Source organism: Streptomyces sp. C36 (genome assembly GCF_040932295.1).
In the GTDB taxonomy this organism is placed as follows: domain Bacteria; phylum Actinomycetota; class Actinomycetes; order Streptomycetales; family Streptomycetaceae; genus Streptomyces; species Streptomyces triculaminicus.
In genome coordinates, this window is sequence record NZ_JBFQGI010000005.1 from 226219 (window position 1) to 283889 (window position 57671).

Genomic DNA, 57671 nt, shown 5'->3' on the forward strand with positions numbered 1-57671 from the left:
GGGCCAGCTCGAGAAGGTCTTCATCGAGGTCCGCGAGGCCGACACGGCTCCGGCCCCGGCCGCCGCCCCGGCCCCGCTGGACGGCTTCCCGGTCGCGGTGGACACCGCGATCTCCCAGGAGGTCGTCAAGCGGATCTCCGAGTCCCAGGTCAACCTGCCGGAGGGCGTCACCGTCCACCCGCGTCTGCTGCCGCAGCTCCAGCGCCGCGCCTCCAGCGTCGAGGACGGCACGATCGACTGGGGCACGGGCGAGACCCTCGCCTTCGGCTCGCTGCTGATGGAGGGCACCCCGGTCCGGCTCGCCGGCCAGGACTCCCGCCGCGGCACCTTCGGCCAGCGCCACGCGGTGCTCGTCGACCGCGAGACCGGCGAGGACTTCACCCCGCTGCTCTACCTCTCCGAGGACCAGGCCCGCTTCAACGTCTACGACTCGCTGCTCAGCGAGTACGCGGCGATGGGCTTCGAGTACGGCTACTCGCTCGCCCGCCCCGAGGCGCTGGTGATGTGGGAGGCCCAGTTCGGTGACTTCGTCAACGGCGCCCAGAGCATCGTCGACGAGTTCATCTCCTCCTCCGAGCAGAAGTGGGGCCAGACCTCCGGCGTCACCCTGCTGCTGCCGCACGGCTACGAGGGCCAGGGCCCGGACCACTCCTCGGCCCGCGTCGAGCGCTTCCTCCAGCTGTGCGCGCAGAACAACATGACGGTCGCCATGCCGACGCTGCCGTCGAACTACTTCCACCTGCTGCGCTGGCAGGTCCACAACCCGCACCACAAGCCGCTGATCGTCTTCACCCCGAAGTCGATGCTGCGTCTGAAGGCCGCGGCGTCGAAGGTGGAGGAGTTCACCACCGGCGGCTTCCGCCCGGTGATCGGTGACGACCAGGTCAAGGCCGAGGACGTCCGCAAGGTCGTCTTCTGCGCCGGCAAGGTCTACTACGACCTCATCGCCGAGCGCGACAAGCGCGGCGCGACCGACACGGCCATCATCCGCCTCGAGCGCCTCTACCCGCTGCCGGGTGCGGAGCTCCAGGCCGAGATCGCCAAGTTCCCCAACGCCGAGAAGTACATCTGGGCGCAGGAGGAGCCGGCGAACCAGGGTGCGTGGCCGTTCATCGCGCTCAACCTGATCGACCACCTGGACCTGGCGGTCGGCGCCGACGTCCCGGCCCGTGAGCGACTGCGCCGGATCTCCCGGCCGCACTCCTCCTCCCCGGCCGTCGGCTCCGCCAAGCGCCACCAGGCCGAGCAGCAGGCCCTGGTCGCCGAGGTCTACGACGCCTGACCTCGGATGATCCGGTAGCACGACATCACCGGCCCCCACCGCTTCGGCGGTGGGGGCCGGTGGCGTTCCGGGTCACGGGCGTGACGGGGTGACCGTGCGTATCGTTGTACCGCGCGGCTGCACGCGACATGCGGCAGCGGGGAGGAGCGCACGGTGACCATCGAGCTGACCGACAGGATCGAGCTGACCGAGATGGCCGAGAGCGACGAGCTCAGCCTGGACATGCTGTTCGACTGGCTGGAGCGGATGCCCGTCCCCGAGGGCTACAAGGTGGAGATCGTCGAGGGGGCCATCTACATGTCGCCACAACGGGACAATCACTGGGACATCATCCTGAACATCGTTGAGCAACTGCGGACGAAGTATCCGCGTACGCGCGTGAAGAGCGATGTCCGTATCGACTTTCCCGGCCACCTGAACGGATTCGCGTCCGACGTGGCGCTGCTCAAGGAGAGCGCGTCCAAGGATGCCAAGGGGCGCTGGCAGTACCAGGACGTCGAGTTCATCGCCGAGGTGATCTCCAAGGACACCGCGAAGAACGACTACGGGCCGAAGAAGGACGCCTACGCGGCGGCGGGCGTCGCCGTCTACCTCATCGTGGATCCGTACGAGGGCACGTGCCACCTGTACACGGACCCCAAGGACGGCTCGTACAGGCTGTCCCCGGCCATCAAGTTCGGCGACCCGATCGACCTCACCGACACGCTCGTGGGCCTGACGGTCACCACGGACGAGTTCTCGCGGGAGTGAGACCCCGGCGCGGCACGGCACCCGGCCGGAAGCCGCCCTTGCAGTTCCCTCGCACACATTGAACCGCCTCCGTCACCCCGGTTGCATGTTCCCCTGTCATGGTTCGTTCCGGCGTCGGCCGGTACGTACGGAGGGGGCAACTTGCGGAGAAACAGAGCACGTTCGAGAAGACGGACAGGGGCGGCAGCGCTGGTCGGCGCTGCCGCCCTTGTCGTGACCGTCGTGCCCGGCCAGGCCCTCGCGGCCTCGCCGTCGCCCGGTCCGGCCGAGGTGGTGCCGGGGACGGGCACCGCCACGCCGGCGCTGGTGGACGGGATCCGGGAAGGGGTGACGGCCGCCGGCAGCGCGGCCGACGCGGCGCGCGGGCACCTCGCCGACAAGCGGGACCGTTACCGCATCGCCGATCCGGGCCGCGACCTGAAGCCGTTACGGACCACGAGCGCCGGCTCCTCCGAGACGGTGCGTCTGCAGCAGAAGCACCGGGGGATCGACGTCCTGGGCGGGCAGTACGTGGTCCGGATGGAGAAGAAGGACGGCAAGCGCGTCGTCACCGGCACCTCCGGCAAGTACTTCACCGCCCTCAAGGCCGACACCAAGGCCGACGTGAGCGAGGAGACCGCCGTCGAGCGGGCGGTCGACGCGACGCTCGCCCAGCTGAGCCGGGACGGCGGCTTCGGCGCGGACGGCGGCGAAGGCGGCGAGGGCGACGAGGGGGCGCCGTCGCTGACCGGCACCGCGCGCGGGCTCGTCATCGTGCCCAAGGGCGCGGGCGTGCTGGCCCACCACGTCACGGTGCGCGGCACGGACCGGGCCGGCGGGCAGCCGGTGCTGCGCGAGGTGTACGTCGACGCCAAGGCCGGCTACCCGGTGCTGCAGTACAGCGGCATCAAGACATTCGGAGCCCCGGCCGCCGCGAGCGGTGGCGCGGTGCGGGCCCCGCGCGCCAAGGCGGCCGCCGATGCCCCGGGGGTCAGGGGCTCGGGGGTCACGTACGACGGCACCACGGTCGAGCTGCAGCTCACGCAGGACGACGGGAGCAAGGAGTACCTCATGCGGGACCACTCCCGCATGCGCGACAGCAGCAAGAACGTCCTGTCGACCTGGGACGCGCGCGGCAAGGACGTGAGCGAGACGTCCGGCCGCTGGCCCGATGGCATCAAGGAGTTCGGCTCGAAGAGCCCGCAGTTCGCCCAGGAGTTCACCGAGGCGGGCGCGGTCGACGCGCACTGGGCGGCTGGCAAGGTCTACGACTACTACAAGCAGGCGCACGGCCGTGACAGCCTCGACGGCCGGGGCATGACCATCAACTCCCTCGTCGGCGTCACCTACTACGGCATGCCGTACGTCAACGCCTTCTGGGACGGGACCAAGATGGTCTACGGATCGGGCGACAAGGAGTACCGCACCCTCTCCGCCGGCCTCGACGTGGTCGGTCACGAGATGACGCACGGCGTCGTGGAGAACACCGCGAACCTCGTCTACGCCGGCCAGTCCGGCGCCCTGAACGAGGCGGTCGCCGACTACTTCGGCAACGCCATCAAGACGGACGCGTACGGCACCTCCATGGACAGCCCCGACTCCGGGCTGCTCGGCGAGCGGCTGTGCCGTACCAAGTCCCCGCGCGAATGCGCCATCCGCGACCTCAACGACGGCCGGACGACCTCCAAGTCCTTCCTCGGCGTGAGCTTCGCGACCGACAACGGCGGAGTGCACCTCAACTCCACGATCTTCTCGGGCGCGCTGTGGGACATCCGCAAGGACGTCGACCGGGCGCTGGCCGACCGGATCGTCTACAAGGCGCTCACCGAGTACATGACGCCGCTCGACGGCTTCACCGAGGGCCGCAACGCCGTCATCGCCGCCGCCAAGGCCCTCAAGGTCCCGGCCAAGGACCGGAACGCGGTCACCCGCGCGTTCAACGCCCACGGCATCGTCCCCAACTGGGAGCAGGCCATGGGCGTGGACTCCGACCAGCTGCTGGGCCGGCTCAACACCTCCAACTCGGCGCCCGGCGCCGGCGGCGGCTGGTGGGTGGCGTCCAAGTCCGACGACAGCGGCGGCGAGGCGTACTCCGTGTGGGCCGGCAAGGTGGCCGGCGGCGGCGCCCAGAAGCTGATCAGCCCCAACGACGGCCGCTACCACGTCAACCCGGCCACCGACGGCAAGACGGTGGTGTGGGAGGCCTACGGGCCGGGGAACGTGGAGCTGTTGTCGCGGCCGCTGGCGGGCGGCCCGGTCAAGAAGCTGTGGTCCAACCGGCGGGGGATGCGCGGGCTGAAGGTCGAGGGCAAGGTCGTGGTGTGGGCGGAGTCCCCGCGCGCGTCCGTCGGCCTGCAGGTGATGTACCTGCGCCCCGGTGACGCGGAGCCGACCCCGGTGGGCCACCGCAGCACCCGGGACGCGACGTCGCTGCAGTCGATCAGCGGCGGGCGGATCGCCTACGCCCAGCGCACGTACCAGGTGCGCCCCACCAGGGGATACACGTACTCCGTCGAGGTCCTCGACACCGCCACCGGGAAGACCACGGTCATCCAGGCCCCCGGCAGGCACTCCGTGGGGCAGACCGGCATCACCGGCAAGCACGTCTTCTGGCTGGTCGACGAGGTCGACGACCAGGGCCAGCGGGGCGTCCGGCGGGCGAACCTCGACGGTACGGGCACGGTGGACGTCAGCAAGGAGCAGGGCGCCGACGCCCTCCACGCCGTCACCCTGACCGCCTCGGACGAGGCGGTGACAGTCACCGCGGCCACCCCGGACACGCAGTACCGCAACGAGACGCTCTCCAAGCTGTGGCAGTTCTCGGCGGACGGCACGCGCTCGGGCCGCGTCTCCTGCAACCGCGGCGAGCAGAGCGGCGCGGCGGCGGCGGGCGGCAGGCAGGTGGTGTGGATCGACGGCACCACCGGCTACACCGACCTGGTGACCCGCGGCCGCCCGGCGGGCAACTGCGGCTGAATTCGTACCGACCGGCGTGGCGGGGCGCCGCCACGCCGGTCGGCCGAAACTCGCCCCTCGGCTCTGACGACCCATTGATCTCATTGCGCCACACCGATTGCATGTCCCCCGACCACAGATGTTCCGGCGTTCCGGCACGTACGGAGGGGGAATCCTTGCGTAAGCCCAGAGCACGTTCAGGAAGACCGACGAAAAGCGGAATAGCGGGGGCGGCAGCGCTGTTGGGCGCTGCCGCCCTCGTCGTCTCGGCGGTGCCCGGCCAGGCCCTCGCGGCCCCGGCCGGCCAGGACCCCGCCGAGGTGATCCCGGGGACGGGCACCTCCACCCCGTCCCTGGTGGACGGCATCCGGGAGGGTGTGAAGTCCACCGGCAGCGCGGCCGACGCGGCGCGCGGGCACCTCGCCGACAAGAAGAGCCGCTACCGCATCGCCGACCCGGGCCGCGACCTCAAGCCCGTCCAGACGCTCACGACCGGGGCGTCCGAGACGGTCAGGCTGCAGCAGAAGCACCGGGGGATCGACGTCCTCGGCGGGCAGTACGTCGTGCGGATGGAGAAGAAGGACGGCAAGCGCGTCGTCACCGGCACCTCCGGCAAGTACTTCACCGCCCTCAAGGCCGACACCAAGGCCGAGGTCGGCGAGGAGCTGGCCGTCCAGCGGGCCGTGAACGCGACGCTCGCCCGGATCGGCGGGAAGAAGCTGGACAAGAGCGCCGTCGCCGCACAGCGCGGCCTCAAGGCGGCGCCGCGCCTGACCGGCACGGCACGCGGCCTGGTCGTGCTGCCCAAGGGCGCCGGCGTGCTGGCCCACCACGTGACCGTACGCGGCACCGACCCGGCCTCGGGCGAGCCGGTGCTGCGCGAGGTCTACATCGACGCCAAGGCCGGCTACCCGGTGCTGCAGTACAGCGCCATCAAGACCTTCGGCGCGTCGACGGCGGCCCCCGCGGCGGGCGCGAGCGAGGGCAAGGCCGGTGCGGGCAAGGCCCCCGAGGAGGCCGGGCGGCACCCGGGCGTCGCGGGTTCCGGCGTCAAGCTCGACGGCAGCACCGTCGAGCTGGGCCTGTACTTCGACACCGCGCGCGGCGAGTACCTCATGCGCGACCACGCGCGCATGTGGGACTCCAGCAAGAACCTGATCGCCACCTGGGACGCGCACGAGAAGGACGCCAACGAGGCGTCCGGCCGCTGGCCCGAGGGCATCAAGGAGTTCGGCTCCAAGAGCCCGCAGTTCCCCAAGGAGGCCACCGAGGCGGGCGCGGTGGACGCGCACTGGGCGGCCGGCAAGGTCTACGACTATTACAAGAAGGTCCACGGCCGTGACAGCCTCGACGGCCGGGGCATGACGATCAACTCCCTCGTCGGCGTCACCTACTTCGGCATGCCGTACGTCAACGCCTTCTGGGACGGCACCAAGATGGTGTACGGCTCGGGCGACAAGGAGTACAAGACGCTCTCGGCCGACCTCGACGTCGTCGGCCACGAGATGACGCACGGCGTGGTGGAGAACACCGCGGGCCTGGTCTACGCCGGCCAGTCCGGCGCGCTCAACGAGGCGATCGCCGACTACTTCGGCAACGCCATCGCCGTGGACGCGGCCGGCATGGCCATGGACCACCCCGACGCGGGCCTGCTCGGCGGCGACCTGTGCCGCACCAAGTCCCCGCGCCAGTGCGCCATCCGCGACCTCAACGACGGCGCGACGACGTCCAAGAACTTCCTGGGCGTGAGCTTCGCCAACGACAACGGTGGCGTCCACCTCAACTCCACGATCTTCTCGGGCGCCCTGTGGGACATCCGCGAGGACCTGGGCCGCACCCTCGCCGACAAGATCGCCTACAAGGCGCTGTCGGAGTACATGACGCCGCTCGACGGCTTCACCGAGGGCCGCAACGCCGTTCTTGCCGCCGCCAAGGCCCTCAAGGTCTCCGCGAAGGACATGAACGTCGTCAAGCGGTCGTTCAACGCCCACGGCATCGTCCCGAACTGGGAGGAGGCCCTCGGCGTCGACACCGACCGTCTCTTCGGCCGGCTCAACACCGCCGACACGACGGTCGGCGCGGGCGGCGGCTGGTGGTCCGCGTCGAAGTCCAACGACGACGGCACCGAGGCCTACTCGGTCTGGGCCGGGCGTACGGACGGCAAGGGCTCGCCGAAGCTGATGAGCCCCAACGACGGCCGCTTCCACGTGAACCCGGCGACCGACGGCAAGAGCGTGGTGTGGGAGGCGTACGGGCCGGCGGGCGTGGAGGTCCTGTCCCGGCCGCTCGCGGGCGGTCCCGTCAAGAAGCTGTACGCCACCACCGACCTGGTGCGCGGCGTGCGGGTCGAGGGCGCGGTGGTGACCTTCGAGACGATGGACAGCTTCGGCGCCCGGCACGCGGGGTACCTGCGCACGGGTGACAAGGAGCCCACCTGGGTGGACGGGCGCAGGGCCGACGTGGGTTCGGCCGTGCCGTCCATCGGCGGCGGGCGCATCGCCTACGCCAAGGCGTACCCGGAGGGCGACTCGTACCGGATGGGCGTCGAGGTGCTGGACCTGACGAGCGGCGGGCGTACGCTCATGCCGCAGCTGGGCACCCCGGAGACCATCGGCCAGACGGCCGTCACCGGCAAGCACGTCTACTGGCTGGCCGACGAGGTCGTCGACCAGGGCCAGACGGCGGTCCGGCGGGCGAACCTCGACGGTACGGGCGTGGTGGACCTCAGCAAGGAGAAGGGGGACGACGCGCTGTACGCGTCCGACCTCACCGCCTCCGAGGCCGCGGTGACCGTGACGGCCCAGCTGCCGGACGTCCGCTACCGCAACGAGTCGATGGCCAAGCTGTGGCAGTTCGGCGTGGACGGCGGGGCCCGGGCGCGGGTCTCCTGCAACCGCGGCGAGCAGGTCGCCGCCGCGGCGGCGGGCGGCAAGCAGGTGGTGTGGCTGGACGGCACCACCGGCTACACCGACCTGGTCACCCGCACCCGCCCGGCGGGCAACTGCGGCTAGCCCCCGCGACTGGGAGTACCGCTGAACACGACCGGGCCCCCGGCGCCGATGGCGCCGGGGGCCCGGCTCGTATTCGCCTCCTCGCCGTGCCGGCGCGCGGGCGGCAGCCTTACGCGCGGACCTCAGCCGTAGGCGAGCGTCTTCAGGCGGCTGAGCGTGCCGTTGAAGCGGTTGTGGTCGCCGACGGTCGGCCCGGAGTCGGTGTACTGCCAGAAGGTGTAGAAGCCCCAGCCGGCCGGGAGCTCGCCGGAGGCGGAGCCGTAGCGCGGCATCCACAGCGGGTTCCAGCCGCCGAATCCGTTGTGGTTGCCGGTGCACTTCTTCCACCAGGTGGTGGAGGTGTACAGCACCGCGTCGCGTCCGGTGCGCTCGCGGTAGGTGTCGAAGAAGTCCTCGATCCAGTCGATCATGCGGCCGGTGGACATGCCGTAGCACTGACTGCCGTAGGGGTTGTACTCCATGTCGAGCACCCCCGGCAGCGTCCTGCCGTCACTCGACCAGCCGCCGCCGTGGTCGGTGAAGTAGTCGGCCTGCGCGGCGCCGCTGGAGGTGTCCGGGAGCGCGAAGTGGTACGCGCCGCGGATCATGCCCTCCCGGTACGCGCCCTTGTACTGCTGCGAGAAGTAGGGGTTGGTGTAGCTGGTGCCCTCGCTGGCCTTGACGTAGGCGAACCGGGCCCCGCTGTTCCAGAGCTTCGACCAGGAGACGTTGGCGTTGTGGCTGCTGACGTCGACGCCCTCGACATGGGCGAGCGCGGAGTTGTCGGGGAGTGCGGGCGCGCTCTCGTGGTCGCGGAGGGTGGAGCCCATCCAGTCCCGGTCGGGGTGGGCGGGGCGTCCTTCGCTGGACGCCGCCGTGGCGGACGGGAGGGTGACGACCAGGGCGAGCGCGGCCAGCAGGGAGACGAGGTGGGCCGCCATGGTGGTGGGGGGTGTCCGGCGGCCCGGACCGCGGCGGTACACGGGCATGAGCTGCCTCCGAGACCAGGGTGGGGGGAGTGGGCGATACTGACACAGCCGCGGTGACGTGCCGCGGCCGCGGACATCTTTCGGTGGCCGGTAACGCAGGAGAGGGCCTCACGTGCACGAGAGCAGGACGCCGTCCGGCGAGGGGGGCTGCCCGGGCCAGGGCGACGGCACGGGAGTGGACCGGGCCTTCCTCGCCCTGGAGCGGGAGCTGTCGGTCTTCCTCCGCCGCGCCCGGGCCTCCTCCGGCGAGCTGGCCCGCCAGGTCCACCCGGACCTCGAGCCGGCGGCGTACGGCCTGCTCGTCCGGCTGGAGGAGACCGGCCAGCAGCGGGCCACCGACCTCGCCGCGTACTTCGGCGTCGGCAAGGCCACGATGAGCCGTCAGCTGCGCGCCCTGTACGACCTCGGGCTGGTCGACCGCGAGCCGGATCCGGCCGACGGCCGGGCCTCCCTCGTCCAGATCACCGACGAGGGCCGGGCCCGCTTCACCCGGGTGCGTGACGCCCGGCGCACGCTGTACATGAGCAAGCTCGCCGACTGGGACCGCACCGAGATCGCCGAGCTGGCCCGGCTGCTCCACCAGCTGAACGAGCGGGCGGAGGCGTAGCCGCGGCGCGGTGACGGGTCCGGCATTCGGACAAAGAGCGCATCTCATTACAATTCAGCGTAGAGGGCTGCCGCATCGTCATGGGGCTTGCCGCGCCGGAAGGACCGCCCGTCCGGGTCGGCGAGCTCCGCCTCGCGCACCCGCTCGATGAGCGCCTCGGGCCCCTCCTTCGCCAGGACCGAGAAGCACTCCGGCCAGCCGCCCGCCCGGAACACCTCCACCCAGCGGGCGGCGCCGTCGCTGAGCGCGCCCAGTGCCCGTACGTCCGTACGAGGCGTGGTGCCGGTGACCGCCCGGCCGGCCACGGCCGGGTCCGCGGCCGCCGTGAAGAAGCCCCCCTCCGCGTTGCGCAGACGGTCCGTCACCGGGCCCACGGCCGCCAGGCGCGCGATCCGGTCGTCGAGCACGGCCCGCACCGTGCCGTCCAGCGCCTCGATCAGCAGCACGGAGTCCGACAGCACCAGGTGCTCCACCGTCGTCGCGTCCCAGCGCGCCAGGACGACCGTGGCCTGCGGGGTGCGCCGGTGGGAGAGGTCGCAGCCGTCCCGATGGGCGTCGGCGGTACGGGAGATGGCGGCCGACAGGCAGTCCGACAGGGTCATGTCGGGCCGTGAGGCGGCCAGTTCGAGCAGCGCGCCGCCGAGTCGCGCCGTGAACCACGGAACGCCGTGCGCGCACCCCGTCCCGCCGTCCGGCGGCGGCGTCACCCCGTCGAGCAGCACGAGCGCCCCGCCGTGGCCCGAGGCGGGCAGGGCGGCCGACACGAAATCCTCGTTCGGGCGAAGCGAATCCCCGGGCTGAGTGGCCAGTTCGATGCGCATGCGACCAGTGTGCAGGATGCCCGAATTTCCCCACCCGTTGACGCGCATCCTTCCGGCGCGCCGGGCTGTTTACCTGAGTGGGCACTTGCCGGGGGGATGCGGTCGGTGCCACCAGCCAGGGGCCACCAGAGGTGGGACACGGACGACAGCAGATTGCGAGCACCGGTGCGGAAGAAGCGACTTCGCGGCGGCCAGCGCGAACAGCAGACATCGGGGGTGCCGGAGCGCACCGCCCGCGTACGCAACCGACTCATCGCCTCCGTCGCCGTCGTCTCCCTGACGGCCCTGGGCGCGGGCGCGTTCGGCATCGCCGACGCCATACGCGACCTCGGCGACTCCCGCCGCCTGGCCGCCCTCGCCACGACCGGCAGCGGTGCCGTCGCGCTCGCCCACTCCCTGGCCGACGAGCGCGACGCCATGACCGAGCACGCGGCCGCCGGGCGCGGCGGCGCGCCCGAGCCCGTCGGCGCCGCCGAGGACCGGCGCGCCCGCGTCGACCGCCAGGTCGAGGAGTTCCGGACCACCGCGCCCCTGTCCCTGCAGCGCCGGCTGGACACCCTGCCCGAGGTACGCCGCCGCGCCCTGACCGGCTCCGCCGACGCCCGCTCGGTCTTCACCGCCTACACCGCCGTGATCCAGGCCCTGCACGGCAGCGCCGCCGCCCTCGCCCACCGGCTGCCCTCGCGCGCCCGGTCCGACGATGCGACGGCCCTGCCCGCGCTCGGCCGCGCCGTCGAGGAGGCCTCCGCCGGCCGCGGCCTGCTCCTGGCCGCGCTCGCCGCCCGCGGCACCCAGCCGCAACTGACCGCCCTCGCCCAGGGAGCCGCCCTGCGGGAGCGGGCCGCCCTCGACGAGTTCCGCCTGCTCGCCCCCGCCGCGCTGCGCGCCGAGTACGCCCGTACGCTCGCCGGAGCGCAGGTCGCCGACGCCCGGGCCCGGCTGGACCGGCTCGTCGCGAGGCCGCAGATCGCCGCCGCCGAGATCGAGCACCCCGGCCCCGTACGGGCCGGGCTCACCGCCCGCCTCGACCGCCTGCGCGGCCTCGAATCCGGCCTCGCCACGGAGCAGATGGCCCGCCTGGCCGGCCTGCGCGACCACGACGCGACGGCCCTGGAGGTGCGCGGCACCCTCGCCGCGCTCTGCTTCCTGCTCGTGCTCGGCACCTGCGTCCAGTCCGCCCGCTCCATCACCCGCCCGCTCGCCGCCCTGCGGACCGGCGCCCGGCGGGTGTGCGCCGACCCGGTCACCAAGGAACCGGTCTCCTTCCAGGGCCGCGACGACGAATTCGCCGAGATCGCCCGCTCCGTCAACGTCCTGCACGGCACGGTCGTGCGCATGCGCGAGCGCATCGCGCTCCTCGAGGGCGAGCGCAACCGCCTGGACGTGGCCCGGCAGGACCTCGCCGACGAACGCGACGCGCTGCGCGGCCGGTTCCAGGAACTCGACGAGCGGATGGCCGGACTGTCCGGCCGGGTGCACTCCACCTTCGTCAGCCTCTCGCGGCGCACGCTGGGCCTCGTCGAGCGGCAGCTGACCGTCATCGAGTCCATGGAGGCCCACGAGACGGATCCCGACCGCCTGGAGATCCTCTTCAAGCTCGACCACCTCGCCACCCGGATGCGCCGCTACAACGAGAACCTGCTCGTCCTCGCCGGCGCCGAGCAGCACTGCGGGCACGCCGGGCCCGTCCCGCTGCTGGACGTCCTGAGGGCCGGCGTCAGCGAGATCGAGCGCTACGAACGCGTCCGCATCCACTCCCTCCCGGCCCGGGCGCAGCTCGCCGGCTTCGCCGCCGACGACATCAGCCACCTGGTGGCCGAGCTGCTGGAGAACGCCACCGCCTTCTCGCCCCCCGACGTGCAGGTACAGGTCTGCGGCTGGCTGCTGGAGAACGGCGAGGTCATGCTCTCCGTCCAGGACGAGGGCATCGGCATGGCCCCCGAACGGCTGGGCGAGCTCAACGCCCTGCTGGCGGAGGCCGACCCCGACCTCGGGCGGTCCGGTCGCGGCGGGACGGAGGAGCCCGTCATGGGGCTCGGCCTGTACGTGGTCGCGCGGCTCGCCGCCCGGCACGGCGTCCGGGTGCAGCTGCGCGAGCAGCGGCCGGGCGGCATCACCGCCGTCGTCGTCCTGCCCGGCCACCTGCTGCCCGCCGAGCCGCCGTCCGTCACCGACCCGGCCACCGCGCCGCCGGTCCCGGGCAGCGCGCGGGCCGTGCCGCACGCCGACCTGCCGGGCGCGGTCGCCGAGGCCAACTCCCATACGCTCCCCGGCCGTCCGCAGCACAGCGGCCTGCCGGGCCAGCGGCGCTCCGGGCCCTGGGTCGAGCAGGACGAACAGACCATCCAGCTCACCACCGTCCGGTCGATCCCCGGCCCGGCCTGGCAGATGCCCGGCCCGGCGGCCGGACAGCCCCCCACCGCGGACGACGGCCCGGCCCCGGGCCGCCACGCCCGCGCGGCGTCGGTGCCGCCCCAGGCGGCATCCCGCCCGACATCCCGGCCGACATCCCGGCCGCACGCGTCGTACGAGGCGTATGGGGAGTACGGGGTCTACGCCCCGGGGCCTGTGGAGGCCGGGGGAGCGGGAGGGGCGGGAGGCGCTGGAAGGGCTGGAAGGGCTGGAGAGGGCAGGGGGGCGCACGGGCAGGGCGCGCACCCGGTCTCGCACCCCACCTCGCACCCGGCCGCGTACGACCGTACGCCCCGGCCGTCCCCGTACGCCCAGGCGTCACAGGCGTCGACGCACACCTCGCATGCGCTGTCCGGGCAGGCGCCGGGCTCCCACGCCCAGACGCCCTACGCGCAGCCGTCGTACGCCCAGGCCCCGCGCCCCGAGCCGCTGCGCCCCCGGCCCCGCTCCGAGCCCGCCCCGGACGGCCCCGGCGATCCGGGGCCCGGGCGGCCCGCGGGACCGGCGCTGCCCAAGCGGACGCCCAGGGTCGTGGCCCGCAAGCCCGTGCCGCTGAGCGTGCGGCCGGGCGTGGACGCCGACGCGCTGCGGCGCAAACTCGCCGGCTTCCAGCAGGGCGCGCGGGACGGACGCCGGGACGCCGAGGCGGAGTTGGCGGAACGTGATCGTGGTACTGATCGAAACCGAGCGGGGGCGCCGGACGAGGGCGGCACTGTCGAGGAGGCACGCGGTTGACTGCATATTCCCAGGGGGCGACGCCAGTAACCCCCACGCGCACCACTGGCGTCACTGTCTTCGGGTTGAGCGACGAGGCGCGCAACCTGCGCTGGCTGCTGGCGGACCTGGTCGAGGAGGTGCCGGGCGTGCTGTCCGTCGCCGTGGTCTCCTCCGACGGCCTGCTGCTGCTCTCCTCCACCGCCGAACACCCGGCGTCGCCACCGCCCCCCGGGGCCCCGGCCGGAAGAGGCGCTTCCGGCCCGCGCGGCTCGTCCGCCGACCTCGCCACCATCGTCGCCGGCCTGGGCAGCCTGACCACGGGCGCGGCGGCCCTGATGGACGGCGGAGCCGTCAAGCAGACCATGGTCGCGATGGACGGCGGCGGACTGTTCGTCATGACCATCAGCGACGGCTCCCTGCTCGGCGTCCGCACCGCGCCCGACTGCGACATGGGCGTCGTCGCCTACCACATGGCGCTCTTCGTGGGCCGGGCCGGACATGTCCTGACCCCCGAACTCCGGCGGGAGCTGCGGCAGTCGGTGGAGGCCGTCGGATGACCACGGCCGCACCCGCCCCGCCCGCCACCGTGCGCGTCCCCGCGCAGGCCAGGGCCGCCGCCCCACGGCGGGGCGGCGGCCCGGCGGTCCGCCGGAGCGCGCGCGTCCGCCCGTACTCGCTCACCGGCGGCCGGACCCGCTTCGGCCACGTCCTGCTCGTCGAGACCTTCGTGGGCGCCCCGGCCGCGCCCCGGGCTGCCGGGCCCGTGTCGGACGTGCCCGCGCCCGGGCCCGGCGGGCTGGCCTCCCGGGTCCTGCCCGAGGCCCGCGCCATCCTCGGGCTGTGCCGCCGGCTGCGCTCGGTCGCCGAGGTCGCCGCGCTGCTGAAGATGCCGCTGGGCGTCGTACGGGTGCTCATCGCCGACCTGGCCGACCAGGGAAGGATCCGCGTCTACGGCTCCGGCCACACCCCCGGCCGACCGGACCGCGCGCTGCTGGAAAGGGTGCTCAGTGGACTACGCAGACTCTGACCCGTCCCCCGACGCGCCGACGGGGGAGGAGGGGGCCGCGAGCTGGCAGACGGACCTCTCCCGCGCCCCCGCCGCCACGAAGATCGTCATCGCGGGCGGCTTCGGCGTCGGCAAGACCACGTTCGTCGGCTCGGTCTCCGAGATCACCCCGCTGCGGACCGAGGCCGTCATGACCTCCGCCGGCGCGGGCGTCGACGACCCGGCCGCCGTCCCGGGCAAGGCCACGACCACGGTCGCCATGGACTTCGGACGGATCACCCTCGACGCCGACCTGGTGCTCTACCTCTTCGGCACGCCCGGCCAGAAACGGTTCTGGTTCATGTGGGACGACCTGGTGCGCGGGGCCATCGGCGCGGTCGTGATGGTCGACACCCGCCGCCTGGCCGACTGCTTCCCCGCCCTCGACTACTTCGAGAGCGGAGGCCTGCCGTACGTCGTCGCCGTCAACCACTTCGAGGGCACCCCCCGTCACGAGGCGGGGGCGGTGCGCGAGGCGCTGGCGCTGGCCCCGGACGTACCCGTCCTGATCATGGACGCCCGGCGTCGGGTCGGCGTCGTCGAGACGCTGCTGACCCTCGTCGGCCGGGCCCTCGACGCCTCACCGGCCGTTCCGGGCGCCATGGGCGTTCCGGCCGCACGGGGCGCCGCCCGCGGCGTCAACCCGGCGTAACCCCGGCTCAGTCACCCGATCGGAGGCGAACACACCGTGCGACGGATCCTCATCGTCGGAGCCGGCCAGTCCGGACTCCAGCTGGCCCTCGGCCTCCAGGCCAAGGGCTACGACGTCACCGTGATGGCGAACCGCACGCCGGAGGAGATCCGCACCGGGCGTGTGATGTCCACCCAGATCATGTTCCGCACGGCGCTGCGCTACGAGCGCGAGCTCGGCCTCAACTTCTGGGAGGCCCTCGCCCCGCGCGTCGAGGGCCTCGGGCTGTCCGTCGCCGGAACCCTGCCCGGCGTCCCCGGCGTGCAGCGGCTGATCGACTGGGTGGGACGACTCGAGGGGCCCGCCCAGTCCGTCGACCAGCGGGTGAAGATGGCCGGCTGGCTGGACACCTTCGCCGAACGCGGCGGCAGGGTCGTCCTCCACTGCGCCACCGTCTCGGACCTGGACTTCCTCGCCCGCCGCTACGACCTCGTGCTCGTCGCGGCGGGCAAGGGCGAACTGGTGTCCCTCTTCCCCCGCGACCCCGCCCGCTCCCCCTACGACACCCCCCAGCGCTCCCTCGCGCTCGCCTACGTCCACGGCCTGGGCCCCCGCGCCGAACACCCGGAGTACGACGCGGCCCGCTGCAACCTCGTCCCCGGCGCCGGCGAACTGTGGGTCATCCCCACCCTCACCACCTCCGGCCGCGCCGACATCCTCTTCTGGGAAGGCATGCCGGGCGGCCCCCTCGACGTCTTCCAGCACGTCGACGGCCCCGGCGAACACCTGGCCCGCACCCTGGAGCTGCTCGAGCGGTACGCCCCCTGGGAATACGGCCGCGCCACCGCCGTCGAACTCACCGACGCCCACGCCACCCTGGCCGGCCGCTACGCCCCCACCGTTCGCGACCCCGTCGGACGGCTGCCCTCCGGCGGCCTGGCCCTGGGCGTCGGCGACGCCGTCGTCGTCAACGACCCGCTCACCGGCCAGGGCTCCAACTCCGCCGCCAAGTGCGCCGCCTCGTACCTCGCCTCGATCATCGAACGCGGCGACGAGCCCTTCGACGCCGACTGGATGCGGATGGCCTTCGAGCGGTACTGGGCCTCGGCCCGGCACGTCACCCGGTGGACCAACGCCATGCTCGGCTCACCGACCCGGCACGTCCGCAGCCTCATCGCGGCGGCGGGCGGCCTGCAGCACGTGGCGGACCGCTTCGCCAACGGCTACGACGACCCCGCCGACTTCGAGGACTACTTCTTCGACGCGACGAGGGCGGAGGCGTTCGTGGCGGAGGCGACGGCGGTGGGGGCGGGCTGAGGGCCGAGGCGGTGGTGGGCTACGCGCGCCGCTCGAGCCGCCGCAGCTCGGCGAGCTGCTCGCTGGTCACCGAGGCCAGCAGCCGCTCCACCTCGCCGAGCTGCTGACGCGCCCGGTCGCGGTGCCGCTTGTGCGCGGCGGCGAGCGTCTGCTGGGCGTTGAGGGCGTCGCGCGCCCGGGAGGCGAGGGCGGCGGCCCGCTGCTCGCCGGACCGCAGCCGCTCCACGGTGCCCGCCCGGCGCTCGGCCGCGATCGCGATCGCGTGGCCGCGCTCCACGGCCTGGCGCGGGTCGGCCCCGAGCAGGAACTGCAGGCAGGGGGAGAAGCTCCGGGCGCCCCGGTACTGCTCCCGGGCGATCCGGCCCGCCGCCTGCCGCTCCTCCTCGAGCGCCAGCCGCGCGTCGGACAGCTCCCGGGTGAGCCGCTCGGCCTCGGCGCGCTGCTTCTTGAGCTTCTTCCCGGTGGCCGTGTAGCTGTCGGTGGCCTCCTCGGCCTGCCGGTAGAGCGCCCGCAGGCGGGTCAGCAGGGCGCTGACCGGCTGCTCGGGCGACGCGGCGGGCGCCGCGCCGGCCGTCGGCGCGGGCAGGGCGAGCACGGTGCTCGCCGCGAGCGCGGCGGCGCAGGCGGCGCGACCGAGACGACTGATGCACGGCAGGTACGGCAGGCACGGCATGAGGCCGATCGTGCCACGCCCGGTATGACTAATAGGGGTAATTGGGGCGGAGTCTGCCCCGCCCATCCCTTGCGTCACCCGGGTGGAGTCAGCGCCCAGCGCCCAGCGATCACCGCGAGGACCAGGGCCACCTGATCCGGCCCTCCGGCTGCCCCTCCGGGTCGTAGACGAACTTCCACCCCTTGGGCAGCCCGAGCCGACGCGTCACCCCCGCCTGCACCCGCCGGTAGACGAGCACGGTGGGCGCCGCCCCTTGTCCGCCCGGCACGGGAATCCGGTAGACCTTCGGCGGCAACCCCGTATGCCCGAGCAACACGGGCAGCACCCGCCCGTCCATGGGCCCGCCCTCGAAGGGCGTGTTCTCACTTCTCACCCCACCAGTCTCCGCCAGCCCACGCGCCCCGGCGCTCGCGGGGCGAGGGGAGGGTGCTTGTGGATCAGCGCCCAGGACTCCTCCCCGGGCCCGGCTGGCGGAGGCCGAGGCTCGACGAGGAGATCACCGCCCAGTACGGCGTGGGAAAGCGGCGCCACCGGTCAGAGCGGATCGAAAAGACCAAAACAGATCACAGCAGGTGCGACGCGCCCTCCACCACCGGCGCCACCCGGCGGGCGAGGTCGGCGACCGGGCCGTCGGAGGGTTCGAGGGCGAGGGCCGTGCGGGTGACGTGGGCGGTCTGGGGGTCGCTCGCCGCGGTGGCCGTGAGCATGGCCACGAAGTGGTCGACGAGCCAGTCGCGCAGTTCGGGCAGGGGCGGTTGCTTGTCCTCGTCCAGCCAGATCAGGGAGGCGGCCTCGACGGCCGATATCCACGTACGGACCATCATGCGCAGCCGTATCCCGGGGTCGGGGACGGACAGGTGGGTGAGGATCTGCGCGGCGGCGGCCCGGCGGACCTCGTCGACTATGGCGCCGGTGCGCGAGGTCTCGGCGACGCTGCCGCCCTGCAGCAGGGCGCTGTAGCCCGCGTCGTGCTGGTCGACGAAGGCGAGGTAGCGGTCGAGGGCCGCGGTGAGCCGGCCGGTGAGGGGGCCGGTGGGGGTCTCGGCGAAGCACAGCTCGAGGTCGTCGGCGGCGCTGCGCAGGGCGGCCTCGTACAACTGCGGCTTGCCGCCGGGGAAGTAGCGGTAGACCAGCGGCCGGGACACCTCGGCGGCGGCCGCGACGTCGTCGAGGGAGACGTCCTCCGGGGCCCGGTGGGCGAACAGGCCGAGCGCGGCGCTTATCAGCTGGGCGCGGCGCTCGGTGACGCTGAGCCTGCGGTAGGAGGTGGTTCCGCTGCCGGTCATGCCTCGCAGGGTAACGGGCCGGGGGAGAGCGGAGAGCCCGGCTCAGGCCAGCAGGCCGGAGCTCTTCCACAGCCGCCGTCCGACGCCCCTCATGAGGCCGATGTCGTCGAGGAAGCCGGTCAGCCGTTCGGCGCCGGCCCGCATCACCTCGCGCCGGTGACCGCTGGCGCGGACCTGGGCGACGGCCTCGCGGCGGTCGAGGCCGGCGTTGGTGTAGACGGCCGGGTTGACGAAGGCGAGGGAGAAGACGCGGGCCGCCTCGCCGGCGCTGATGCGGGTGAGTTCCGCCTCCCAGCGCGGGGCGGTCGCCATCTGGCGGCGCAGCTCCTCGCGCGCGTAGCGGACGTGGCGGGCCTCCTCCACGACGTGGATGCGGGTGATGCCGCGGACGAGCGGCTGGACGCGCTCGTCGGGGAAGGTCAGGCGCTGCATGTGGTCGAGGATCTCCTCGCCGAGCAGCGTGCAGGTGAAGGAGCCCGGGGTGGTGGAGACCGTCTTGAGGACCCTGGCGAGATTGTGGTGCAGGGGGCCGACGGGGTAGGTGGGGCCGCCCACCTTGTGGATCATCCGGGCGAACATCTTCGAGTGCCGGCACTCGTCGGCGATCTCGGTGAGGGCGTAGCGTACGTGCGCGCTGGTGACCGGCTTGTCGTAGATGTGACGGACCAGCAGCTGCATCAGGATGATCTCGAACCAGATGCCCAGCGACCCGAGCGAGGCCAGCTCGTGCCGGGCCAGCTCCATGCGCTGCTCCTCCGGCATTCCGCGCCACAGCGGGGTGTCGTAGAGGGATATCAGCTCCGGCGGGAGGAGCCACTTGCCGGGCTCGAGCGGAGCGTCCCAGTCCAGTTCGGTGTCGGGGTCGAAGGAGTGCCTGGCGGAGGATTCCAGCAGCCGCTCGGCGACGCGCTCACGGTCCTTGAGGGGGCCGAGTGCGTTCTGGGGCCGGAGTGAGTGCCGATCAGACGCCGTCGTCATGGCCGATTCCACCTCAGATCGGGGTTACCCGGGGTACGTTCTTATGAGACTGCGTGTCAGCAAGGTGGGTCAAGCCCCGCACGGGACAGGACATGAGACAGGACACGAGACAGGAGGCGCGACGATGACGACGCGCGAACCCTACGTCCACGACCCCGGTACCGCCGTCTGGGAGATCCCCGCCAACGGCGCCGCCCGCTTCGGCTGGGACTACGACGACGGCCGCGAACGGCTTCTCGCCCTCTACCAGAAGGGCAAGGACAAGCAGTGGGATGCCGCCAAGCGCATCGACTGGGACCTGGAGGTCGACCCGTACGACCCACTGGGCGTCCCCGACGAGAACATGACCGTCTACGGCACCCCGTACTGGGACAGGATGGGCGAGGCCAACAGGCGCGACATGCGCCGCCACTACGCCTCGTGGCAGTTCAGCCAGTTCCTGCACGGGGAGCAGGGGGCGCTGGTGTGCGCCAGCCGCATCGTGGAGTCCGTGCCCGACGTGGACGCCAAGTTCTACTCCGCCACCCAGGCCATGGACGAGGCCCGGCATGTGGAGATCTACAGCCGGTTCCTGCACGAGAAGATCGGAATGCTCTATCCGGTCAATTCCAGCCTTCAGTCGCTGCTCGACGACACCTTGCGCGATTCCCGCTGGGACATGCCGTATCTCGGTATGCAGGTGCTCATCGAGGGCCTCGCCCTCGCCGCCTTCGGCATGCTGCGCGACGTGACCAAGAAGCCGCTGCCCCATCAGATTCTCGCCTATGTGATGCAGGACGAGGCGCGCCATGTCGCTTTCGGCCGTCTGGCCCTGAGGGACTACTACCGGCAGCTTTCCGACGCCGAACTCCGCGAGCGCGAGGAGTTCGTGATCGAGGGCTGCTATCTGATGCGCGACCGGCTGCGCGGCGAGGAGGTGCTGGCCGATTTCGGCATCCCGGCCGCGGACGCCTCCGAACTCAGCGAGCGGTCCGAATATCTGCAGATCTTCCGGAAGTTGCTGTTCAGCCGCATCGTGCCGTGTGTGAAGGACATCGGCCTGTGGGGTGAAGGGCTCCGCCGCGCCTACGTCGACATGGGGGTATTCGAGATGGGTGACGCCAGCCTCGATCAGCTGATGGTCCAGGACGAGGAGATCGCCGAGCAGCTCGACGCCCGCCGTTTCGCGGCGGAGGAGGCCGCCCGTACCGCCGAGATCGCGGAGACGATCGCGGAAGGGTAACGGTCGTGTTCATGCCGAGGGGCTTTACACATGACCCGTGCGTGTTCTGTCCGAATGCCGTGAGGGATGCGTTACTCCGGAACGGAATGCGGTAAACGGCCGTCTACGCGGGCAGGAACCTTTCAGGTTGCGCGAGGGGGATGGGGGGACAAGTCCATGGCTCGCTTGACTGCCCGTAGTCGGCACATCGCGATCGCGGCGGGAGGGGTAATGGCTCTCGCGGGGGTGATATCGGGAACGGTGGCCGTCGCTACAGAGGATTCGGGTAACTCCAGTGGTGCGAGTTCGGTGGAGTTGACCGTTCCGTCATCGTCGGACGCCACCCGGAGCAAGCCCACCACCCCACCCGCCGACCCCGGCCCCAGCGGCCCCGTGTCGTCGGAGATGGCCCACGAGACCGAGCGCGGCGGCAAGTCCGTGGCCCTGACGATCGACGACGGCCCCGACCCCAAGTGGACCCCGAAGACCCTCGCCGTCCTGAAGAAGTACGGCATCAAGGCCACCTTCTGCATGATCGGCCCGTCCGCCAAGGCCTACCCCGACCTCGTCAAGAAGGTCCTCGCCGACGGCCACCGCCTCTGCGACCACTCGGTCGACCACAACACCGCGATGGACAAGCGCTCCGAGGACTACCAGAAGCAGCAGATCCTCGACGCCAAGAAGATGATCGAGGACGTGGCCGGCGGCGCCAAGGTCCGCTACTACCGCGCCCCCGGCGGCGCCTTCACCCCCTACAGCCGCCAGCTCGCCGCCGCCAACGGCATGCGCCCCCTGGGCTGGAGCGTCGACACCCACGACTGGCAGCGCCCAGGCGTGGACCGCATCGTCGAAACGGTCAAGCGCGAGATCGCCAACGGCCCGATCATCCTCTTCCACGACGGCGGCGGAGAACGCAGCCAGAGCGTCGAGGCCCTGTCCCGCTGCATCGACTGGTTGAAGGAGGAGGGATACGACTTCGACTTCCCGAAGATCTGACGCATCTTCGGGACCGCCCCGCGAAGTCCGTCGCGTTCGTGGCGAGAGCCTTGGGAAAAGCGCTCCTACGCAAAAGACCCCGCTTCCAGCGAAACCGCTGGCGGCGGGGTCTTCCGGCACTTCAATCGAAGTGCCCCCGGCAGGATTCGAACCTGCGCACACGGCTCCGGAGGCCGTTGCTCTATCCCCTGAGCTACGGGGGCGTGTCATCCGGCGGCTTTCGCTCGCGGCGACGGGTAGAACACTACCAGCTTCGGGTGGGTGGACGGCAACGGTGATCGAATCGGGGGCGGGAGCGGGCGGGGAGGTCGCTCGGGTGGGGTGGAAGTGGGGAAAAGCCGGACGGCGGGGTGGGGGCGCGCCTACTCTCGGGGTGTGCCTGGCTTGTCCGGCCGGGTCCTTGTTGTCGACGACAACAAGGTCATCCGGCAGTTGATCAGGGTCAACCTCGAGCTCGAAGGCTTCGAGGTCGTGACCGCGGCCGATGGTGCCGAGTGTCTGGAGATCGTGCACCGGGTACGTCCCGACGTGGTCACCCTGGACGTGGTGATGCCCCGGCTGGACGGGTTGCGGACGGCGGCGCGGCTGCGGGCCGACGCGCGGACGCGGGACATTCCGGTGGCGATCATCAGCGCCTGCACCCAGTTCCCGGTGGAGAGCGGGTGGTCCGCGGGGGTGGACGCGTTCCTGGCGAAGCCGTTCGAGCCGACGGAGATGGTGCGGCTCGTCCGGAGGCTGGCGGGCCGGCCGGAGGGGGAGGGGGCTCCGGGGGATCCCGAGCCCGTCGTCCGTCCCGCAGGGTGAAACCGGTTCGCGGAGGGGGGCACCCTCTCCCCTAGGCTTGCCCTGTGACCCCCGCCGATCTCACCCGCACCGTGTTGCACACCGTGCGCTGCGCCGTCGAGGCGGACGAGCTGCCCGCCGTCGTGCCGGAGCGGGTCAGTGTGCGGGTTCCGCCGCGGCCGGGGTGCGGCGACTACGCCACCAACGTCGCCCTGCGCGTCGCCCAGGAGACCGGCCGGCCCGCGCACGAGGTCGCCGAGGTGCTCCGGCGGCGGCTCGCCCGTCGGCCCGGCATCGCCCATGTCGAGATCGCCGGGCCGGGGTTCCTCAACATCACCCTCGCGAGCGACGCGGGCGCAGGGATCGTCCGTGACCTGCTCGGCGGCGACAGCGGGGAAAGTAAGAAAAGCGGCGACGGCGGCGACGGTGGCGGCCTTCATGGCGAGCCCCTGCCGCTCTCTCCCGCCCCCGCCCTCGTCGCGCGGCTCGGCTCCGACGCCGCGCGGTGGGCCCTGTTGTGCCCGCCCGGGCTGGACCGGGACCTGCTGCTGGTGCAGCGGGAGGCCAACCCCCTCTTCCGGGTGCGGTACGCCCACGCCCGTACCCACGCCCTCGTACGCAACGCCCACGACCTCGGGTTCGACGCCGTGCCCGGCGATGTCGACGAGGCGAGCGCCGCGCCGCTGCTCGCCGCCCTCGGCGACCACTCCCGCGTGAGCTCCACGCGCGCCCCCGAGCGACTCGCCCGGCATCTCGAGCGGGTCGCCGACGCGTTTCTGCGGTGGCAGGCGGGCTGTCCCACGCTGCCGCGCGGGGACGAGAAACCCTCGGTCGTCCACCGAGCCCGCCTGGCCCTCGCCGAGGCCACGGGCAAGGTGCTCGCCGACGGCCTGAACCAGCTCGGCATCACCGCACCCGTACATCTGTAAAAGGGGATCGCCACCATGAGCCGCTCCGCCCACCCCGCCGGGCCCCGCCACGCCGACGTCCTTCCTGAGGGGCATTACACCGCCCCGCCCGCCGACCTCAACGCGCTCGACCCGCGCGTGTGGTCCCGTACGGTCTCCCGCGCCGCCGACGGCGTCGTCTCCATGGGCGGGATCGACGTCAAGCGGCTCGCCGAGGAGTTCGGCACGCCCGGGTTCTTCCTCGACGAGAGCGACTTCCGCGAGCGCTGCCGCGCCTGGCGGGATGCCTTCGGCGAGGACGCCGACGTCTTCTACGCCGGCAAGGCGTTCCTCTCCCGTGCCATCGTGCGCTGGCTGCACGAGGAGGGCCTCAACCTCGACGTCTGCTCCGGCGGCGAGCTCGCCACGGCGCTGGCGGCCGGCATGCCCGCCGAGCGCATCGCGCTGCACGGCAACAACAAGTCCACCGAGGAGATCACCCGCGCCGTCGAGGCCGGCGTCGGCCGGATCGTCCTCGACTCCTTCCAGGAGATCGTGCGCGTCGCGCACATCGCGGAGCGGCTCGGCAAGCGGCAGCGCGTGCAGATCCGGGTGACGGTCGGCGTCGAGGCGCACACCCACGAGTTCATCGCCACCGCCCACGAGGACCAGAAGTTCGGCCTCGCGCTCGCCGGCGGTCAGGCCGCCGAGGCCGTGCGGCGGGCGCTGAAGCTCGACGGGCTGGAGCTCGTCGGCATCCACTCCCACATCGGCTCGCAGATCTTCGACATGGCCGGCTTCGAGGTCTCCGCCCGCCGCGTCGTCCAGCTGCTCGCCGAGGTCCGCGACGAACACGGCGTCGAGCTGCCCGAGATCGACCTGGGCGGCGGCCTCGGCATCGCGTACACCTCCGAGGACGACCCGCGCGAGCCGCGCGAGATCGCCGCCGCGCTGCGCGACATCGTCACCCGCGAGTGCGCGGCCGCGGGCCTGGCCGTGCCGCGGATCTCCGTCGAGCCGGGCCGCGCGATCGTCGGCCCGACCGCCTTCACGCTGTACGAGGTGGGCACGGTCAAGGAGCTGCCGGGCCTGCGGACGTACGTCAGTGTCGACGGCGGCATGTCCGACAACATCCGTACGGCGCTGTACGACGCGGACTACTCGGTCGCGCTGGTCTCCCGCACCTCCACCGCCGAGCCGATGCTCACACGTGTCGTGGGCAAGCACTGCGAGTCCGGTGACATCGTCGTGCGCGACGCCTTCCTGCCCGCCGACGTCGCGCCCGGCGACCTGCTCGCCGTGCCGGCCACCGGCGCGTACTGCCGCTCGATGGCGAGCAACTACAACCACGCGCTGCGTCCGCCGGTGGTCGCGGTCACCGACGGCGAGGCGCGAGTGATCGTCCGACGGGAGACGGAGGAGGACCTCCTCCGTCTCGACGTCGGCTGACGTGAGGAACCGTCCGCCGGCCGTGGAAAAACCGGCGGACGGGCCCACGGAAATACGAAAAAGAGGTCTCGAATACTGGACCGGGCGCGGAATCGCCCGTCCGGTGAGTGAGACTGGTACCCCGAAGATGGATGAGAAACGAGGTCGGATGATGCGTACGCGTCCGCTGAAGGTGGCGCTGCTGGGCTGTGGAGTCGTCGGCTCTGAGGTGACGCGCATCATGACGACGCACGCGGAGGACCTCGCGCAGCGCGTCGGGGCGCCCGTCGAGCTCGTCGGCATCGCCGTGCGCCGCCCCGACCGGGTGCGTGAGGGCGTACCCGCCGAGCTGATCACCACCGACGCCACCGCGCTGGTCAAACGCGGTGACATCGACGTGGTCATCGAGGTCATCGGCGGCATCGAGCCCGCCCGCGCCCTGATCACCACCGCCTTCGAGCACGGCGCCAGCGTCGTCTCCGCCAACAAGGCGCTGCTCGCCCAGGACGGCGCCGCGCTGCACGCCGCCGCCGAGCAGCACGGCGCGGACCTCTACTACGAGGCCGCCGTCGCCGGCGCGATCCCGCTGGTCCGGCCGCTGCGCGAGTCCCTGGCCGGCGACAAGGTCAACCGGGTGCTGGGCATCGTCAACGGCACCACGAACTTCATCCTCGACAAGATGGACACCAGCGGAGCCGGCTACTCCGAGGCGCTCGACGAGGCCACCGCGCTCGGCTACGCCGAGGCCGACCCGACCGCCGACGTCGAGGGCTTCGACGCCGCCGCGAAGGCCGCGATCCTCGCCGGGATCGCCTTCCACACCCGGGTTCGCCTCGACGACGTCTATCGCGAGGGCATGACCGAGGTGACCGCCGCGGACTTTGCCTCCGCGAAGCAGATGGGTTGCACCATCAAGCTGCTGGCCATCTGCGAGCGGGCCGCGGACGGGCGGTCCGTCACCGCCCGAGTGCACCCGGCGATGATCCCGCTCAGCCACCCGCTCGCCTCCGTGCGCGAGGCCTACAACGCCGTGTTCGTCGAGGCCGAGGCGGCGGGGCAGCTGATGTTCTACGGCCCGGGCGCGGGCGGCTCGCCGACCGCCTCCGCGGTCCTCGGCGACCTCGTAGCCGTCTGCCGCAACAAGCTCGCCGAGGCGACCGGACCGGGTGAATCCGCCTACACCCGGCTGCCGGTGAGCCCGATGGGCGAGGTGGTCACGCGCTACCACATCAGCCTGGACGTGGCCGACAAGCCGGGTGTCCTGGCCCAGGTCGCCACGGTCTTCGCCGAGCACGGCGTCTCCATCGACACGGTCCGCCAGACGGGCAAGGACGGCGAGGCCTCCCTCGTCGTGGTCACCCACCGGGCCGCCGACGCCGCGCTCTCCGCGACGGTGGAGAAGCTGCGCGGACTGGAGACGGTCCGCGGGGTCGCGAGCATCATGCGGGTCGAGGGCGAGTAAGGCGAGTAAGGGGATTACGAAAGCAATGTCTGCCAACATCAGCCGCCCCGGCACCCACCAGTGGCGCGGCATCATCGAGGAATACCGCGACCGTCTTCCGGTCACCGCCGACACGCCGGTCGTCACCCTGCGCGAGGGCGGCACGCCGCTCGTTCCCGCCCAGGTGCTCTCCGAGCGCACGGGCTGCGAGGTCCACCTCAAGGTGGAGGGCGCCAACCCCACCGGGTCCTTCAAGGACCGCGGCATGACCATGGCCATCACCCGGGCGAAGGAAGAGGGAGCGCGCGCCGTCATCTGCGCCTCCACGGGCAACACGTCCGCCTCCGCCGCGGCCTACGCCGTACGCGCCGGAATGGTCTGCGCCGTTCTCGTTCCGCAGGGCAAGATCGCGCTCGGCAAGATGGGCCAGGCCCTCGTCCACGGCGCGCGCATCCTCCAGGTCGACGGCAACTTCGACGACTGCCTCACCCTCGCCCGCGGGCTGTCCGACAACTACCCCGTGGCGCTGGTCAATTCGGTCAACCCGGTACGTATCGAGGGCCAGAAGACCGCCGCCTTCGAAATCGTCGACGCCCTGGGCGACGCGCCGGACATCCACGTCCTGCCGGTGGGCAACGCGGGCAACATCACCGCCTACTGGCGGGGTTACCGCGAGTACGCCGCGGACGGCATCGCGAGCCGCACCCCCCGCATGTGGGGATTCCAGGCCTCCGGTTCGGCGCCCATCGTGCGCGGCGAGCCCGTGAAGGACCCGCACACCATCGCCACCGCCATCCGCATCGGCAACCCCGCCTCCTGGCGGTTCGCCGAGGAGGCGCGGGACGAGTCGGGCGGCCTCATCGACGAGGTGACCGACCGGCAGATCCTCGCCGCGTACCGGCTGTTGGCCTCGCAGGAGGGCGTCTTCGTGGAGCCGGCGTCGGCGGCGAGCGTCGCCGGGCTGCTCAAGGCCGCCGAGGCCGGGCTGGTGGATCCGGGGCAGCGGATCGTGTGCACGGTCACCGGGAACGGGCTCAAGGACCCGGACTGGGCGGTGGCCGGGGCTCCGCAGCCGCTGACCGTGCCGGTGGATGCGGGGGTCGCCGCGCGGGAGCTCGGGCTGGTCTAGCCCCGCCGGTGCGGGCCGCCGCCCGGTTGTGCCCCCTGTTCCGCCTGGGGGCACCTCCCAGCGGTAGCTGGGGGAGGGACGATTGCCCACAACCGGGGGGCGGGCCCGCCCGCAACCCCGTGGCGGCCCGCTTCGCAAGATCCCGCAAATCCGACAGATGCACAGGTAGTCGTGCGACACGCATCGTGCGCCTCCTGTGCGCCCTATGTCGCCACTGAACCTTCCTTCGATAGGCTGTGCACACTCCGCCCCGTCGCAGACCGTGCCGTCCCCACGCGGTATCGCCGTCGCGGCCCTTGCGGAAGTCGCACGCCATCAACCACGGCCACACCAAGGAGAGTCTTCGAGCGATGGCCGGTCCCGCGTTCCGCGCCGCCGCCGTCCGAGTGCGCACCCCCGCCACCAGCGCAAATCTCGGTCCCGGCTTCGACGCCCTCGGCCTGTCCCTGGGTCTTTACGACGATGTCGTGGTCCGGGTGGCGGAATCCGGGCTGCACATCGACATCGCCGGAGAGGGCGCCGACACCCTCCCGCGCGATGAGAGTCATCTCCTCGTACGGTCCCTGCGCACCACCTTCGACCTGCTCGGCGGCCAGCCGCGCGGCCTCGAGGTCGTCTGCGCCAACCGCATTCCGCACGGGCGGGGCCTGGGCTCCTCCTCCGCGGCCATCTGCGCGGGCATCGTCGCCGCCCGCGCGGTGACCATAGGCGGGGCCGAGAAGCTCGACGACGCGGCCATGCTGGAGCTGGCCACCGAGATCGAGGGCCACCCCGACAACGTCGCCGCCTGCCTGCTCGGCGGATTCACCCTCGCCTGGATGGAGTCCGGGGTCGCCCGGGCCATTCGGATGGACCCTGCGGATTCCATCGTTCCGGTGGTCTTCGTGCCGTCGAGACCCGTACTGACCGAAACCGCGCGCGGACTGCTGCCGCGCAGCGTCCCCCATGTGGACGCGGCCGCCAACGCGGGGCGCGCGGCGCTGCTCGTCGAGGCCCTGACCAGGCGCCCCGAGCTGCTGCTGCCGGCCACCGAGGACCGGCTCCACCAGGAATACCGCGCTCCGGCGATGCCGGAGAGCGTGGCCCTGGTCAACCGACTGCGGGCGGACGGGGTGCCCGCGGTCATCTCCGGCGCGGGGCCCACGGTGCTCGCGCTGGTCGAAAGCGATGCGGCCGACAAGGTCGCACGGCTGGCGGGCGAGGGATGGGCGGCCAATCGGCTGGCCCTCGACGCCGGGGGGACGAGCGTGCTGCCGCTCGCCTGACCAGTGGCGTCCGGGGGAGCCCGGGCCCACGAAAAACGCGGTTGCCGGTCTTGGAGAGGGGGAATGTTTGTGGGATCCGGTAGTGTTAACCTCAAGTCTGCACTCGAAGCCATTTCGGCTCGGTGCTTCGTGTCCCGATCAGGGACCGCTTTTCTTCCGGGAGCCTCCCCAACTGCCTGAGCAGCCTGCCTGAGCAGTTGCGAGCACGCTCCGGAATCGGCGTGGGCGACATGAGTGAAGCGTTATGTCGTGCCCTTCCCTCATTCTTCACGCCGGCACCAATGCACTGATTCTTCCGCCGCGAGAACCGGCGGACCACCGCCCCGGCCCGGTCCGATAGATCAGGACCGCAGCCGGACAGCACAACCGGTCGCCGAGCCAGACAGGCCGACGCCCGCTCCAGGGAAGGACCCCTTCGTGAGCGACACCACCGATCTGATGGGCGTGAACGCCGGCGCCGCCGGTAATGCCTCCGCGCCCGCCACGGACGCTCCCGCCGCGCCTGCCACCGGTGCAACCGCCCCCAAGCGGCGCCGTTCGGGCACGGGCCTCGACGCCATGGTCCTGGCAGAGCTCCAGCAGCTCGCTTCCGGCCTCGGTATCAAGGGCACCGCGCGGATGCGTAAAGGCCAGCTGATCGAGGTCATCAAGGAGAGGCAGGCCGGCGGAGGCGCCGCGCCCGCCAAGGCCGAGGCCCCGGCCGCCGAGGCGGCCGCCGAGACCAAGCCGAAGCGCCGTACGACCTCCCGTGCCCGTACGGGCGAGAGCGCTGCGGAGAAGTCGGCCGAGAAGGCCGCCGCCCAGCAGCAGATCGAGATCCCGGGCCAGCCGAGCAGCGACGAGGCCCCGGCCGGCGAGCGCCGTCGCCGTCGCGCCACCGCGGCCGCGGGCAGCCCCGAGCCGGCCGCCGCCGAGGCCCGCGCCGAGGCCAAGACCGACGTCCGCACCGAGGAGCGCGCCGAGGCCAAGGCCGAGGCCGCCGTGGACACCGCCGAGGGCAAGGCCGCCAAGGGCGGCGAGCGCCAGGACCGTGCCGAGCGCGGCCAGAAGGGCGAGCGCCGGGAGCGCGGCGAGCGTGCCGAGCGCGGTGAGCGTGCCGAGCGCGGTCAGCGCGACCGTGACCGCGACCGCCGTGGCGGCCGTGACGGCGACGCCGGGCAGAAGGGTGACCGCCAGCAGCGCGGTGACCGCGGCCCCCAGGGCGCCCCGCAGGGCGGCCCGCAGGACGAGGACGACTTCGAGGGCGGCCGTCGCGGCCGTCGTGGCCGCTACCGCGACCGTCGTGGCCGTCGTGGCCGCGAGGACTTCGCGGGCGAGCCGCAGGTCTCCGACGACGACGTCCTGATCCCGGTCGCGGGCATCCTGGACATCCTCGACAACTACGCCTTCATCCGGACCTCCGGCTACCTGCCGGGCCCGAACGACGTCTACGTCTCCCTCGCCCAGGTCCGCAAGAGCGGCCTGCGCAAGGGTGACCACGTCACCGGTGCGGTCCGTCAGCCGAAGGACGGCGAGCGGCGCGAGAAGTTCAACGCCCTCGTCCGCCTGGACTCGGTGAACGGTATGGCGCCCGAAACGGGCCGTGGCCGCCCGGAGTTCGGCAAGCTCACCCCGCTCTACCCGCAGGACCGCCTGCGGCTGGAGACGGACCCGGGCGTGCTGACGACCCGGATCATCGATCTGGTCGCCCCCATCGGCAAGGGCCAGCGCGGTCTGATCGTGGCCCCGCCGAAGACCGGTAAGACCATGATCATGCAGGCGATCGCCAACGCGATCACCACCAACAACCCCGAGTGCCACCTGATGGTCGTCCTGGTCGACGAGCGTCCGGAAGAGGTCACCGACATGCAGCGGTCGGTCAAGGGCGAGGTCATCTCCTCGACCTTCGACCGCCCGGCCGAGGACCACACCACCGTCGCCGAGCTGGCCATCGAGCGTGCCAAGCGCCTGGTGGAGCTGGGTCACGACGTGGTCGTCCTGCTGGACTCGATCACCCGTCTGGGCCGTGCGTACAACCTGGCCGCCCCGGCCTCGGGCCGCATCCTGTCCGGTGGTGTCGACTCGACGGCGCTCTACCCGCCGAAGAAGTTCTTCGGTGCCGCGCGCAACATCGAGGACGGCGGCTCGCTGACCATCCTGGCCACCGCGCTGGTCGAGACCGGCTCGCGCATGGACGAGGTGATCTTCGAGGAGTTCAAGGGCACCGGCAACATGGAGCTCAAGCTCGACCGGAAGCTCGCCGACAAGCGCATCTTCCCGGCCGTGGACGTCGACCCGTCCGGCACCCGTAAGGAGGAGATCCTCCTGGGCAGCGAAGAGCTGGCCATCGTCTGGAAGCTCCGCCGGGTGCTGCACGCGCTCGACTCGCAGCAGGCGATCGAGCTGCTTCTGGACAAGATGAAGCAGACGAAGTCCAACGCCGAGTTCCTGATGCAGATCGCCAAGACCACGCCCTCTTCGGGCAACGGCAACGACTGATCCGCATATCGCGTCACGCACGAGCCTCCCCGTCACACCCGTGGCGGGGAGGCTTCGTCGTGTGGTGCCACACGCCACACCGCGTCGTGATCTTTCTGTGACCTTTTGAGACATCCGCCACAGGCGCCCCGTCCGCAAATGGCCGGAATCCGCACCCCCCGAATGCCCGAAATCGCAGGTCGCGGGGGTAAACGCGGGGGTACGGGCGGTCCTCGGCCGGTGTCGTTCGTAAGACCGTCCTCAGAATCCGCTGTGCAACCCTGGCGCAGACTTCCCCGTCAACCAGCAGGGGCACATCGCACGACAAGGACTGAGGAGCGCATGGCCGACGACAGCAGGAGCCCGCGGGACGGCTCGCACCGACGCCGCGTGGTCGGCGGCGGCCGCGGCCGCCGCCGCAAGCCGCCCGTGCGCCGCACGGGCCGGCGAATAGCCGCCTGGAGCGCCGCCTCCGTGGTGCTCGTCGGTGGCGCGGGGCTCGGCTTCGTGTACTTCAAGCTCAACGGCAACCTGCACAGCGTCGACATCAACGCGGCCCTGGGCAAGAACCGCCCGGACAACGTCGACAACGGCTCCCAGGACATCCTCGTCCTCGGCTCCGACTCCCGCGCCGGCGCCAACGGCAAGTACGGCCGGGACGAGGGCAGCTCCCGCTCCGACACCGCGATGATCGTCCACGTCTACGCGGGTCACAAGAAGGCCAGCGTGGTCTCCATCCCGCGCGACACCATGGTTCCCCGCCCCGAGTGCACGACGCCCGCGGGGAAGACCAGCCCGGCGGTCGGACGCGCGCAGTTCAACGAGGCGTACTCCATCGGCGGCGCCGTCTGCACGGTCAAGACCGTCGAGGCCATGACGAACATCAGGATGGATCACTATCTGGAGGTCGACTTCGACGGCTTCCAGAAGCTCATCGACAAGCTGGGCGGGGTCGAGGTCACCACCACCAAGGCGATCCACGACAAGTCGAGCCACCTCGATCTCGCGGCTGGCACCCACAAGCTCGACGGCGAGCAGTCCCTCGGCCTGGTCCGTACCCGCAAGAGCGTCGGCGACGGCAGCGACCTCGGCCGGATCAAGCTCCAGCAGGCCTTCATCAAGGCGCTGCTGGACCAGGTGAAGTCCGTCGGCATCTTCACCAGCCCCACCAAGCTCTACGGCATCGCGGACACCGCCACCAAGGCGCTCACCACCGACCGCGACCTGAACTCGGTGAACAAGCTCTACGGCTTCGCCAGCGGCCTCAAGGGCATCGGCTCCGACGACATGCACATGATCACCCTCCCGGTCGGCGCGGACCCCCGCGACGCCGACCGCGTGGTGCCGCTCCCCGAGGAGTCCGCCCAGCTCTGGCGAGCCCTGCGCGGCGACGACGACATCCCCGAGGCCGCTCTGAAGGAGAGCCGCGCCTCAGGGGCCGAAGCCGACGGCGTGGTCAAGTGACCCCCGGGAATACCGGGCCCCGGCCCCCCGTTTTGGGGGATACGGCCAGTACTGGCAGACTGGTACGTCGGCCCCGGTTCACGTAAGGCAATCCCGCCTCTACGACCCGGTGCCCTCCCGAACCTAGGAGAACCCCTTGAAGCGCGACATCCACCCGGATTACGTCGAGACGCAGGTCAGCTGCACCTGTGGCGCCTCGTTCACCACCCGTAGCACCGTCGCCGACGGCACCATCCGTGCCGACGTGTGCTCCGAGTGCCACCCGTTCTACACGGGCAAGCAGAAGATCCTCGACACCGGTGGCCGTGTGGCGCGGTTCGAGGCCCGCTTCGGCAAGACCGCCGGGTCGGCCAAGAAGTAGCGACCCGCAGGCGCCGGTCCTCGGTCGTCCAGCCCCGGCTGGCGACCGGACCGGCGCTTTGTCGTCCAGCAGGCCGCCAGGCCCGCCAGGCCCGTCACCTCCAGCAGCTAGGGAAGATCGATGTTCGAGGCAGTCGAGGAACTGATCGGTGAGCACGCCGACCTCGAGAAGCGGCTCGCCGACCCCGCCGTGCACGCGGACCAGGCCAACGCACGCAAGCTCAACAAGCGCTACGCCGAGCTGACCCCGATCGTCGGCACGTACCGCTCCTGGAAGCAGACCGGCGACGACATCGAGACCGCGCGCGAGCTGGCCGCGGACGACCCCGACTTCGCCGCCGAGGTGAAGGAGCTGGACAAGCAGCGCGAGGCGCTCACCGAGAAGCTGCGCCTGCTGCTGGTCCCGCGCGACCCCAGCGACGACAAGGACGTCATCCTCGAGATCAAGGCGGGCGCGGGCGGCGACGAGTCGGCCCTGTTCGCCGGCGACCTGCTGCGCATGTACCTGCGCTACGCCGAGCGCGTCGGCTGGAAGACCGAGATCATCGACTCCACCGAGTCCGAGCTGGGCGGCTACAAGGACGTCCAGGTCGCGGTGAAGACCAAGGGCGGCAACGGCGCCACCGAGCCCGGCCAGGGCGTCTGGGCCCGGCTGAAGTACGAGGGCGGCGTCCACCGCGTCCAGCGCGTGCCCGCCACCGAGTCCGCGGGTCGCATCCACACCTCCGCGGCCGGCGTGCTCGTCACGCCCGAGGCGGAGGAGGTCGACGTCGAGATCAACATGAACGACCTGCGGATCGACGTCTACCGCTCCTCGGGCCCCGGCGGCCAGTCCGTCAACACCACCGACTCGGCCGTGCGCATCACGCACCTGCCGACCGGTGTGGTCGCCTCCTGCCAGAACGAGAAGAGCCAGCTCCAGAACAAGGAGCAGGCCCTGCGCATCCTGCGCTCGCGCCTGCTGGCCGCGGCCCAGGAGAAGGCCGAGGCCGAGGCCGCCGACGCCCGCCGCAGCCAGGTCCGCACCGTCGACCGCTCCGAGAAGATCCGCACCTACAACTTCCCGGAGAACCGCATTTCGGACCACCGCGTGGGGTTCAAGGCGTACAACTTGGACCAGGTGCTCGACGGCGAGCTGGATCCCATGATCCAGGCGTGCGTCGACGCCGACTCGGCCGCCAAGCTCGCCGCCGCGGGCTGACCGAGTGCGATCGACCGGGTGCTGACAATGCGAGCCCGTCCGGCAAGCGCGGACAACCGGGGCGCCGACGCGAGAGGAACAACGTGAACCTGCTGCTAGCAGAGGTGGCGCAAGCCACTCAGCGGCTGGCCGACGCCGGCGTACCGTCCCCGCGCTTCGACGCGGAGGAACTGGCCGCCTTCGTGCACGGCGTCAAGCGCGGTGAGCTGCACAACGTCAAGGACGCCGACTTCGACGCCCGCTACTGGGAGGCCGTGGCCCGCCGCGAGGCGCGCGAGCCGCTCCAGCACATCACCGGCCGCGCCTTCTTCCGCTACCTGGAGCTCCAGGTCGGCCCCGGCGTCTTCGTGCCCCGCCCCGAGACCGAATCGGTCGTCGGCTGGGCCATAGACGCCGTCCGGGCCATGGACGTCGTCGAGCCCCTCATCGTGGACCTGTGCACCGGCTCCGGCGCCATCGCCCTGGCCCTGGCCCAGGAGGTGCCGCGCTCGCGGGTGCACGCCGTCGAGCTCGACGAGACCGCCCTGGGCTGGGCCCGCAAGAACATCGAGGGCTCCCGCGTCCAGCTGCACCACGGCGACGCGCTCGCGGCCCTGCCCGAGCTCGACGGCCAGGTCGACCTGGTCATCTCCAACCCGCCGTACATCCCGCTCACCGAGTGGGAGCACGTCGCCCCCGAGGCCCGCGACCACGACCCGCAGCTCGCGCTGTTCTCCGGCGAGGACGGCCTCGACACCATCCGCGGCCTGGAGCGCACCGCGCACCGCCTGCTGCGTCCCGGCGGCGTCGTCGTCATCGAGCACGCCGACACCCAGGGCGGCCAGGTGCCGTGGATCTTCACCGAGGAGCGGGGCTGGGCCGACGCGGCCGACCACCCCGACCTGAACAACCGGCCCCGCTTCGCCACCGCCCGCAAGGCGATGCCATGACGGCTCCGACAGCCCCGGCCGCAGCACGACTTCAGACACCGACCCAGGAGGCGCGTTAAATGGCACGGCGATACGACTGCAGCGACGCGACCGACCGCAAGACCGGTCTGCGCGAGGCGGCCGCGGCGGTGCGCCGCGGCGAACTGGTCGTGCTGCCCACCGACACCGTCTACGGCATCGGCGCGGACGCCTTCAGCCGCGAGGCCGTCGGCGACCTCCTGCAGGCCAAGGGCCGGGGCCGGGGTATGCCCTCGCCCGTCCTCGTCGGCTCCCCGAACACCCTGCACGGGCTGGTCACCGACTTCTCCGAGCAGGCCTGGGAGCTCGTCGACGCCTTCTGGCCCGGCGCGCTGACCCTCGTCGCCAAGCACCAGCCCTCGCTGACCTGGGACCTGGGCGAGACCCGCGGCACCGTCGCCGTGCGCATGCCCCTGCACCCGGTCGCCATCGAGCTGCTGACCGAGTTCGGCCCCATGGCCGTCTCCAGCGCCAACCTCACCGGCCACCCGGCCCCGCAGACCTGTGACGCCGCGCAGGACATGCTCGGCGACTCCGTCTCCGTCTACCTCGACGGCGGTTCCACCCCGGCCGACGTGCCGTCCTCCATCGTGGACGTCACCGGCAAGGTGCCCGTCCTGCTGCGCGCCGGCGCCATCAGCGCCGAGCAGCTCCGCGAGGTGGTACCCGAGCTCGAGGTGGCCAATTGATCGCCCCGCAGGGGCGTGGCATAGCGGGACCGGACACCACCACCGACACTTTCCGCATCCTCCACGTCAGCACCGGCAACGTCTGCCGCTCGCCCATCACCGAGCGGCTGACCCGGCATGCCCTCGCGCATCGCCTCGGCGACCCCGCGGCGGGCGGCCTGGTGGTGGAGAGCGCCGGCACCTGGGGCCATGAGGGCGCCCCGATGGAGGCCCACGCCGCCACCGTCCTGGCCGACTTCGGCGCCGACGCGCAGGGCTTCACCGGCCGTGAGCTGCTGGACGAGCACGTCATCCGCGCCGACCTGGTCCTGACCGCCACCCGCGACCACCGCGCCCAGGTCATCTCCATGGGCCACTCGGCGGGGCTGCGCACCTTCACGCTGAAGGAGTTCACCCGGCTGGTACGGGCCATAGACCCGGCGACGCTGCCGGACCCCGAGGGGGCCGGCGGGGTGGTCGACCGTGCCCGTGCCCTGGTGCAGGCCGCGGCCGCCCTGTGCGGCTGGCTGCTGGCGCCCAACGCGGAGGCCGACGAGGTCCACGACCCCTACGGCGCCCCCATCACGTTCTTCCGCTCCATCGGTGACGAGATCAACCAGGCCCTCGACCCGGTCGTCACCGCCCTCACGGGAGTTCCGGCCCGCTCCTGAGGCGACCCCCGGCGGCCCGCTGCGGGCGCGCCGACCCGGGCCTACAGTGGGTGCTGAGACCATCGCGCCGCACAGCCCGGAGGCAGCGATGCCCGTCACCCACACACCCGCACGGGGCGCAGGCGCCCCCGTGAGCGGGGAGCAGCAGCGCTCGCACCCTCCCTGGGGAAACGGTTTCGAGGCGCTGCGGCGCCAGGACCCCGAGCTGGCCGGGCTGCTGCTGGCGGAGGCCGAGCGCCAGGCGACCGGTCTGCAGCTCGTCGCCGCCGAGAACTTCACCTCTCCCGCCGTTCTGGCCGCCCTCGGCTCGCCGCTGACCAACAAGTACGCCGAGGGCTATCCCGGCGCCCGCCACCACGGCGGCTGCGAGCTCGTCGACCTCGCCGAGCGCGTCGCGGTCGAACGGGCCAAGGCCCTCTTCGGCGCCGAGCACGCCAACGTCCAGCCGCACTCGGGCACCGCCGCCGTGCTGGCCGCCTACGCCGCGCTGCTGCACCCCGGCGACACCGTGCTGGCCCTGTCCCTGCGGCACGGCGGCCACCTCACCCACGGCTCCCCGGCCAACTTCTCGGGCCGCTGGTTCGACTTCGCCAACTACGGGCTGCACGAGGACACCGGCCTCATCGACTACGCCCAGCTGCGCGTCCTGGCCCGGGACCGTATGCCGCGGGCCATCGTCTGCGGTTCGATCTCCTATCCCCGGCATCCGGACTACGCGGCCTTCCGCGAGATCGCCGACGAGGTCGGCGCGTACCTCGTCGTGGACGCGGCCCACCCCATCGGCCTGGTCGCCGGGGGAGCGGCGCCCAGCCCCGTCCCGTACGCCGACGTGGTGTGCGCCACCACCCACAAGGTGCTGCGCGGGCCGCGCGGCGGGCTGATCCTGTGCGGGGCGCGGCTGGCCGAGCGGATCGACCGGGCGGTGTTCCCGCTCACCCAGGGCGGCGCGCAGATGCACACCGTCGCGGCGAAGGCCGTCGCCTTCGGGGAGGCCGCCACGCCGGCGTTCACGGCGTACGCCCATCAGGTGGTCGCCAACGCCCGCGCGCTGGCCGCCGCGCTGGCCGCTGAGGGGCTCCTGATCGCCACCGGGGGCACCGACACCCACCTGATCACCGCGGACGCCGCACCGCTCGCCCTGGACGGCGCCACGGCCCGTCGGCGGCTCGCGGCGGCCGGCGTGGTCCTGGACACCTGCGGCCTGGCCCGGGGCGGCGTGCGCGGCCTGCGGCTGGGCACGGCGGCCCTGACCACCCAGGGCATGGGCGAGGCGGAGATGGTGCGGGTGGCGGCGCTGATGGGGGCGGCGCTGCGCGGGGAGGCGAGGGACGGCGCGGTGCGCGCGGAGGTGGCGGCGCTGGCCGGAGGGTTCCCCCCGTATCGCTCCCACATGTGATCATTTGGAACCACGGCGGGCCGGTGGCCGTCTTCTGCTGCATTCACGGTTCCGGGGTGGACGCGAATATGGTGTGAGGCTGTGATGTCCGGCGCGATCCCTGGGGCAGCCCGTGCGTGAATACCTGCTGACGTTGTGCGTCACCGCGGCGGTCACCTATCTCCTGACGGGCCCGGTGCGGAAGTTCGCGATCCTTGCCGGCGCCATGCCGGAGATCCGCGCGCGCGACGTGCACCGGGAGCCCACGCCCCGGCTCGGCGGTATCGCGATGTTCGGCGGGCTGTGCGCGGGGCTGCTGGTGGCCGCGCACCTGTCCAACCTCAAGCACGTCTTCGAGCTGTCCAACGAGCCCCGGGCGCTGTTGTCGGGCGCGGGCCTGATCTGGCTGCTGGGCGTGCTGGACGACAAGTGGGGCGTCGACGCGCTGGTCAAGCTCGGCGGGCAGATGATCGCCGCCGGTGTGATGGTGCTGCAGGGTCTGACGATCCTCTTCATCCCCGTCCCCGGTGTGGGCACGGTCTCGCTGACCCCGATGCAGGGCACGCTGCTGACGGTCGCGCTGGTGGTGATCACCATCAACGCGGTGAACTTCGTCGACGGCCTGGACGGCCTGGCCGCGGGCATGGTGTGCATCGCGGCGGCCGCGTTCTTCATGTACGCCTACCGGATGTGGTTCGGGCACGGTCTGGAGGCGGCGGCCCCCGCGACGCTGTTCGCCGCGATCCTGATGGGCATGTGCCTGGGCTTCCTGCCGCACAACATGCACCCCGCCCGGATCTTCATGGGCGACTCCGGATCGATGCTCATCGGGCTGGTCCTGGCGGCCGGCGCGATCTCCATCACCGGCCAGGTGGACCCGGACGCGCTCAAGCTGTGGGCGGGATCCGAGCGGGCGGCGGTGCACGCCACGGTGCCGGTCTACATTCCGCTTCTGCTGCCGCTGACCGTGATCGCGGTGCCGGTGGCGGACCTGCTGCTGGCGATCGTGCGGCGCACGTGGAAGGGGCAGTCGCCGTTCGCAGCGGACCGCGGCCATCTGCACCACCGGCTGCTGGAAATCGGGCACTCGCACAGCCGCGCGGTATTGATCATGTATTTCTGGTCGGCCCTCATCGCTTTCGGTGCGGTGGCCTATTCCGTGAACTCCGCGAGTGTCTGGATCCTGCTGCTGGTGGTGGTGCTGAGCGCGGTCGGCCTGGTGCTGCTGCTGATGCCGCGCTTCACCCCGCGCGCCCCGCGCTGGGCCGAGCGGTTCGTCCCGCCGCGCTACCGCCGCAAGGCCGTGCCGACGCCCGCCGTGGAGCCGTCCGAGGCCGGTGCGGAGGAGCGCAGGGAGCCCGTGCCCGCGGGTCTGCACGGGGCGACGGCCATCGGGGACCGCTCGCGCTTCGCGCACAGCCGGAAGGTCTCCTAGGGGACTCCTGGAGGTCTCCTGGAGGCCTCCAGGAGGGCCGGAAAGGGCCCTCCCGAGCAAGGTCGCATAGCAGAGAATTAACGGCCTCGTCAGCCCGATGACCAGCGAATTGACCCGTGCGTGTGACGTGCGGCACACGATGTAGGTAAAGACCTCATCAAATAGTTTGTGATACCGTTCACGAAACCCGAGTGATAGAGCCGAAGGGCCGTGGTGCGGCGGTCCTTCGTGGCGAGCTGTGCCTCACTCCCGGGGATACGCTCGTCCACGACGAATCGTTGCTTCCGACTTCGCCGGAGAAACCCTTCATGCAGTCCAACGACGCCCGAACACTTCTGCAGTGCGCCGTCCCGACCGCCGTCGCCGGCGTCGTCGCCGTCGTCCTCGCCTCGGTGCTCGCCGGTGGCAAGGGGGGAATCGGTGCCGCCGTCGGCACCGCCGTGGGGGGCGGGATCATGGCCTTGGGCCTGTTCGTCCTCCAGCGGACCGCCAAGTCGTTTCCGCACCTGTTCCAGGCCATGGGTCTGGTGCTCTATGTGACGCAGTTCTTGATCTCCGCCGTCGTTCTCGCGGTCTTCCGGGACACGTCGCTCTTCAATACCCGCGCCTTCGCCTTCGCCCTCCTGGCCGCCGTCCTCGTGTGGACTGCCGCCCAGACGCGGGCGTACCTGAAGGCCAAGATCTTTTATGTGGATCCGGAATCCGTCGACGCGAAGAAGTCCGCGCCCGCCGGGTCCGTGTCGTGACAGGTAGGCCCGGGATAAGTGCTCGCGCGCTCACCTGCTATCGTCCGGTGCCATCTGAGGCACAGTGGGCGCAGGCGGCTGAACTCCCGAGAATCCCGGGACGCAATCGGCGGTCCATGCAGCTGATGCCAGTCACGCCGATCGGTTCCGAGCCGATCACCTGCCCCCCCATCCGCAAGACCAGTCCAGTGCCGTTCCGCGGCTGTGCGCCGCGCCGACACAACGAGGTTGCCGTACCTATGCGCCACGCTGAAGGAGCTCGCGGTGAGTGCTGACCAGACGCTGCTCGCCTTCGAGACCGATTGCCACATCTTCGATGGGTGCGGCTTCCCGGCCCCAGGCCTCCACTCGTTCTTGTTTGAACCCCTGTTCAGCATTGGCGGCGTCGACTTCAACAAGCCGATGCTGCTGGCCGTGCTGACCTCGGTCATCGTCATCGGGTTCTTCTGGGTGGCATTCGGCAAGGCCAAGGTGGTCCCGGGCAAGCTCCAGATGGTGGGAGAGGCGGGCTACGACTTCGTCCGCCGGGGCATCGTCTACGAGGCGCTGGGCAAGAAGGAGGGCGAGAAGTACGTCCCCTTCATGGTCTCGCTGTTCTTCTTCGTCTGGATCATGAACCTCTGGTCGATCATCCCGGTCGCCCAGTTCCCCGTGACCTCGATCATCGCCTTCCCGGCAGCGCTCGCCCTGATCGTCTACGTCATGTGGATGTACCTGACCTTCAAGCGCCACGGCTTCGTCGGCGGTCTGAAGAACATCACCGGCTACGACAAGTCGCTCGGTGGCGTTCTCCCGCTGGCCGTGATCCTGGAGTTCTTCTCGAACGTGCTGGTCCGGCCGTTCACCCACGCCGTCCGGCTTTTCGCGAACATGTTCGCCGGTCACCTGCTGATCCTGATGTTCACCGTCGCCAGCTGGTACCTGCTGAACGGCATCGGCATCGCCTACGCCGGTGTCTCCTTCGTGATGACCGTCATCATGACCGGCTTCGAGCTCTTCATCCAGGCCGTCCAGGCGTACGTCTTCGTCCTGCTGGCCACGAACTACATCCAGGGCGCGCTCGCCGAGCACCACTGAGCACCTCGCCTGCCCAGTCCAACAATCGTCCGGTGGCCAACCCCCACCGGTCCGTGAAAGAGAAGGAAGAACGAGCATGTCTGCTGCTCTCCAGACCATCGCCGCTGGTGTCGAGATCAAGGGCAACCTGGGCTCGATCGGCTACGGCCTCGCCGCGATCGGCCCCGGCGTCGGCGTCGGCATCGTCTTCGGTAACGGCACCCAGGCGCTGGCCCGCCAGCCCGAGGCGGCCGGTCTGATCCGCGCCAACCAGATCCTCGGCTTCGCCTTCTGTGAGGCGCTCGCCCTGATCGGTCTGGTCATGCCGTTCGTCTACCCGTCGTCCTGATCCAGGCCTGACGACCACTTGTTTCGACGAAAGGCACTGATGTGAACGCCCTGCTGGCGTCCGAGGGGGAGCTGGAGAACCCCCTCCTCCCGCCGATCCCAGAGCTTGTCATCGGTCTGATCGCCTTTGCCATCGTCTTCCTCTTCCTCGGCAAGAAGCTCCTCCCGAACATCAACAAGGTTCTGGACGAGCGCCGGGCAGCCATCCAGGGTGGCATGGAGAAGGCCGCCGCGGCCCAGACCGAGGCGCAGCAGGTGCTCGAGGACTACCGGGCACAGCTGGCCGACGCCCGCCACGAGGCCGCGCGTCTGCGCCAGGAGGCGCAGGAGCAGGGCGTCGCGCTGATCGCCGAGATGCGGTCCGAGGGACAGCGGCAGCGTGAGGAGATCATCGCTGCCGGCCACGCCCAGATCGATGCCGACCGCAAGGTCGCCGCGGCCTCGCTGCGCCAGGACGTCGGCCAGCTGGCCATCGACCTGGCCGGCCGGATCGTCGGCGAGTCCCTCACGGACTCGGCGCGGCAGAGCCGGACCGTCGACCGCTTCCTCGACTCGCTCGAGGACAAGGCGGCCGACGTGAAGAAGGCCGAGGCCACCCGATGAACGGAGCGAGCCGGGAGGCCTTCGCCTCCGCACGTGAGAGCCTCGACGCGCTGACGGCGGGCACGTCCGTGGACGTGGCCAAGCTCGCCGACGAGCTCGCGGCCGTCACCGCGCTGCTCGACCGCGAGGTGTCGCTGCGTCGGGTCCTGACCGACCCGGCGCAGCCCGGCGAGGCCAAGGCCGAGCTGGCCCGGCGCCTGCTGGGCGGCCAGGTGGGCGGCGAGTGCGCCGACCTGGTGGCGGGCATGGTCCGCTCCCGCTGGTCGCGTTCGCGCGACCTGGTGGACGCGATCGAGGAGCTGGCGTCCGGCGCCGACCTCGTCGCGGCCGAGCGTGCCGGTGACCTGGACGACGTCGAGGACGAGCTGTTCCGCTTCGGCCGGATCGTCGCCTCGAACCCCGAGCTGCGCGCCGCGCTGACCGACAAGGTCGCGGACCGGTCCGCCAAGGCGGCCCTGGTGCGCGAGCTGCTGGGCGGCCGGGCCAAGCCGGTCACCGAGCGCCTGGTCGTCCGACTGGTGTCCGCGCCGCGTGGCCGTAGCCTGGAAGGTGGGCTGAACGCCCTCTCCAAGCTGGCCGCGGACCGACGGGACCGCATGGTCGCGGAGGTCGTCTCGGCGGTGCCGCTGAACGATCAGCAGAAGCAGCGCCTCGGTGACGCGCTCGCCAAGCTGTACGGACGGCGTGTCCACCTCAACCTGGACGTCGACCCCGAGGTCCTCGGCGGCATCCAGGTGCGGATCGGCGACGAGGTCATCAACGGCACCATCGCGGACCGGCTCGCTGAGGCGGGCCGCCGGATGGCCGGCTGACCAGCCACCAACTCAAGAGCATGTACTGACGGCCCGAGTTGGGTCGACGGTGTCCTCTGGGGGCCCGGAGCAGCGCGGCTGCTCCGGGAGCAAGTCCCCAGACCCCCAGAATTACTTCGGGCCCAACAAGGAGAGCAGGGAACCCAGATGGCGGAGCTCACGATCCGGCCGGAGGAGATCCGGGACGCACTGGAGAACTTTGTCCAGGCGTACAAGCCGGACGCGGCCTCGCGCGAGGAGGTCGGTACGGTCAGCGTTGCCGGCGACGGCATCGCGAAGGTCGAGGGTCTTCCCTCGGCCATGGCGAACGAGCTGCTGCGGTTCGAGGACGGCACCCTCGGTCTCGCCCTCAACCTCGAGGAGCGCGAGATCGGTGCGGTCGTCCTCGGCGAGTTCAGCGGCATCGAGGAGGGCCAGCCGGTGCAGCGCACCGGTGAGGTGCTCTCCGTCGCGGTCGGCGAGGGCTACCTCGGCCGCGTCGTCGACCCGCTGGGCAACCCGATCGACGGCCTCGGCGAGATCACTGGCATCGAGGGCCGCCGCGCCCTCGAGCTGCAGGCCCCCGGCGTCATGGTCCGCAAGTCGGTCCACGAGCCGATGGAGACCGGCTACAAGGCCGTCGACGCGATGACCCCGGTCGGCCGTGGCCAGCGTCAGCTGATCATCGGTGACCGTCAGACCGGCAAGACCGCGCTGGCCGTCGACACGATCATCAACCAGCGCGACAACTGGCGCTCGGGCGACCCCAAGAAGCAGGTCCGCTGCATCTACGTCGCCATCGGCCAGAAGGGCTCCACCATCGCGTCCGTGCGCGGTGCGCTGGAGGAGGCCGGCGCCCTGGAGTACACGACGATCGTCGCGGCTCCGGCGTCCGACCCGGCCGGCTTCAAGTACCTCGCCCCGTACACCGGTTCGGCCATCGGCCAGCACTGGATGTACCAGGGCAAGCACGTCCTGATCGTCTTCGACGACCTCTCGAAGCAGGCCGACGCCTACCGCGCCGTCTCCCTGCTGCTGCGCCGCCCGCCGGGCCGTGAGGCCTACCCGGGTGACGTCTTCTACCTGCACTCGCGTCTGCTGGAGCGCTGCGCCAAGCTCTCCGACGAGATGGGTGCCGGCTCGATGACCGGTCTGCCGATCGTCGAGACCAAGGCGAACGACGTGTCGGCGTTCATCCCGACCAACGTCATCTCCATCACCGACGGCCAGTGCTTCCTGGAGTCGGACCTCTTCAACGCCGGTCAGCGCCCCGCGCTGAACGTCGGTATCTCGGTCTCCCGTGTCGGTGGCTCCGCCCAGCACAAGGCCATGAAGCAGGTCTCCGGCCGCCTCCGTGTGGACCTCGCCCAGTACCGCGAGCTCGAGGCGTTCGCCGCCTTCGGTTCCGACCTGGACGCGGCCTCCAAGGCCGCCCTGGAGCGCGGTAAGCGCATGGTCGAGCTGCTGAAGCAGGGCCAGTACGCCCCGTACTCCACCGAGGACCAGGTCGTCTCCATCTGGGCCGGCACCACCGGCAAGATGGACGACGTTCCGGTCGAGGACATCCGCCGCTTCGAGCGTGAGCTGCTGGACAACCTCCACCGCGAGAACAAGGGTCTGATGGACAGCATCCGCGAGGGCGGCAAGATGTCCGACGACACGCTGCAGGGCGTGGCGGACGCGATCGCGTCCTTCAAGCAGCAGTTCGAGACCTCGGACGGCAAGCTGCTGGGCGAGGGCTGAGCATGGGTGCTCAGATCCGGGTCTACAAGAGGCGGATCAAGACCGTCTCCGCGACCAAGAAGATCACCAAGGCGATGGAGATGATCGCCGCCTCGCGCATCGTCAAGGCACAGCGCAAGGTGGCCGCGTCCGCTCCGTACGCCGGTGAGCTCACCCGGGCAGTGACCGCGGTTGCCACCGGCTCCAACACCAAGCACGCCCTGACCACCGAGGTCGAGAACCCCGTCCGGGCCGCGGTCCTGCTCATCACGAGCGACCGTGGTCTGGCCGGCGGCTACTCCTCCAACGCGATCAAGGCCGCCGACCAGCTCACCACCCGCCTGAAGGCGGAGGGCAAGGACGTCGTCACGTACATCGTCGGCCGCAAGGGCGTCGCGTACTACGGCTTCCGTGAGCGCCCGATCGTCGACTCGTGGACGGGCTTCACCGACAGCCCGACCTACGCCGACGCCAAGCGGGTCGCCGGTCCCCTGATCGAGGCCGTCCAGCAGGACACGGCCGAGGGTGGCGTGGACGAGCTGCACATCGTCTTCACGGAATTCGTGTCGATGATGACGCAGACGCCGGTCGACAAGCGGCTGCTGCCGCTGAGCCTGGAGACGACGGCCGAGGAGTCCGAGGCGGTCAAGGACAAGATCCTTCCGCTGTACGACTTCGAGCCGTCGGACGAGGGCGTGCTCGACGCACTGCTTCCGCGGTATGTCGAGTCCCGTATCTACAACGCTCTGCTGCAGGCCGCCGCTTCCGAGCACGCGGCCCGCCGCCGGGCGATGAAGTCGGCGACGGACAACGCCGAAGATCTCATCAAGTCGCTCACGCGGCTTGCCAACGCGGCCCGCCAGGCCGACATCACCCAGGAAATCAGCGAGATCGTCGGTGGCGCCAGCGCTCTGGCCGACGCGACCGCGGGGAGTGACCGATAAATGACCACCACTGTTGAGACGGCCACGGCGACGGGCCGCGTCGCGCGGGTCATCGGCCCGGTCGTCGACGTGGAGTTCCCCGTCGACGCCATGCCGGAGATCTACAACGCCCTGACCGTCGAGGTCTCCGACCCGGCCGAGGCCGGCAAGAAGAAGATCCTGACGCTCGAGGTCGCGCAGCACCTGGGCGAGGGCATGGTTCGCGCCATCGCCATGGAGCCCACCGACGGCCTGGTCCGCCAGGCCGCCGTGACGGACACCGGCGACGGCATCACCGTCCCCGTCGGTGACGTCACCAAGGGCCGGGTGTTCAACACCCTGGGCAAGATCCTGAACGACCCCGAGGCCGAGTCCGAGGTCACCGAGCGCTGGTCCATCCACCGCAAGGCCCCGGCGTTCGACCAGCTCGAGTCGAAGACCGAGATGTTCGAGACGGGTCTGAAGGTCGTCGACCTTCTCACCCCGTACGTCAAGGGCGGCAAGATCGGTCTGTTCGGTGGTGCCGGTGTCGGCAAGACCGTTCTGATCCAGGAAATGATCATGCGTGTGGCGAAGCTGCACGAGGGCGTTTCCGTCTTCGCCGGCGTCGGTGAGCGCACCCGTGAGGGCAACGACCTCATCCACGAGATGGCGGACTCCGGCGTTCTGGACAAGACCGCGCTGGTCTTCGGCCAGATGGACGAGCCCCCGGGCACCCGTCTGCGCGTGGCCCTGGCCGGTCTGACCATGGCGGAGTACTTCCGCGATGTGCAGAAGCAGGACGTGCTGTTCTTCATCGACAACATCTTCCGCTTCACCCAGGCCGGTTCCGAGGTCTCGACCCTGCTCGGCCGCATGCCGTCCGCGGTGGGTTACCAGCCGAACCTCGCCGACGAGATGGGCCTCCTGCAGGAGCGCATCACCTCGACCCGTGGTCACTCGATCACCTCGATGCAGGCGATCTACGTCCCCGCGGACGACCTGACCGACCCGGCTCCGGCGACGACCTTCGCGCACCTCGACGCGACGACCGTTCTGTCGCGTCCGATCTCGGAGAAGGGCATCTACCCGGCGGTCGACCCGCTGGACTCGACGTCCCGCATCCTGGACCCGCGTTACATCGCGCAGGACCACTACGACGCCGCTATGCGCGTCAAGGGCATCCTGCAGAAGTACAAGGACCTCCAGGACATCATCGCGATCCTCGGTATCGACGAGCTCGGCGAAGAGGACAAGCTGGTCGTCCACCGCGCCCGCCGTATCGAGCGCTTCCTGTCGCAGAACACCCACGCCGCGAAGCAGTTCACCGGCGTCGACGGTTCCGACGTGCCGCTGGACGAGTCCATCGCCGCGTTCAACGCCATCGCCGACGGTGAGTTCGACCACTTCCCGGAGCAGGCGTTCTTCATGTGCGGTGGCCTGGAGGACCTCAAGGCCAACGCCAAGGAGCTGGGCGTCTCCTGAGCCCCGTGCTCTTGACGGCCGGGGGCGGGGCTGCCCCGCCCCCGGTCCGTACGTCCCCTATTCTTTGACCCAACACCCGCCACACCCGGCGGGTGGAGACCCGAGGAGCCACGTTGGCTGCTGAGCTGCACGTCGAGCTGGTCGCGGCGGACCGAAGCGTCTGGTCCGGCGAGGCCACTCTGGTCATCGCGCGTACCACATCGGGTGACATCGGCGTCATGCCCGGCCACCAGCCGCTGCTCGGTGTGCTGGAGTCCGGCCCGGTGACCATCAAGACCGCCGACGGCAACGTCGTCGCCGCGGTGCACGGTGGGTTCATCTCGTTCGCGGACGACAAGCTCTCGGTGCTCGCCGAGATCGCGGAGCTTGCCGACGAGATCGACGTCGAGCGCGCCGAGCGGGCGCTCGAGCGCGCCAAGGCGGACGCCGACGCGGCCGCCGAGCGCCGCGCGGATGTCCGGCTGAAGGCGGTCACGGGCGTTCGCTAGCCCGCGTCCCGCTTCGAGTACGACCCTCAGCCGCGGACCGGCCTGGACGACCTCCAGGGCGGTCCGCGGCTGAGGCGATATCGCAGGTGCAGCTCTAGATGATGCGAGGAGGTCGGTGGAGATGGTCCTCGCTCTGCTCGTGAGCGGCATCGTCGTTCTACTGGTGCTGGTGGGACTCTTCGTCTTCGGGCTGCGCAGGCGGCTCATCCAGCGGTCCGGCGGGACGTTCGACTGCAGTCTGCGCTGGAACGTTCCCGAGGACGACCCCGGACCCGCCGGAAAAGGCTGGGTGTACGGGGTCGCGCGCTACAACGGTGACCGGATCGAGTGGTTCCGGGTCTTCTCGTACGCCCCCCGCCCGCGCCGCGTCCTGCAGCGCGACTCCATCGAGGTGCTGGAGCGGCGCACGCCGCAGGGCGAGGAGGAGCTGGCGCTGCTGTCGGACGCCATCGTCCTCGCCTGTCTGCACCAGGGCACCCGGCTGGAGCTGGCGATGAGCGAGGACGCGCTCACCGGCTTCCTGGCCTGGCTCGAGGCGGCCCCGCCCGGGCAGAGGGTCAATGTCGCCTAGACAAGGCTTCTCTCTGGACAGGGGAGGGTCAACGTCGCCTGACGCCGCGGCGTGATGCCACGGCGTCCTGACGTCACGGCGTCGTGAGGCTCAGCTCCGCGTCGTCCCGTGGTGCTCGACCGGCTCCGCTCCGGCGTCCTTCCCCGGTGCCTTCTTCGGATCCTTGGGCCAGATCGTGTAGCTCAGCGCGATGACCACGTTGATGCCGATCACCCACAGCATCCTCGTCTGCCACATGCGCAGCGAGCTGGTGTCGCCCCCGTCGCCCACGTACCAGGCGGCCGTCTGCAGCAGGCCGATGGCGATCGCCGCGGACAGCACCCACTTCCCGGCCGTCTTCCACTCGTGCACCGCCCGGGCCGTGCCGTACTTCGGCGGCTTCACCGGCGGCGGGCCACCGGCGAAGCGGTGGGCGAAGCGCTGGTCGGCCCACCGGATCGTGGAGTGGCCGAGCCCTACCGAGAAGCCGATGTAGACCGCGGCCAGGCCGTGTTTCCAGTCGGCCGTGGCGCCGTTCTTCAAGTCGATCGCGGTGGCGATCAGCAGCACCAGCTCCAGCACGGGCTCGAGCAGCAGCACGGCGATCCCCGCCCGGGGCATCCGGGCGAAGTAGCGCAGGCTGAGACCTGCGGCCAGCAGGATCCAGAAGCCCACCTCGCAGGCGACGACCAGCGTGACGATCATGGTTCTCTCCCTTCCCTCACCACCAGCCTCACCGCTGTGACCGGGGATCTCGTCGTCGCGGGCGACGAGATGGCACTGCATCCTTCGATGTACCTCCGGCCGGGACGGGCGGCCGTCCGGCGGACGGCCGCACTCCGCGCGACGTGCTGAGATGGAGCCATGCCGGTCCGCTTCCTCCGCCACCCCCCGCGCGTCGACCTCCTCATCGCGGTCTCCGGGCTGCTCGGGGGACTGCTGCTGTGGTTCCTCGGGCTGAGCGAGGGCAAGCCGCTCTTCGGGCTGCCCAAGTGGCTCGTCCTCGTCGCGCTGGTGGTGATGTCGGGCAGCGAACTGCTGCGTCGCCGTGCCCCGCTGACGGCCCTGGCCATCGGCACGGCGGCGGTGGCGCTGGACCTGTGCACGGGCACGCTCGTGGCCACCGTGGTGATGTACACGGACCTGGTCTACGCGGCCGTGCTGTACGGGTCGCCGGCCGTGGCCCGGCGCCTTCCCCGGGCCTGCGAGATCGGCACGGCGCTGGTGACGGCGCTGGCCCTGGTCCTGCTGCGGGACCCTGGGGCGCTGCTGATCGGCTTCGCCTTCTCGGTGATCACCGTGGCCCCGGCCTGGACCGGGGTGGGCATCCGGGTGCACCGGGACCGGGCCGAGGCCGCCCGGCTGGCGGCCGAGCGGACCGCGCTGCTGGCCGAGCTGGACCGGCGCGAGGCGGTCGGGGCGGAGCGCGCCCGGATGGCGCGCGAGCTGCACGACATGGTCGCGGGCCATCTGTCCGCCATCGCCATCCACTCCTCGGCCGCGCTGTCGATAGGCGAGCCGGAGGCGTCCCGGGAGGCGCTCGGGGTGATCCGGGAGAACAGCGTGCAGGGCCTCGCGGAGATGCGCCGGCTGATCGGCCTGCTGCGCGAGCAGACGAAGGAGGCGGACGAGCCGGCGCCCACCCCGACGCTCGACGGCCTCGACGCGCTGCTCGAGCGGGCCCGTACGGCGGTGCGCGACGACCGCTTCTCCTTCGTCCTGCGCGACGAGCGGGGCCCCGGCGCCCTGCCCGCGCCGGTCGAGCTGGCGGCGTACCGCATCGTGCAGGAGTCGCTGACCAACGCGGTCAAGCATGCGGCGCCGGGCGAGGTGAGCGTGGCGCTGGCCAGGGACGACGGGGCGCTGGTGGTGCGGGTGGCCAGCGCCCTGGGGGAGCGGCCGGGGCCGCGCGCGCCGGGGGCCGGGGCGGGCCTGACCGGCATGCGCGAGCGCGTCGCGCTGCTGGGCGGCGCGCTGGCGGCCGGGCCGGCGGCGGGGGAGGAGACGTTCTGGGAAGTACGGGCGGAGCTGCCCGTGGACGAGGAGGAGATCAGATGATCCGCGTCGTTGTCGCCGAGGACCAGGCCGCCGTGCGGTCGGGGCTCGTGCTCATTCTGCGCTCGGCGGCGGACATCGAGGTCGTCGGGGAGGCGGGCGACGGTGAGACGGCCGTCCGGCTGGCCCGTGAGCTACGGCCCGACCTGGTGCTGATGGATGTGCAGATGCCGAGGCTGGACGGGGTGTCGGCCACCCGCCTGATCACCGACGAGCGCCTCGCCGACGTGCTGGTGCTGACCACCTTCGACCTGGACGAGTACGTCTTCGGGGCGCTGCGGGCGGGCGCCGCGGGCTTCCTGCTCAAGGACAGCGAGGCGGCGGACCTGGTGACGGCGGTGCGCACGGTGGCGCGGGGAGAGGGGCTGATCTCCCCGGTCGTCACCCGGCGCCTCATCGCGGAGTTCGCGCGTCCGACGCCCGTGCGCTCTCCGGGCGCGCCCGACGCGTCCGTGCTCGACGTCCTGACCCGCCGCGAGCGGGAGGTGCTGGTGTGCGTGGGGGAGGGGCTGTCGAACGCGGAGGTCGCGCGGCGGCTGGGGATGGCCGAGGCGACGGTGAAGACCCATGTCAGCCGGGTGCTGGGGAAGCTGGAGCTGCGCAGCCGGGTGCAGGCGGCGGTGCTGGCCCGGGAGTTGGGTCTGGTCCAGACCTCTTGACCGTTGGTACGGACCTTCCTACGCTCCCTTCACAACGCGCACCCTCGTACCGCGCCCCTTCACCACGCGGCACCCCCCACCCTGTCCGGCCCTCACTCGAGGAGCTTGCCTTGAGCACAGGAACCACGGGACACGGAAGATTACGCAGACCTCTCATAACCCGCGCCATAACCCGCGCCCTACCCCGCGCCCCGCTCGCGGCGCTCACCGCACTGCTGCTCCCCCTCGGCCTGGCCGTCGGCCTCGCGGCCCCGGCCCATGCCGCCCCCGCCGCCACGGCGACATTCGCCAAGACCTCCGACTGGGGGACGGGCTTCCAGGCGCAGTGGACGGTGAAGAACACGGGCACCACCGCCCTCGACGGCTGGACCGTCGAGTGGGACTTCCCCTCCGGCACCGCTGTCAGCTCGTACTGGGACGCGCTGGTCAGCGGCTCCGGCGGGCATGTGACGGCCAAGAACCGCGAGTACAACGGAACCGTCGCCCCCGGCGCCTCGGTCACCTTCGGCTTCGTCGGCTCGGGCGACGGCGAGCCCTCCGGCTGCCGGATCAACGGCGCGTCCTGCGACGGCGGATCGCCGTCCGACAGCCCGCCCGGCGCCCCGGGCACGCCCACGGCCGTCTCCGTCACCGCCGACAGCGTCTCGCTCAAGTGGGGCGCGGCCACGGACGACAAGGGCGTGAAGAACTACGACGTCTACCGGGGCAAGGCCAAGGTCGCCACCGTCGCCAAGCTCGCCTGGACCGACACCGGCCTGAGCGCGGGCACCGACTACACCTACACGGTCGTCGCCCGTGACACCGCCGACCAGACCGGCCCCGCCAGCGCCCCGCTCAGCGTGCGGACCACCGGCGGGGGCGGCGACCCCCAGCCGGGCACGGACGCCGTCAAGGCGGGCTACTTCGTGCAGTGGGGCATCTACGGGCGCGGCTACACCGTGAAGTCCCTGGACACCACGGGCGCCGCCGGCAAGCTCACGCACATCAACTACTCGTTCTCCAACATCGACCCCGTCAACCTGACCTGCCTCAACGGCGTCACCAAGGCCACCAGCCCCAACCCCCAGGACCCCAGCCAGGGCGACGGGGCCGGCGACTCCTGGGCCGACTACGAGAAGGGCTTCGGCGCCGGCGAGTCCGTCGACGGCGTGGGGGACACCTGGGACCAGCCGCTGGCCGGCAACTTCAACCAGCTGAAGAAGCTCAAGGCCAAGTACCCCAAGCTGAAGATCAATATCTCGGTCGGCGGCTGGACGTACAGCAAGTACTTCTCCGACGTCGCGAAGACGGACGCCTCCCGGCAGAAGTTCGTGAAGTCCTGCATCGACATGTACATCAAGGGCGACCTGCCCACGGCGAACGGGCGCGGCGGCGCCGGCGTCGCGGCCGGCATCTTCGACGGCTTCGACATCGACTGGGAGTGGCCGGGCTCCGAGGGCCACGCCGGCAACCACGTCTCCAAGGACGACAAGGCCAACAACACCCTGCTGTTTGCCGAGTTCCGCCGCCAGCTCGACGCGCTGAGCGGCACGACCGGGAAGAAGTACCTGCTGACCGCCTTCACCCCGGCCGACCCCGCGAAGATCGACGCGGGCTGGGACATCACCACCAAGGACGGCACGCCCAGCGTCCTGGACTACATGGACTTCGCCAACGTCCAGGGCTACGACTTCCACGGCTCCGGCAGCGACAACAGCTGGGAGCCGAACCGCACGGGACACCAGGGCAATCTCTTCACCGACCCCAAGGACCCCTACCCCACGAAGTTCAGCGTGGCCACGACCGTCCAGACCTACCTCGACGCCGGCGTCCCGCCCCGCAAGGTCGTCCTGGGGCTGGCCTTCTACGGCCGCGGCTGGCAGCAGGTCGCCGACGGCGGCGCGAACGGCGCCTGGCAGAGCGCGGGCGGCGCGGCACCGGGGCAGTTCCCCGAGGAGGCCGGCACCCGCGGCTACGACAACCTCCTCGCGTCCGTGCCGAACCTGACGGTCCGCCATGACGAGACGGCGGTCGCGACGTACGGCTACACGGGCGCGGGCGGCCAGTGGTGGACGTTCGACGACGCCTGGTCCATCGGCAAGAAGACCGCCTGGCTGAAGTCCAAGGGACTCGGAGGCGCCATGATCTGGGAGATGTCCGGCGACCACGGCACGCTGATGAACGCGGTCGTCGGCGGCCTGGGCTAGCGCCCGCCCCCGAACCGACCGGGGAGGCGGAGCGGCCCCCCGCCTCCCCGGTCTTCCACGTCTCCGATGCTCCGTCGGCGGCCGCGCCTCAGCGGTTCTCGCCCGGCACCCACAGGCTGCATTTCCCGGGGGGCGACCCCCGGACCCCCGGCCGCGCCGGGGGTTGCCGCTTCAGCGGTTCTCGCCCGGCACCCACAGGATGTCGCCGAGCTCCTTGTTCGCCGTCCTGGCCAGAATGAACAGCAGGTCCGAGAGACGGTTGAGGTAGGTGGCCGTCAGGTGGTTCATGATGTCGCCGTGCATCTCCAGCGCCGCCCATGTGGAGCGCTCGGCGCGGCGGGCCACCGTGCAGGCCTGGTGCAGCAGGGCCGCCCCCGGCGTGCCACCCGGCAGGATGAAGCTGCGGAGCTTCTCCAGGTCCGCGAGGAAGTGGTCGCAGTCGGCCTCGAGCTTGTCGATGTAGGACTGCTCGACCCTCAGCGGCGGGTACTTGGGCTCCTCCACGACCGGGGTCGCCAGGTCCGCGCCCACGTCGAAGAGGTCGTTCTGGACCCGTACGAGCACCTTGACGACCTCCGCCGGCAGCTGCCCGAGCGCGATGGCCACCCCGATCGCGGCGTTGGCCTCGTTCGCGTCGGCGTACGCCGCGATGCGGGTGTCGGTCTTGACGGTGCGGCTCATGTCACCGAGGGCGGTCGTGCCGTCGTCGCCGGTGCGGGTGTAGATGCGCGTCAGATTGACCATGGGGACGAGCCTAGCCACGCACCGCCCTCGAGGGCCGCCCACGCCGCACCCAACCTGTGATCAGTGTGACTGAAGTGACCCAACTGCACCGTGGTGCGCGCCCCGTGGCCGTCTCGGTGTGACGTCCGTCATCTGGGACGTGACGCGCATCTCTTACTGCCCACACGTGCGCCGACGGGCGCTAATCTCCGGGCGGAGAGGCGTGAATGCACAGATACATGCACAGGGAGTAAGGGGACAGTGGTGGCCAAGAAGCTCGCCGTCATCGGCGCCGGACTGATGGGCTCCGGGATCGCGCAGGTCTCCGCCCAGGCCGGATGGGACGTCGTGCTGCGGGACGTCACCGACGCGGCGCTGCGGCGCGGTACGGACGGCATCAAGGCCTCGTACGAGAAGTTCGTCTCCAAGGGGAAGCTGGAGGCCGCGGCCGCCGAGCAGGCGCTGGCCCGGATCACCACGACCACCGACCTCGACGCGGCCGCCGACGCCGACATCGTCGTGGAGGCGGTGTTCGAGGACATCGACACCAAGCGGGACATCTTCCGCACCCTGGACGGCCTGGTGAAGGACGAGACGGTCCTGGCCTCCAACACCTCCGCCATCCCGATCACCAAGATCGCGGCCGCCACGGAGCGCCCCGAGCGGGTCGTGGGCGCGCACTTCTTCTCGCCCGTTCCCATGATGCAGCTGTGCGAGCTGGTGCGCGGCTACAAGACCAGCGACGAAACGCTCGCCAAGGCCCGGGAGTTCGCCGAGGGCGTCGGCAAGACCTGCATCGTGGTCAACCGCGACGTCGCCGGCTTCGTCACCACCCGTCTGATCTCGGCGCTGGTCGTCGAGGCGACCAAGCTGTACGAGTCGGGCGTGGCCAGCGCCGAGGACATCGACATCGCCTGCAAGCTGGGCTTCGGGCACGCCATGGGGCCGCTGGCGACCGCCGACCTGACCGGCATCGACATCCTCATGCACGCCACGGGCAACATCTACACCGAGTGCCAGGACGAGAAGTTCGCCCCGCCGGAGATCATGCGCCGCATGGTGGACGCGGGCGACCTCGGCCGCAAGAGCGGACAGGGCTTCTACCAGCACTGACGGTCGGACGGATACCAAGTTCACCCACCAGGGTGAACTTGGTATTGGTTCGCCTGAAGGCGGCAACTTTGTGGTGTGAGAGGCAGTCAGTTCTTTAGAACCACATCCACATCAGGGACCACTCCCGGGAGCGCATATGCACATCAGGGGCGATCACGCCGAACTGGTCGTCGGGGGCCGCCTCGACGTCCGCAGCGCGGCGGACGCCCGTACGGTCCTGCACTCCGCCCTGGACGGCGGCCGGGGCGACCTGGTCCTGGACCTGACCGAGCTGGACTCCTGGGACGCCACCGGGCTCGGCGTCATCATGGGCGCCCACCGCCGCGCCGGCCGCACCGGCCGGCGGCTCGTCCTGCGCGGGGTGCCGGACCGGATGCAGCGACTCCTGGTGGCCACCCGGCTGCACCGCATCCTCGCCATCGAGGAGGACTGCCCCCGGCGGCGCCCCCTGCCGCACGTGTGAGACCCCCCGTGTGCAACGGGGCGCCGGACGGGCCCGGTGAGCCCCTCGAGGCGCGAGTGCCCCGATCCTCATGAGACTGTGACGTCCCGTGGCGCCGGGGCACCCTTCCCGTCGTAGATACTGTGGCAAGGTCTGTTCGGTTTCCCGCCGCCTACGAAAGCCCACGGCGGGCACCGGACCGGAATCGACGGCCCGGACAGCTCCCGGCCGGAGGTCGAAGGAGTGCGGACAGGCCGGAGGGCACGACGGCACGCCACGCATCTTGGGGGCTCTGAACCATGGACCCGACGAACCGCGGATCCGAGGAATTCCACGACGACGAGCGGACTCCCGACGAGCCGGGCGCCACGGGGCGCCCGCCGCGCGAGTCCGCCGCGGCACCGGAGGTCCCCGCCGCCCAGGGTCCGGTCCGCGTCGTCCAGCTCGTCACCGGTGACTACCTCCTCACCGTCAACCCCGTCGACGGCAGCGAGATAGAGCCCTGCCCGCCCGGCGCCCTGCCCGCCAGACCGGAGCGCCACGGCCCCGAGCGGCGCGACGGCCTGCGCCTCGCCGCCGCGCCCCCGCCGCCCGCCCGTCAGGCCGGGCCCCAGCTGCCCCTGGTGGGCCGCGCGGAGGAGCGCGAGCGCCTGGGCCGGCTGCTCTCCCGCGGCCGTTCGGTGCGGCTGACCGGCCCCTCCGGGTCCGGCCGCAGCGTCCTGCTGGACGCCGTCGCCGAGGACTGCGCGGGCCTGGCGCCCGACGGCGTCGTCCGGCTCAGCGGATACCACCGCACGCCCACCGACCTGCTCCACGAGCTCTTCGCCGCCGTCCACCACGCGCCGCTGCACCGCCTCGAGCGGGGCGAGTTGCTGGCGGCCGTGCACGAGATCGGCGCCGTGGTCGTCCTGGACGACCTCGAGTTCGGCGGCGCCGCGCTCGACGAACTCCTCGACGCCACACCCGAGTGCGCCTTCCTCCTCGCGGCCACCCCCGACGTCGCCGCACCCTCCACCGACTCGCACGTGGAAGAGGTCTTCCTCGGCGGCCTGGACCGCACCGGCTGCCTGGAGCTGCTGGAGCTGGCCGTGGACCGGCCGCTCACCGACGAGGAGGCCGACTGGGCCGCGGACCTGTGGTTCGAGTCCGAGGGCCTGCCGCTGCGGTTCGTCCAGGCCGGCGCGCTGCTGCGGCAGAAGGACGAGCTCGCCTCCGCGCCCGCCGCCGCCGACGAGTTCGGCGTCTTCGCCGAGCGGCCCTACGCCGCGGCCGCGGGCGACGGCGAGGACGAGGGGCGGCCCGCCTCGCTGCCCAGCCTCGCCGAGGCGGCGGGCCCCGCCGTCCTGCTCGCCTCCCGCCTGGACGAGGCCGCCCGCAACGCCCTGCGCTTCGCCGTCGCGCTCGGCGGCGAGATGCCCCACCAGGCGCACCTGCCGGCCCTGGCCGGCGACACCCACGCCGACGCCGCCGTCGGCGACCTCCTCGCCTGCGGGCTGATCACCCCCGTCGGCGCCCACTACCGGCTCGCGGCCGGCGTGGCCGAGCAGCTCCTCGCCGGGGGCTACGGCGACGAGGCCGCCGCCCGGGCGCACTCCGCCGCCCAGCACTACGCCTGGTGGGCCGGGCACCCCTCCGTCACGCCCGAGCGGATCGCCCAGGAGGGCGAGGTCATCCTCGCCGCGCTGGGCGCCCTCATCGGCGACGGCGACGCCGGGCACCGGGCGGCCGCGGTGCTGCTCGCCCGTACCGCCGCACCGGCCTTCGCGGCCGCGCTGCACTGGGGGGCCTGGGAGCGCGCCCTGCGGGCCGGGCAGGAGGCCGCACGGCTGGCGGGCGAAGTCGGCGAAGAAGCGTATTTCCACCACGAGTTGGGCGTGCTGGCGCTGTGCACCGGCAACCTCGACCGGGCCCGCGCGCAGCTGGAGGCCTCCATCGGACTGCGCGGCGTGCTCGCCGACAAGCGCGGCGCGGTCGCCGGACGGCGGGCGCTGGCGCTCGTCGCCGACCGCTCGGGCCTGGCGATGGGCGCCCGGACGGTGCCCGGCGGCGGCCCGGCGCGCACCGGCTCCACGCGCGTGCCGCCGCTGCCCCCGCTGCGCACGCCCTCCGGCGAGGAGGTCCCGGCCGCCCGCCGCGAGGAGTCCGCCGCGCCCCCGGCCAAGCCGGCCACGGCGCGCCCCGTGCGGCCGCAGCCCGCCGACTCCACCACCACGATCGTCAGCCGCGTGCCGGCCGCGGCCGGTGCCCCGGCGGCGGCCGCGGCGGCGGTGCCCGTGCCGTCCGCGCCCCCGCGGCGCGGCCCGCTGGGCCGGGTGTCGTGGGCGCACAAGCTCATGGCCGGCGGCAACCGGCGCAACCTCCTCGCGGCGGGCGCGGGCGCCCTCCTTGCCGCCGTCCTCGGCACCGTCGTCACCCTCGGCGCCACCACGGGCGGCGGGGACGGCGACCGCTCGGAGACGGTCCGGCCCGGCCAGTCGGCGGACCGGCAGGACGGCGACGGCGGCCTGAGCGCCGACGAGCCGGCGCCGGGCGAGAGCGGGCGTCCGCAGGTGCCCGGTCACGCGGGCAAGCCCGGGCAGTCGCCCGGGCCCAGCGGGACGGCCGGCTCGCCCGGCGCGTCCGGCAGCCCCTCGCCGTCCGCGTCCGGCAGCGGCGGCCCGGC

The 57671-nt window shown here is 71.6% G+C and carries 51 protein-coding genes and 1 tRNA gene (2 of these 52 only partly in view); 43 read left to right on the top strand and 9 right to left on the bottom strand.

Annotated elements, in window-relative coordinates; all coding sequences use genetic code 11:
• The 4 genes from AB4K12_RS17395 to AB4K12_RS17410 all read left to right on the top strand — a co-directional run.
• Window positions 1-1282: the 3' end of a multifunctional oxoglutarate decarboxylase/oxoglutarate dehydrogenase thiamine pyrophosphate-binding subunit/dihydrolipoyllysine-residue succinyltransferase subunit gene (locus AB4K12_RS17395; protein WP_368435041.1), read on the top strand. Its footprint begins 2504 nt before the window's first position; only the last 1282 of its 3786 coding nucleotides appear in the window; its start codon lies off the left edge, out of view; its stop codon occupies window positions 1280-1282.
• 153 nt (window positions 1283-1435) lie between these two features.
• Window positions 1436-2032: a Uma2 family endonuclease gene (locus tag AB4K12_RS17400; RefSeq protein WP_368435042.1), complete on the top strand. Its 597-nt coding sequence runs from the start codon at window positions 1436-1438 to the stop codon at window positions 2030-2032.
• A 213-nt stretch (window positions 2033-2245) separates the two neighbouring features.
• Entirely contained in the window at window positions 2246-4987 is a 2742-nt protein-coding gene (locus AB4K12_RS17405) for a M4 family metallopeptidase (protein WP_368435043.1), read from the top strand.
• Window positions 4988-5088: 101 nt separating this feature from the next.
• On the top strand, window positions 5089-7977 hold the full coding sequence (locus AB4K12_RS17410; protein ID WP_368435044.1) for a M4 family metallopeptidase: 2889 nt from the start codon (window positions 5089-5091) through the stop codon (window positions 7975-7977).
• A 122-nt stretch (window positions 7978-8099) separates the two neighbouring features.
• On the opposite strand, the gene AB4K12_RS17415 is transcribed toward AB4K12_RS17410, so the two are convergent.
• Complete coding sequence (locus AB4K12_RS17415) at window positions 8100-8945, bottom strand: lysozyme (protein WP_368435045.1); 846 nt, start codon at window positions 8943-8945, stop codon at window positions 8100-8102.
• A gap of 175 nt (window positions 8946-9120) precedes the next feature.
• Here AB4K12_RS17415 and AB4K12_RS17420 point away from each other — a divergent pair, with 175 nt between their 5' ends.
• Complete coding sequence (locus AB4K12_RS17420) at window positions 9121-9552, top strand: MarR family winged helix-turn-helix transcriptional regulator (protein ID WP_242705443.1); 432 nt, start codon at window positions 9121-9123, stop codon at window positions 9550-9552.
• 47 nt (window positions 9553-9599) lie between these two features.
• Here the strand turns inward: AB4K12_RS17420 and AB4K12_RS17425 are convergent, their stop codons facing one another.
• Complete coding sequence (locus AB4K12_RS17425) at window positions 9600-10373, bottom strand: hypothetical protein (RefSeq protein ID WP_368435046.1); 774 nt, start codon at window positions 10371-10373, stop codon at window positions 9600-9602.
• 216 nt (window positions 10374-10589) lie between these two features.
• Here AB4K12_RS17425 and AB4K12_RS17430 point away from each other — a divergent pair, with 216 nt between their 5' ends.
• From AB4K12_RS17430 to AB4K12_RS17450, 5 genes are all read left to right on the top strand, one after another.
• A complete protein-coding gene (locus AB4K12_RS17430; RefSeq protein ID WP_368435047.1) occupies window positions 10590-13520 on the top strand; it encodes a nitrate- and nitrite sensing domain-containing protein in 2931 nt (976 codons plus the stop codon).
• Between the two features lie 65 nt (window positions 13521-13585).
• Window positions 13586-14059, top strand: a complete 474-nt coding sequence (locus AB4K12_RS17435) for a roadblock/LC7 domain-containing protein (protein ID WP_368435048.1) — start codon at window positions 13586-13588, stop codon at window positions 14057-14059.
• The gene (locus AB4K12_RS17440; protein WP_368435049.1) at window positions 14056-14529 is read left to right on the top strand and encodes a DUF742 domain-containing protein; all 474 of its coding nucleotides are present in this window, start codon (window positions 14056-14058) and stop codon (window positions 14527-14529) included. Before AB4K12_RS17435 ends, AB4K12_RS17440 begins: the two co-directional genes overlap by 4 nt.
• Window positions 14510-15199: an ATP/GTP-binding protein gene (locus AB4K12_RS17445; protein ID WP_368435050.1), complete on the top strand. Its 690-nt coding sequence runs from the start codon at window positions 14510-14512 to the stop codon at window positions 15197-15199. The genes AB4K12_RS17440 and AB4K12_RS17445 overlap by 20 nt, the downstream gene beginning before the upstream one ends.
• Window positions 15200-15235: 36 nt before the next feature.
• Window positions 15236-16495, top strand: a complete 1260-nt coding sequence (locus AB4K12_RS17450; RefSeq protein ID WP_368435051.1) for a styrene monooxygenase/indole monooxygenase family protein — start codon at window positions 15236-15238, stop codon at window positions 16493-16495.
• A gap of 19 nt (window positions 16496-16514) precedes the next feature.
• On the opposite strand, the gene AB4K12_RS17455 is transcribed toward AB4K12_RS17450, so the two are convergent.
• The 4 genes from AB4K12_RS17455 to AB4K12_RS17470 all read right to left on the bottom strand — a co-directional run bounded on the left by AB4K12_RS17455 (window position 16515) and on the right by AB4K12_RS17470 (window position 19432).
• Window positions 16515-17168, bottom strand: coding sequence for a coiled-coil domain-containing protein (locus AB4K12_RS17455; protein WP_368435052.1), 654 nt, complete (start codon window positions 17166-17168; stop codon window positions 16515-16517).
• A gap of 109 nt (window positions 17169-17277) precedes the next feature.
• Entirely contained in the window at window positions 17278-17505 is a 228-nt protein-coding gene (locus tag AB4K12_RS17460; protein WP_368435276.1) for a hypothetical protein, read from the bottom strand.
• A 226-nt stretch (window positions 17506-17731) separates the two neighbouring features.
• The gene (locus AB4K12_RS17465) at window positions 17732-18454 is read right to left on the bottom strand and encodes a TetR/AcrR family transcriptional regulator (RefSeq protein WP_368435053.1); all 723 of its coding nucleotides are present in this window, start codon (window positions 18452-18454) and stop codon (window positions 17732-17734) included.
• A gap of 42 nt (window positions 18455-18496) precedes the next feature.
• Window positions 18497-19432: a diiron oxygenase gene (locus AB4K12_RS17470; RefSeq protein ID WP_368435054.1), complete on the bottom strand. Its 936-nt coding sequence runs from the start codon at window positions 19430-19432 to the stop codon at window positions 18497-18499.
• A 124-nt stretch (window positions 19433-19556) separates the two neighbouring features.
• Between AB4K12_RS17470 and AB4K12_RS17475 the strand changes: the two genes are divergently transcribed.
• Window positions 19557-20654, top strand: coding sequence for a ferritin-like domain-containing protein (locus AB4K12_RS17475; protein WP_368435055.1), 1098 nt, complete (start codon window positions 19557-19559; stop codon window positions 20652-20654).
• A 156-nt stretch (window positions 20655-20810) separates the two neighbouring features.
• Entirely contained in the window at window positions 20811-21629 is an 819-nt protein-coding gene (locus AB4K12_RS17480; protein ID WP_368435056.1) for a polysaccharide deacetylase family protein, read from the top strand.
• Between the two features lie 131 nt (window positions 21630-21760).
• On the opposite strand, the gene AB4K12_RS17485 is transcribed toward AB4K12_RS17480, so the two are convergent.
• Window positions 21761-21832: transfer RNA gene (locus tag AB4K12_RS17485), tRNA-Arg, on the bottom strand.
• A 118-nt stretch (window positions 21833-21950) separates the two neighbouring features.
• Here AB4K12_RS17485 and AB4K12_RS17490 point away from each other — a divergent pair.
• From AB4K12_RS17490 to AB4K12_RS17610, 25 genes are all read left to right on the top strand, one after another.
• A complete protein-coding gene (locus AB4K12_RS17490) occupies window positions 21951-22433 on the top strand; it encodes a response regulator (RefSeq protein WP_368435277.1) in 483 nt (160 codons plus the stop codon).
• 44 nt (window positions 22434-22477) lie between these two features.
• Complete coding sequence (gene nrtL / locus AB4K12_RS17495; protein ID WP_368435057.1) at window positions 22478-23341, top strand: ArgS-related anticodon-binding protein NrtL; 864 nt, start codon at window positions 22478-22480, stop codon at window positions 23339-23341.
• Window positions 23342-23356: 15 nt separating this feature from the next.
• Window positions 23357-24748: a diaminopimelate decarboxylase gene (gene lysA, locus AB4K12_RS17500; RefSeq protein WP_368435058.1), complete on the top strand. Its 1392-nt coding sequence runs from the start codon at window positions 23357-23359 to the stop codon at window positions 24746-24748.
• 148 nt (window positions 24749-24896) lie between these two features.
• Complete coding sequence (locus tag AB4K12_RS17505; protein ID WP_086566593.1) at window positions 24897-26189, top strand: homoserine dehydrogenase; 1293 nt, start codon at window positions 24897-24899, stop codon at window positions 26187-26189.
• 37 nt (window positions 26190-26226) lie between these two features.
• The gene (gene thrC / locus AB4K12_RS17510; RefSeq protein ID WP_368435278.1) at window positions 26227-27297 is read left to right on the top strand and encodes a threonine synthase; all 1071 of its coding nucleotides are present in this window, start codon (window positions 26227-26229) and stop codon (window positions 27295-27297) included.
• Window positions 27298-27647: 350 nt separating this feature from the next.
• Complete coding sequence (gene thrB, locus AB4K12_RS17515; protein ID WP_368435059.1) at window positions 27648-28562, top strand: homoserine kinase; 915 nt, start codon at window positions 27648-27650, stop codon at window positions 28560-28562.
• Window positions 28563-28979: 417 nt separating this feature from the next.
• Window positions 28980-31040: a transcription termination factor Rho gene (rho, locus tag AB4K12_RS17520; RefSeq protein ID WP_368435060.1), complete on the top strand. Its 2061-nt coding sequence runs from the start codon at window positions 28980-28982 to the stop codon at window positions 31038-31040.
• A 321-nt stretch (window positions 31041-31361) separates the two neighbouring features.
• Complete coding sequence (locus AB4K12_RS17525) at window positions 31362-32483, top strand: LCP family protein (protein ID WP_368435061.1); 1122 nt, start codon at window positions 31362-31364, stop codon at window positions 32481-32483.
• Between the two features lie 136 nt (window positions 32484-32619).
• Entirely contained in the window at window positions 32620-32844 is a 225-nt protein-coding gene (gene rpmE, locus AB4K12_RS17530; protein WP_362263002.1) for a 50S ribosomal protein L31, read from the top strand.
• 120 nt (window positions 32845-32964) lie between these two features.
• The gene (prfA, locus tag AB4K12_RS17535) at window positions 32965-34044 is read left to right on the top strand and encodes a peptide chain release factor 1 (RefSeq protein WP_086573282.1); all 1080 of its coding nucleotides are present in this window, start codon (window positions 32965-32967) and stop codon (window positions 34042-34044) included.
• A gap of 83 nt (window positions 34045-34127) precedes the next feature.
• Window positions 34128-34973: a peptide chain release factor N(5)-glutamine methyltransferase gene (gene prmC / locus AB4K12_RS17540; protein ID WP_086573280.1), complete on the top strand. Its 846-nt coding sequence runs from the start codon at window positions 34128-34130 to the stop codon at window positions 34971-34973.
• Window positions 34974-35032: 59 nt separating this feature from the next.
• Entirely contained in the window at window positions 35033-35680 is a 648-nt protein-coding gene (locus AB4K12_RS17545) for an L-threonylcarbamoyladenylate synthase (RefSeq protein WP_086573278.1), read from the top strand.
• Window positions 35677-36330, top strand: a complete 654-nt coding sequence (locus AB4K12_RS17550) for a protein-tyrosine-phosphatase (RefSeq protein ID WP_368435062.1) — start codon at window positions 35677-35679, stop codon at window positions 36328-36330. Before AB4K12_RS17545 ends, AB4K12_RS17550 begins: the two co-directional genes overlap by 4 nt.
• A gap of 88 nt (window positions 36331-36418) precedes the next feature.
• A complete protein-coding gene (glyA, locus tag AB4K12_RS17555; protein WP_368435063.1) occupies window positions 36419-37726 on the top strand; it encodes a serine hydroxymethyltransferase in 1308 nt (435 codons plus the stop codon).
• A gap of 112 nt (window positions 37727-37838) precedes the next feature.
• The gene (locus AB4K12_RS17560) at window positions 37839-39140 is read left to right on the top strand and encodes an MraY family glycosyltransferase (RefSeq protein ID WP_368435064.1); all 1302 of its coding nucleotides are present in this window, start codon (window positions 37839-37841) and stop codon (window positions 39138-39140) included.
• Between the two features lie 308 nt (window positions 39141-39448).
• A complete protein-coding gene (locus AB4K12_RS17565; RefSeq protein ID WP_368435065.1) occupies window positions 39449-39886 on the top strand; it encodes a hypothetical protein in 438 nt (145 codons plus the stop codon).
• 264 nt (window positions 39887-40150) lie between these two features.
• Window positions 40151-40963: a F0F1 ATP synthase subunit A gene (atpB, locus tag AB4K12_RS17570; protein WP_362263019.1), complete on the top strand. Its 813-nt coding sequence runs from the start codon at window positions 40151-40153 to the stop codon at window positions 40961-40963.
• Between the two features lie 76 nt (window positions 40964-41039).
• A complete protein-coding gene (gene atpE / locus AB4K12_RS17575; RefSeq protein WP_030367998.1) occupies window positions 41040-41291 on the top strand; it encodes an ATP synthase F0 subunit C in 252 nt (83 codons plus the stop codon).
• 41 nt (window positions 41292-41332) lie between these two features.
• The gene (locus AB4K12_RS17580) at window positions 41333-41893 is read left to right on the top strand and encodes a F0F1 ATP synthase subunit B (protein WP_086573271.1); all 561 of its coding nucleotides are present in this window, start codon (window positions 41333-41335) and stop codon (window positions 41891-41893) included.
• On the top strand, window positions 41890-42705 hold the full coding sequence (locus AB4K12_RS17585; protein ID WP_368435066.1) for a F0F1 ATP synthase subunit delta: 816 nt from the start codon (window positions 41890-41892) through the stop codon (window positions 42703-42705). The genes AB4K12_RS17580 and AB4K12_RS17585 overlap by 4 nt, the downstream gene beginning before the upstream one ends.
• Before the next feature lie 147 nt (window positions 42706-42852).
• Complete coding sequence (gene atpA, locus AB4K12_RS17590; RefSeq protein WP_368435067.1) at window positions 42853-44427, top strand: F0F1 ATP synthase subunit alpha; 1575 nt, start codon at window positions 42853-42855, stop codon at window positions 44425-44427.
• Window positions 44428-44429: 2 nt separating this feature from the next.
• Entirely contained in the window at window positions 44430-45350 is a 921-nt protein-coding gene (locus AB4K12_RS17595; RefSeq protein ID WP_368435068.1) for a F0F1 ATP synthase subunit gamma, read from the top strand.
• A complete protein-coding gene (gene atpD / locus AB4K12_RS17600; RefSeq protein ID WP_362263032.1) occupies window positions 45351-46793 on the top strand; it encodes a F0F1 ATP synthase subunit beta in 1443 nt (480 codons plus the stop codon). It abuts the gene before it with no gap.
• A 113-nt stretch (window positions 46794-46906) separates the two neighbouring features.
• Window positions 46907-47281 carry a F0F1 ATP synthase subunit epsilon gene (locus AB4K12_RS17605; RefSeq protein ID WP_368435069.1) on the top strand — a complete coding sequence of 125 codons (375 nt, stop codon included), beginning with the start codon at window positions 46907-46909 and terminating at the stop codon, window positions 47279-47281.
• A gap of 121 nt (window positions 47282-47402) precedes the next feature.
• Window positions 47403-47852 (top strand): DUF2550 domain-containing protein, encoded by a 450-nt coding sequence (locus tag AB4K12_RS17610; protein ID WP_362263035.1) that lies wholly within the window; start codon window positions 47403-47405, stop codon window positions 47850-47852.
• 90 nt (window positions 47853-47942) lie between these two features.
• On the opposite strand, the gene AB4K12_RS17615 is transcribed toward AB4K12_RS17610, so the two are convergent.
• Window positions 47943-48536 carry a hypothetical protein gene (locus tag AB4K12_RS17615; RefSeq protein ID WP_368435070.1) on the bottom strand — a complete coding sequence of 198 codons (594 nt, stop codon included), beginning with the start codon at window positions 48534-48536 and terminating at the stop codon, window positions 47943-47945.
• Between the two features lie 159 nt (window positions 48537-48695).
• On the opposite strand from AB4K12_RS17615, the gene AB4K12_RS17620 reads away from it, so the two are divergent.
• The 3 genes from AB4K12_RS17620 (at window position 48696) to AB4K12_RS17630 (ending at window position 52731) form a co-directional block, all read left to right on the top strand.
• Entirely contained in the window at window positions 48696-49889 is a 1194-nt protein-coding gene (locus AB4K12_RS17620) for a sensor histidine kinase (protein ID WP_368435071.1), read from the top strand.
• The gene (locus tag AB4K12_RS17625; RefSeq protein ID WP_368435072.1) at window positions 49886-50545 is read left to right on the top strand and encodes a response regulator; all 660 of its coding nucleotides are present in this window, start codon (window positions 49886-49888) and stop codon (window positions 50543-50545) included. The genes AB4K12_RS17620 and AB4K12_RS17625 overlap by 4 nt, the downstream gene beginning before the upstream one ends.
• Before the next feature lie 212 nt (window positions 50546-50757).
• Entirely contained in the window at window positions 50758-52731 is a 1974-nt protein-coding gene (locus AB4K12_RS17630; protein WP_368435279.1) for a glycosyl hydrolase family 18 protein, read from the top strand.
• A 171-nt stretch (window positions 52732-52902) separates the two neighbouring features.
• On the opposite strand, the gene AB4K12_RS17635 is transcribed toward AB4K12_RS17630, so the two are convergent.
• On the bottom strand, window positions 52903-53475 hold the full coding sequence (locus AB4K12_RS17635) for a cob(I)yrinic acid a,c-diamide adenosyltransferase (RefSeq protein ID WP_207247962.1): 573 nt from the start codon (window positions 53473-53475) through the stop codon (window positions 52903-52905).
• 243 nt (window positions 53476-53718) lie between these two features.
• Here AB4K12_RS17635 and AB4K12_RS17640 point away from each other — a divergent pair, with 243 nt between their 5' ends.
• The 3 genes from AB4K12_RS17640 to AB4K12_RS17650 all read left to right on the top strand — a co-directional run.
• A complete protein-coding gene (locus tag AB4K12_RS17640; protein ID WP_368435073.1) occupies window positions 53719-54567 on the top strand; it encodes a 3-hydroxyacyl-CoA dehydrogenase family protein in 849 nt (282 codons plus the stop codon).
• Window positions 54568-54703: 136 nt separating this feature from the next.
• Window positions 54704-55030 (top strand): STAS domain-containing protein, encoded by a 327-nt coding sequence (locus AB4K12_RS17645; protein WP_086574659.1) that lies wholly within the window; start codon window positions 54704-54706, stop codon window positions 55028-55030.
• Window positions 55031-55308: 278 nt separating this feature from the next.
• Window positions 55309-57671: the 5' portion of an ATP-binding protein gene (locus AB4K12_RS17650; RefSeq protein WP_368435074.1), read on the top strand. The gene runs 238 nt beyond the window's last position; the window shows 2363 of its 2601 coding nt (coding positions 1-2363); its start codon is at window positions 55309-55311; the stop codon falls past the right edge of the window.

What these genes read in the sequence shown, in the direction of transcription:
- AB4K12_RS17410 (WP_368435044.1), top strand. Translation starts at nt 5,089, where the DNA reads ATGTCCCCCGACCACAGATGTTCCGGCGTTCCGGCACGTACGGAGGGG.
- AB4K12_RS17415 (WP_368435045.1), bottom strand. Translation starts at nt 8,945, where the DNA reads ATGCCCGTGTACCGCCGCGGTCCGGGCCGCCGGACACCCCCCACCACC.
- AB4K12_RS17425 (WP_368435046.1), bottom strand. Translation starts at nt 10,373, where the DNA reads ATGCGCATCGAACTGGCCACTCAGCCCGGGGATTCGCTTCGCCCGAAC.
- AB4K12_RS17440 (WP_368435049.1), top strand. Translation starts at nt 14,056, where the DNA reads ATGACCACGGCCGCACCCGCCCCGCCCGCCACCGTGCGCGTCCCCGCG.
- AB4K12_RS17455 (WP_368435052.1), bottom strand. Translation starts at nt 17,168, where the DNA reads ATGCCGTGCCTGCCGTACCTGCCGTGCATCAGTCGTCTCGGTCGCGCC.
- AB4K12_RS17460 (WP_368435276.1), bottom strand. Translation starts at nt 17,505, where the DNA reads ATGGACGGGCGGGTGCTGCCCGTGTTGCTCGGGCATACGGGGTTGCCG.
- AB4K12_RS17465 (WP_368435053.1), bottom strand. Translation starts at nt 18,454, where the DNA reads ATGACCGGCAGCGGAACCACCTCCTACCGCAGGCTCAGCGTCACCGAG.
- AB4K12_RS17470 (WP_368435054.1), bottom strand. Translation starts at nt 19,432, where the DNA reads ATGACGACGGCGTCTGATCGGCACTCACTCCGGCCCCAGAACGCACTC.
- AB4K12_RS17475 (WP_368435055.1), top strand. Translation starts at nt 19,557, where the DNA reads ATGACGACGCGCGAACCCTACGTCCACGACCCCGGTACCGCCGTCTGG.
- AB4K12_RS17480 (WP_368435056.1), top strand. Translation starts at nt 20,811, where the DNA reads ATGGCTCGCTTGACTGCCCGTAGTCGGCACATCGCGATCGCGGCGGGA.
- lysA (WP_368435058.1), top strand. Translation starts at nt 23,357, where the DNA reads ATGAGCCGCTCCGCCCACCCCGCCGGGCCCCGCCACGCCGACGTCCTT.
- AB4K12_RS17505 (WP_086566593.1), top strand. Translation starts at nt 24,897, where the DNA reads ATGATGCGTACGCGTCCGCTGAAGGTGGCGCTGCTGGGCTGTGGAGTC.
- thrB (WP_368435059.1), top strand. Translation starts at nt 27,648, where the DNA reads ATGGCCGGTCCCGCGTTCCGCGCCGCCGCCGTCCGAGTGCGCACCCCC.
- AB4K12_RS17525 (WP_368435061.1), top strand. Translation starts at nt 31,362, where the DNA reads ATGGCCGACGACAGCAGGAGCCCGCGGGACGGCTCGCACCGACGCCGC.
- prfA (WP_086573282.1), top strand. Translation starts at nt 32,965, where the DNA reads ATGTTCGAGGCAGTCGAGGAACTGATCGGTGAGCACGCCGACCTCGAG.
- AB4K12_RS17545 (WP_086573278.1), top strand. Translation starts at nt 35,033, where the DNA reads ATGGCACGGCGATACGACTGCAGCGACGCGACCGACCGCAAGACCGGT.
- glyA (WP_368435063.1), top strand. Translation starts at nt 36,419, where the DNA reads ATGCCCGTCACCCACACACCCGCACGGGGCGCAGGCGCCCCCGTGAGC.
- AB4K12_RS17565 (WP_368435065.1), top strand. Translation starts at nt 39,449, where the DNA reads ATGCAGTCCAACGACGCCCGAACACTTCTGCAGTGCGCCGTCCCGACC.
- atpE (WP_030367998.1), top strand. Translation starts at nt 41,040, where the DNA reads ATGTCTGCTGCTCTCCAGACCATCGCCGCTGGTGTCGAGATCAAGGGC.
- AB4K12_RS17585 (WP_368435066.1), top strand. Translation starts at nt 41,890, where the DNA reads ATGAACGGAGCGAGCCGGGAGGCCTTCGCCTCCGCACGTGAGAGCCTC.
- atpA (WP_368435067.1), top strand. Translation starts at nt 42,853, where the DNA reads ATGGCGGAGCTCACGATCCGGCCGGAGGAGATCCGGGACGCACTGGAG.
- AB4K12_RS17595 (WP_368435068.1), top strand. Translation starts at nt 44,430, where the DNA reads ATGGGTGCTCAGATCCGGGTCTACAAGAGGCGGATCAAGACCGTCTCC.
- atpD (WP_362263032.1), top strand. Translation starts at nt 45,351, where the DNA reads ATGACCACCACTGTTGAGACGGCCACGGCGACGGGCCGCGTCGCGCGG.
- AB4K12_RS17610 (WP_362263035.1), top strand. Translation starts at nt 47,403, where the DNA reads ATGGTCCTCGCTCTGCTCGTGAGCGGCATCGTCGTTCTACTGGTGCTG.
- AB4K12_RS17615 (WP_368435070.1), bottom strand. Translation starts at nt 48,536, where the DNA reads ATGATCGTCACGCTGGTCGTCGCCTGCGAGGTGGGCTTCTGGATCCTG.
- AB4K12_RS17620 (WP_368435071.1), top strand. Translation starts at nt 48,696, where the DNA reads ATGCCGGTCCGCTTCCTCCGCCACCCCCCGCGCGTCGACCTCCTCATC.
- AB4K12_RS17625 (WP_368435072.1), top strand. Translation starts at nt 49,886, where the DNA reads ATGATCCGCGTCGTTGTCGCCGAGGACCAGGCCGCCGTGCGGTCGGGG.
- AB4K12_RS17635 (WP_207247962.1), bottom strand. Translation starts at nt 53,475, where the DNA reads ATGGTCAATCTGACGCGCATCTACACCCGCACCGGCGACGACGGCACG.
- AB4K12_RS17645 (WP_086574659.1), top strand. Translation starts at nt 54,704, where the DNA reads ATGCACATCAGGGGCGATCACGCCGAACTGGTCGTCGGGGGCCGCCTC.